Genomic DNA, 55,228 nt, shown 5'->3' with positions numbered 1-55,228 from the left:
GCGGCGTGCCGTCCGGACTCCACGCCGTCCCCGCCGGCCTCGAGGCCGTAGAGCTCCACCGAGGGGTCGTCCAGGAAGCCGTGGAAGATCCCGATCGCGTTGGACCCGCCGCCCACGCAGGCCGCGACGGCGTCCGGGAGGCGCCCGGCCTGGGCCAGGATCTGCTCGCGGGTCTCCTCGCCGATCTGCTCGTGGAAGTAGCGGACCATCGCGGGGAACGGGTACGGCCCCGCCGCGGTGCCCAGCAGGTAGTGGGTGTGCTCGACGGAGGCGACCCAGTCCCGCAGGGCCTCGTTGATCGCGTCCTTGAGCGTGCGGGAGCCGTTGGTCACGGGCACCACGGTGGCGCCCAGCAGCTCCATGCGCGCGACGTTGAGGGCCTGGCGCCGGGTGTCCTCCTCGCCCATGTAGACCACGCACTCCATGCCGAACAGGGCGGCGGCGGTGGCCGAGGCCACGCCGTGCTGGCCGGCGCCGGTCTCGGCGATCAGCCGGGTCTTGCCCATCCGGCGCGCCAGCAGGGCCTGGCCGAGCACGTTGTTGATCTTGTGCGAGCCGGTGTGGTTGAGGTCCTCCCGCTTGAGGAAGATCCGGCACCCGGCCTCGGCGGCGAAGCGCTGGGCCTCGGTGAGCAGGGAGGGCCGGTTCGAGTAGTCGCGGGAGAGCCGCTGGAACTCCGCGATGAACTCCGGGTCGGCCTTCGCCTTCTCGAACACGTCCGTGAGCTCGTCGAGGGCGGCGATGAGGGACTCGGGCATCCACCGGCCCCCGAAGTCCCCGAAGTACGGCCCGGGGGCCTCGCGCAGGGAGGCGGCCTCCGCGGCGACGGCCTCCGCCTCGGCCTCGGGGACGTGCCGCCGGGCGCGCGCGGCGGCACCGGCCGCGCGGAAGGCCGCGATGGTGGACGCGGGCTCGGCGCTGCGCACGAGGGCCTCGCCGACCAGGACGGCCTTGGCACCGTGCGAGGCGTAGAGGGCGATCTGCTCCTCGCCCTCGACACCGGACTCGGCCACGATCACCGCGTCCTGGGGCAGAAGGCCGGCGAGCCGGCCGAAGGTCTCGACGTCGGTGTCGAGGGTCTTGAGGTTGCGGACGTTGACGCCCACGATGCGGGCGCCCACGGCGACCGCCCGCTCGATCTCCTCGGGCGTGTGCGTCTCCACCAGGGCGTGCATGCCCAGCTCGTGGGTCAGCGCGAGGAAGCGGCGCAGCTCGTCGTCGGAGAGGGCGGCGACGATCAGCAGGACGAGGTCGGCCCCGTGGGCGCGCGCCTCCCAGATCTGGTACTCGTCGACCGTGAAGTCCTTGCGCAGCACGGGCACCCCCACGGCCGCGCGCACGGCGTCGAGGTCCGCCAGGGAGCCGTTGAAGCGCCGCTGCTCCGTCAGCACGGAGATCACCGAGGCCCCGCCGTGCTCGTAGGCCGCGGCCAGGCGCGCCGGGTCCTCGATCGGGGCCAGCGCGCCCTTGGAGGGGCTCGAGCGCTTGACCTCGGCGATGACCTGCACGGCGTCCGCGCTGGGTCCCCGGAGCGCCGACTCGGCGTCCAGGGCCGGCGGCCGCTGCGCGGCGGCCCGGCGGAGCTCGTCGAGGCCGACGTGCTCCCGGCGCTCCGCGAGATCCGCCCGGACGCCCTCGATGACGGCGTCCAGGACCGTCCCGGTGCTCTGTTGCGACATGGTTTCCTGTCCTCTCGGCGGCGCTGGCCGCGCTGGTGCGTTCGTGGGCCGCGCCCGGACCGGGCGGGGACGGCGACCGGTCCCTTCCGGGGACCGGTCGGCCCGTGCGCGTGCCGCGCTCCCGGGGCCGGCCCGCGCCGGCCCGGTCTCAGCCCTGGTGCTGGCGCGCCTCGTGCTTGCGCTGCTCGGAGCCGCTGCCGTGGCCCATCCTGCTCAGCACGGCGCCGGCGACGAGCCCGACGACGACCAGCACGATGCCCGCGATCAACAGGGCGGTGCTGCCCACCGTGAAGCCCACCACGCCTACGATGACGCCCACCGACATGATGCCGACGGTCACCCACGCGGCCAGCGTGTTGCCGTGCCCCACGAAGCCGGTGTGGTCGAGGACGATCTCGTTTCCGTTTGCCATGTTGTTGCACTCCCGATTTCCCTGCCGGAGCCGGCCGGCTCCGCGCGCACGGCCCCGGCGGGGCGCGGCGGTTGCTGACAGTCTGTCCCGTCCCATTGTGCCACCCCTCGGGCCGCGCCCGCGCACGCCCCACGGGGCCCCGGGGCACCCGCTCCCCCGCCGCGGCGGGCCCGGAGCCCAGGGGCGGGCAGGGCGCTCAGGCGGTGGGGTCGCGACCCTCGGTGAGGGCGTCCCACGAGTCGATCTCGTCGCCGGAGCGGGCCGTCCCGGCCGGGAGCCCGTCCGCCCCGGAGCGCTCGTAGCGCCGGGCCGCGGTCCAGGTGCGGCCGGCCACGAGGGCCCAGGCGCCGCACAGCGCCACGAGCGCCGAGGCGGCCGCCGCGAGCGGGGGCCAGGCGGTGACGGCGAAGTCGCCGCCGGCGTTGATCATGCCGGTGGCCTCGCCCACGGCGGTCTGCGCGGCCCCGGCCGGATCGGCCAGCACGGCCACGGAAGCCGCCAGGGCGCCGAGGCCGGCGAGCACGACCACCACGGACACCACGGTGCGCAGCACCCGGCCGGAGATCGCCGTGGTGAGGGCACCGGCGGCCGCGACGAGCCCTAGGGCGGTGACGGCCGGCGCAGCGTCGGACCCGGCGACGTCCACGGTCACGGGCTCGAGCGTGGTCTGCACCGTGGCGGAGACCCAGGTGGCGGCCGAGCAGGCGAACACGGACAGGGCGGCGACCAGGGTGGCGAGCACCACCGTGGACCGCCGGGACAGCGCCGCCCGCCGGGAGCCGCGGGCCTCAGGCACGCCCGGCGCCCGTCTCCGGCACGGCCACCCGGTCGAGGTCCAGGGCGTGCAGCCGCTCGGCGAGCAGCACCGCCCGCAGCGGTGCGGTGGCCTTGTTGAGGGACTCGAGGGCCTCGGTCTCGGGGTCGGAGTCCGCGACGATCCCGCCGCCGGCCTGGACGTACGCCTTGCCGTCGACGAGCAGGGCCGTGCGGATGGCGATGGCCATGTCCATGTCCCCCGCGAAGTCGAGGTAGCCGACCACGCCGCCGTAGACGGCGCGGCGCAGGGGCTCGTACTCGTCGAGCAGGCGCAGGGCCCGGGGCTTGGGCGCCCCGGAGAGGGTGCCGGCGGGGAACGTCGCGGCGAGCACGTCGTAGGCGGTGGCGTCCGGGCGCATCCGGCCGACGACGTTGGAGCACAGGTGCATGATGTGGCTGAAGCGCTCCACCTCCATGAACTCCGTGACCTCCACCGAGCCCGGGACGGCGATCTTGGAGATGTCGTTGCGCGCGAGGTCCACGAGCATGAGGTGCTCGGAGCGCTCCTTCTCGTCCTGGAGCAGGTCCCGCTCCAGCGCGAGGTCCTCCTCGACCGTGCGCCCGCGCGGGCGGGACCCGGCGATGGGGTGGGTCACCGCCTGGTCCCCCGTGACGGTCACGAGCGCCTCCGGGGAGGAGCCGACGATCGAGAAGGGACGGCCGCCGGCGTCCTCGAAGCTGTACAGGTACATGTACGGGCTGGGGTTGATGGCGCGCAGCATGCGGTAGACGTCGAGGGAGTCGGCCGTGCACCCGGTCTCGAAGCGCCGGGAGACGACCACCTGGAAGATGTCCCCGTCCACGATGGCCTTCTTGCCCTCCACGATGGAGTTCATGAACAGGGTGCGGTCCCAGCTCTGGTCGACCTTGGACTCCAGGTCCCCCCGGATCTCGTCGCTGCCGGTGAGCGTCGAGGCCGTGCCGTGGCCGAGGGGCCGGGCGAGCCGCTCCAGCATCGCGTGCACCCGGTCCACGGCGTCGGCCCAGGCCTCGTCGACGCGCTCGTCGGTGTCGTCGAAGTTGATCGCGTTGGCCACGAGCATCACGGTGCCGTCCGTGTTGTCGTGGATGGCGATGTCCGAGACCAGGTTCATGGCCAGCTCGGGGATGCGCAGGTCGTCCTCCGGCGGGTGCGGGAGCTTCTCCCAGCGGCGCACGGCCTCCCAGCCGACGAAGCCCACGAGCCCGGAGGTCAGCGGGGGGACGTCCTCGAAGCGCTCCGTGTGCAGCAGCGCCATGGTGTCCCGCAGCGCCTCGACGGGGTTGCCGCCGGTGGGGGCGCCGGCCGGGGCCTGCCCGATCCAGTGCGCCTCGCCGTCCCGGGCGGTGAGCGTGGCCCGCGAGTTGGCGCCGATGAAGGAGTAGCGGGACCAGACGCCGCCCTCGGCGGCGGACTCGAGGAGGAACGTGCCCGCCCGGGCCGCCCCGTCCTCGAGGGCGAGGGCCCGGTAGAGACCGATCGGGGTCATGGCGTCCGCGAGGATCTTGACGCGGACGGGGATGACGCGGCGCTCCGCGGCGAGCGCGCGGAACTCCTCGAGCGTGGGGCTGATGCTGCCCAGGTCCTGCATGGGTGTCGACCTGACTTCCTGGTGGCGGACGGGAGGAATGAGGGTGGCGGGGCTCAGACGGCGGCGACGGCGCCGAGGTCGCGGCCGTCGAAGCAGCTGCGGGTGCCGGTGTGGCAGGCCGCCCCGGTCTGGTCGACCCGGACGAGGAGGGCGTCGCCGTCGCAGTCGAGGCTCACGCTGTGCACGGCCTGGACGTGCCCGGACGTGTCGCCCTTGCGCCAGTACTCCTGGCGGGAGCGGGACCAGAACGTCACGCGGCCCTCCGTGAGGGTGCGGCGCAGGGCCTCGTCGTCCATCCAGCCCAGCATGAGCACCTCGAGGGTGTCGTGCTGCTGCACCACGGCGGCCACGAGGCCCGAGGGGTCGCGCTTGAGCCGCCGGGCCACGGCGGGGTCGAGGACGTCGGTTCCGGTGTCGGGGGTCTGCTCGCTCATCGCCACCCATCCTATCGACCTGTCCGGGCGGCCCGGCCCCCGGCGCCCCCCGGCGTCCGCCGGGGGGCGCCGGAGCCGTCAGGGGGCCTCCGGCCGGGCGCACCACCGGAGCCCGTCCGTGTCCTCGCCCGTGTCCTCGCCCGTGTCCTCGTCCGTGTCCTCGTACTCGTCGGGGGACTCCCCTGTGTCCGCGTGGCCGAGCAGCCGGCGGGTCAGCGCCTCCCGACCGGAGAGGAGCTCGTCGAGGGCGGCGGACAGGTCCGCGTCCGCCGCGTCCTCGCCCCGGACCGCCGCCGCGAGGACGGCCCGGCGGACCAGCTCCTTCGGGAAGGAGCCGGTGGTCCCCTCCGCGCGCGCCGCCGCGGCGTCGAGGGCGGCGGCGGAGAACCGCTGCTCCCCCGCGTACCGCCGGAACAGCCGGGACCGGGCGTCCGCGTCCGGCAGCGGCACCTCGACCGCGAGGTCCACGCGCCCGGGGCGCTCGGCGAGCGCCCGCTCCAGCACGGCCACGCGGTTGGTCGTGAGCACGAACGCGACGTCGGCGTCCCCGTCGAGCCCGTCCAGGGCGTCGAGCACCTCGAAGAGCACCGGCTGGGGCCCGGGCCCGAGGTCCCGGTCCATCGCCACGAGGTCGACGTCCTCGAGCACCACGATCGACGGCTGGAAGGTGCGGGCCACCTCGGCGGCGGCCCCGATGAGGTGCAGGCCCGACCCGGTCAGCAGGATCGCCGTGGTCCCCGGGGTGACGGAGAGCAGGTGCCGGACCGTGAGGGTCTTGCCGGTCCCCGGCGGGCCGTGGAGCAGGATCCCGCGCTTGAGGTGCTGGCCCGCGGCCCGGAGCGCGTCGCGGTGCTCCCCGATGCCCACGACGTGCCCCACCACCTGCTCCAGCAGGCCCGGGGGCAGCACGATCTCGTCGGCGGGCACGTGCGGGCGCGGCAGGAACGTGGCCCCGGCCTCGCTGCCGTACTCGGTGGCGGCGAACGAGAGCACCTGGCCGCGCAGCACGCTGCGCTCGAGCATCAGCGCCCGCAGCCGGGCGAGGAACGTGGCGCAGACGGCGGGGTCCGCGGCGAGCACCTCCAGGACCACCTGCGACCGGCCGTACTCGGGCCGGGGCATGCGCTGGAGCACGGCCACCGGCACCCCGTCCACGGTGAGGCACCGGATGCCGAACGCGACGACCTGCCGCTCGGTGGCCGGGCCCGTGGCCCGGGTCGCGTAGTCGACGGGGCCGATGTCAGCCCCGGAGTACGGGGCCGTGAGCAGCTCGGCGAGGCCGAGGTCGTCGCGGCTCCGGCCGCCGCTGACGCCGAGGAGGGAGCCCGGCCCGTCCCCCGCCAGCTCGGCGAGGGCGATGTCGACGTCCGCCAGGCGGTGCGGGGCGAAGTCCTCCGAGACCACGGGCAGGGTGCGCACGTCCGCGCCGAGCACCGCGGACAGGTGCCGCCCGAGCGGCGTGGGCTCGTCCCCGCGCTCGGGCGGCAGGGCGGCGAGGCGGTCCACCAGGCGCCGGACCGAGCGCAGGAGCTGGGCGTCGTCCGGATCAGGGACCGGGCCGGCGGGAGAGGAGTCGTCCATGGGCCGACCCTACCGGGACGGTGGGCAGACGGGTGGCGGCGACGGTCAGGAAGGACACCGCGAGGATCAGCACGGACAGCCCGAGGGCGTAGGTGCCCACCGCGCGATAGCCGCCCACCAGGGCGGGGTCGAGGAAGAAGTACGGGTACCAGCCCACCAGCTGCCCGCGGACCAGGGTGTACACGGCCCACAGCGCCGGGAACACGGTGGACGCCCAGGTGGCGGCCCAGCGCAGCCGCCGGCGGCCCGGGCACAGCAGGAAGTCGGCCACGGCGTAGACCGGCAGCACGAAGTGCAGCACCTGCGAGGACAGCGGGACGAGGAAGAGGTGGCCGAACAGCTCTGCGTTGGCCAGCAGCACCCCGAACACCGCCCCGGAGACCACGGTGTAGGTGGTGGCCATCGCCCGGAGCCCGGTCAGCCAGCCCGGCTCCTGCGCCCCGGCGGCGGTGTGCAGGAGGGCCAGCAGCACGGCCAGGATCAGCAGCACGGCGCTGTGGACCGTGAAGTAGCTGAACAGGTTCGACCCCAGGCAGGTGCGCGTCACGAAGGCGCAGTCCGCCCGCGAGACCAGGGCCCAGACCGCGACGGCCAGGGCGCAGGCCCGGGCGGCGACGACGACGACTCGCACGTTCGTCCTCCTCCCGGCCCTCCGGGCTCCAGGATAGGAGTTCCGGCACCCCCAGGCCGTGCCCGCCCGCCCGTGGCCCTGCCAGGTCGGGTCGGCGGCGCCTATGGTGGGAGCAGGACCAGAGCGGCGACGGCGGGCGGGACCGAGACGATGCATCCCAGGACGGCGACGGGGCGGCGTGCCGCCCCCGGCACGGCGGTGGCCGCGCTCGTCGTCGCGGTGCTGTGCGGTTGCGGGAGCCCCGGCGCCCCGGGCCCGCCGACCGGCTCCCCCACGGCCGCGGCGCCCCCGGCCTCCCCCGCTGCGTCGACCGCTCCCGCCACGGACGTCACGTGGGGCGCCTATCCGGACCGCCGGGAGGCGTGCGCGGCGGTCGCCGACGACCTCCTGGTGCTCGCGCTGCTGCCGGCCGGCCTCTCGGCGGGCCCGACCGTGGCGGAGGTGCAGGACGTCGAGGACGAGGTCGAGGCCGTGCGCGGGGCCGCTCCTCCGGCGCTGGCCGCCGACTACGCGCGGGTGCAGCTGCTGGTCGACTCCTACGGTGAGGACCTGGCGGAGGATCCCTCGGCGCGGTTCGACGGGCAGGCGCTCGACGAGGCGCTCGTCCCGGTGCGGGACTGGTTGGAGGGGACTTGCCGGGACGGGGACCGAGCCTGAGGTCTCAGCGGTGCAGCGTGGTGCCGGGCGGCTCCCCGAACCGGGCCCGGTAGGCGGTCGCGAAGCGCCCGGGATGGCCGAAGCCCCAGCGGGCGGCGACGGCCGCGACCGTCGCTCCCCCGGCCGGGTCGGCCCGGAGCAGCTCCTGCCGGGCGGCGTCCAGGCGGGCCTCCCGCAGGTAGCCGACGGGGGTGCGGCCGAGCTCCCGGCGGAACGCGGCCTGCAGCCCGCGGGGACTCATCCGTGCCGCCGCGGCGATCTCGGCGAGACCGACGTCCTCGTGCAGGTGCTCGTCGACGAAGGCGACCGCCCGGCGCACCTGCGCCGGCAGCGCCGGTGCGCTCTCCGACGGCGCCGGCTGCGCCAGGAAGGTGTTCGGGAAGCAGTGCAGCAGGGCACCGGCCAGCGACCGGAACGCCTCGGCCCGCACCAGGGGCGTGCGCAGCGCCTCCGCGTTGGGCAGCAGGTCCCGGTGGAAGTGCCGGACCTGGGCCAGCCAGTACCGCGTCATCTGCGCGGACACGGGCGTGCTGCCCGTGAAGCGCAGCGCGAAGTCCGGGGCGCCGAGCAGGTCGCGCGCGATCCCCTCGACCGAGCGGGCGTCCAGGACCACGGTGCTCAGCTCCAGCAGCCCGTCCCACCGGCCGCCGTACGGTCCCTGGGGCAGCAGGAACGGCAGGGTCGTGCCGATGCGCTCCTTCCCGGAGCTGACCGTCAGCCGCCCGGTCAGCACGTGCACGACCGAGTACGTGCCCGAGACGTCGCCCGTGCCGGAGGACTCCGAGGTGGACAGCCGGAACCGGTGCGCCAGGAGCGGGCCCGTCGAGGCCGCCGCCATGCGCGGCTCGAACGAGGCGTCGGTGGGTGGGCGCATGCCGAGACCCGTGTAGAGCTCGGACATGGCGGCGATGCCCCGGTCGGCGTCGTTCGTGGCGAACGACGTCCGGCGGACCGGGTCCGCTGCGGGGCCGGAGTCCTCGCCCGGGGCGGACGGCTCGGTCGTGGTCATGGATGTCCTCGGCACGTGCAGGAGCGGCCCCGTTCCGGGGCCGCTCCTGGTTCGGTGCGCTATCGGCGGTTGAGGAGGCCGCGCAGCATGCCGCCCAGACCGCGGCCGCTCCTGCCCGCGCCCGCCTGGCCGGCGGCGTTCATTCCGCGGGTGCCCCGGCGTCCGCCGGCGGGACGGCCGGCGGTCCCCCCGGCACGTCCGGTGAAGCTCCTGATGATGCTGTTCAGTCCCACGGTGGACTCTCCTTCGGGTCGGCCTGTCGAGCGACTGTCGTCAGCTCACTGTCGACTCTACGCCCGGTGGCCGTCCCGGACCACGGGGCCGTTCAGCGGACCTCGTGGCCGGCCGCGCGCAGCGCGTCCTTGACCTCGGCGATCGCGTGCACGGGACCGAAGTGGAAGATCGAGGCGGCGAGCACGGCGTCCGCGCCCGCGTCCACCGCCGGCGGGAAGTGCTCGGGGGCGCCCGCGCCGCCGGAGGCGATGAGGGGCACGTGCACCCGGGCGCGCACGGCTTGGATCATCTCCAGGTCGAAGCCCGCCTGGGTGCCGTCCGCGTCCATGGAGTTGAGCAGGATCTCCCCCACGCCGCGGTCCTCGGCCTCCTGCGCCCAGTCCAGGGCGTCGAGACCGGTCAGCGTGCGCCCCCCGTGGGTCGTGACCTCGAAGCCGGAGGGCGTGTTGCCGGTGCGGCGGGCGTCGAGGGAGAGGACGAGCACCTGGCTGCCGAAGTGCCCGGTGATCTCGTCGATCACGCCGGGTCGGGCGACCGCGGCGGTGTTGATGGACGCCTTGTCCGCGCCGCAGCGCAGCAGCCGGTCGACGTCGGCGACCGCGCGGACGCCGCCGCCCACCGTGAGCGGGATGAAGACCTGCTCGGCCGTGCGGGAGACCACGTCGAAGGTCGTGGCCCGGGCCGCCGAGGAGGCCGTGACGTCGAGGAACGTCAGCTCGTCCGCACCGGCCTCGTTGTAGCGCTTGGCGAGCTCCACCGGGTCACCGGCGTCGCGCAGGTTCTCGAAGTTCACGCCCTTGACGACTCGACCGGCGTCGACGTCCAGGCAGGGGATGACACGTACGGCAACGCCCACGGGCGGCACCTCCTCGGCTGCGGGGATGGGGCGGGAAGGGGGTCAGATCCGGGCGGCCTGGATCGGGGAGACCAGGATGGCGCGGGCCCCGACGTCGTAGAGGGCGTCCATGACCTTGTTGGTCTCGGACTTGGGGACCATGGCGCGCACGGCCCAGGCGTTGCCGCGGCCGAGCCGGGAGATGGTGGGCCCCTCCATGCCGGGGGTGATCCGGGTGGCGGCCTCGACGTACTCCTCGGCGACGTCGTAGTCCATCAGCACGTACTGCCGGGCCACGAGCACGCCCTGCAGGCGCCGCCGGAGCACGGCCAGGCCCTCGGGCTCCCCGGCCGCGCGGCTGCGGATGAGCAGCGCCTCGGAGGTCATGATGGGGTCGCCGAAGACCTGCAGGCCCGCGGCCCGCAGGGTGTTGCCGGTCTCCACGACGTCGGCGATCGCGTCCGCCACGCCCAGCCGGATGGAGGACTCCACGGCGCCGTCGAGGCGGACCACGGAGGCCTCCACGCCCCGCTCGGCGAGGTAGTCGCGCAGCAGGCCGTCGTAGCTCGTGGCGATCCGCCGGCCCGCCAGCTCGGCGATCGAGGAGAACTCGCCCGCCGGGCCCGCGAACCGGAACGTGGAGCGGGCGAAGTCCAGCCCGAGGTCCTCGTCGGCGTGGGCCCCGGAGTCCAGGAGCAGGTCCCGGCCGGTGATCCCGACGTCGAGGATGCCCCCGCCCACGTACACCGCGATGTCCCGGGGGCGCAGGTAGAAGAACTCGACGTTGTTCTCGGGGTCCACGAGCACCAGCTCGCGGGAGTCCCGCCGCTGCCGGTAGCCGGCCTCCTTGAGCATGGTGACGGAGGACTCGGACAGGGCGCCCTTGTTGGGCACTGCGACACGCAGCATGGGGTTCCTTCTCGGCTCAGGGAGTTCGGTGGGGCGGGGACGGACGGTGCGGCGGGGCGCTCAGAGGTGGCGGTAGACGTCCTCGAGCCGCAGGCCCTTCGCGACCATCATCACCTGCACGTGGTAGAGCAGCTGCGAGATCTCCTCCGCGGCCTGCTCCGAGGTCTCGTACTCGCAGGCCATCCAGACCTCGGCGGCCTCCTCGACGACCTTCTTGCCGATGCCGTGCACGCCGGTGTCGAGCTCCCGGACCGTGCCGGAGCCCTCCGGTCGGGTCACGGCTTTGTCGCTGATCTCGGCGAAGAGGGTCTCGAAGGTTTTCACGACTACCAGGGTAATGGGTCCGCGACGGCCTCCGGACCGGCGCGGGCCCGCACGCCCCGCGGGACGGGGCTCAGACCCCGAGGGAGCGCAGCAGCAGCGCGGTGCGCACCGCGGCGGCCGTGGCCTCGTAGCCCTTGTCCTCCTGGGAGCCCTCGAGCCCGGCGCGGTCCAGGCCCTGCTGCTCGGTGTCGCACGTGAGCACGCCGAAGCCCACGGGCACGCCGGTGCGCACCGACACGTCCGTGAGGCCCTGCGTGGCCGCCGAGCACACGTAGTCGAAGTGCGGGGTGCCGCCGCGCACGACCACGCCGAGGGCCACCACGGCGTCGAGGCCCGGGGCGAGGCGGGCCGCGGCGACGGGCAGCTCGAAGCTGCCGGGCACGCGCACGACCGGCGCGTCCCGCACGCCGGCGTCGGCGAGCGCGCGGCGGGCGCCGTCGACCAGCCCGTCCATGATCTCGGTGTGCCAGCTGGAGGCGACGACGGCGACGCGCAGGCCGCTCGCGTCGTCGGTGCTGAGGTCGATGTCGGGGGCGCCGTGTCCGCTCATGGGGTGTGGTCTCCTGTGCCGTTGGTGGTGCTGTCGGTGGTGCTGTCGTACGTGCGGTCGATCGTGCGATCCGTGGTGCGGTCGGTGGTGCGGTCGGTCCGGTCGGCGGGCTCCGCCGCGGGGCCGCGGTGGGCGGTGGGGTCGTCGACGTGGCGCAGGCGGTGCCGCATGCGGTCCCGCTTGGTCACGAGGTAGTCGTGGTTCTCCGGGCGGGCCGGCACCTCGTTGGGCACCATGGCGACCACCTCGATCCCCAGGTCGGCCAGGCGCTCGGCCTTGGCGGGGTTGTTGCTCAGCAGCCGGATCCGGGTCAGCCCGAGCCGGTGCAGGATGGCCGCCGCGGCGGTGTAGTCCCGGGCGTCGGCGGGCAGGCCGAGCAGCTCGTTCGCCTCGACCGTGTCCGCCCCGCCGTCCTGGAGCTTGTAGGCGCGCAGCTTGTTCACCAGCCCGATCCCCCGGCCCTCGTGGTTGCGCAGGTAGATGAGGGTGCCGCCGTCGTCGGAGATCCGGCGCAGCGCCAGGTGCAGCTGGGGCCCGCAGTCGCACCGGTAGGAGCCGAAGACGTCCCCCGTGAGGCACTCGGAGTGCAGCCGCACGAGCGGGGGCCGGCCCACGGGCACGCGGTCCGAGGAGGGCGCGGTGAGGCTGAGGTGCTCGGCGACCGCGTCCCCGGGCCCGCCCGGCAGCTGCCAGCCGATGACCTCGAACCGGCCCTCGGGCGTGGGCACCACCACGGGCTCGGAGCTGACCAGGGGGGCGTCCGGCCTCATCGGCGGTCCTCCTGCAGCTGCGCCGCCAGGTCCTCGATGCTCACGAGCGGGATGCCGTGCCGGTCGGCGAAGGCGCGCAGGGCGGGCAGCCGCATCATCTCGCCCTCGTCGTGGACGAGCTCGGCGATCACGCCGACCGGCTCGAGCCCGGCGAGGGAGCACAGCTCGACGGCGGCCTCGGTGTGCCCGCGGCGCACGGCGACCCCGCCCTCGGCGGCCCGGAGGGGCAGCACGTGCCCGGGCCGGGTGATGTCCCCGGGCCCGGCCGCGGGGTCGGCCAGCACCCGGGCGGTGAGCGCGCGGTCGGCGGCGCTGATGCCAGTGCTCACCCCGAGGCGGGCGTCGCACGTGACGGTGTAGGCGGTGCCCTTCGAGTCCTCGTTGACGTCGACCATCGGGGGCAGCCGCATCGCGTCGGCCCGCGCCCCGGTCATGGGCACGCAGACGACCCCGGAGCTGTGCCGGATGGTGAAGCCCATCAGCGCGGGCGTGGCGTGCTCGGCCGCGAAGACGATGTCGCCCTCGTTCTCCCGGTCGGCGTCGTCCACGACGACGACGGGCCGTCCCTGGGCCATGGCCTCGACGGCCGCCCCCACGGGGTCGAGCCGGATCTCCCCGGTCGCCCCGTCGCCCCCGCGGCCGGTCCCCTCGTGGGTGCTGCTGGTCCGCATCATGCTCCTTCTCCTGCCGTGGTCCGGGCCGTCTCCGGCGCCGGGGTGCTGTCGGTCCGGGCGAAGGCCAGCAGGCGCTGGGCGTACTTCGCGAGGACGTCGACCTCGAGGTTGACGGACGCGCCGACGGGGCGGCGTCCGAGGGTGGTCTCGGCGAGGGTGGCCGGGATGAGCCCGACCTCGAACCAGTGCTCCCCGGCACCGGGGGCGCTGACCGCCGTCACGGTGAGGGACACGCCGTCCACGGCGACCGACCCCTTCTCGGCGAGGAACGGGGCGAGCTCGGCGGGCACGGCGACCCGGACCCGCTCCCACTCCCCCAGGTCCTCGCGGACCGTGACGGTGCCCGTGCCGTCGACGTGGCCCTGGACCACGTGCCCGTCCAGCCGCCCGCCGGCGGGCACGCAGCGCTCCAGGTTCACGGTGTCCCCGGCGGCCAGCGCCCCGAGGTTGGTGCGCACGAGCGTCTCGCCGATGACGTCGGCCAGGAACTGCCCGGGGCCGATCTCCTCGGTGCGCGTGGCCGTGAGACAGACCCCGTTGACGGCGAGGGAGCCGCCGTGCGGCAGGTCGGCCACGAGCGGGCCGGCGTCCACGAGGAGGCGGGCGCTCGTGCCGTCGGGGCGGGGGTCGACCGAGCGCACGGTGCCCTGGCCGGCGACGATTCCTGTGAACATGCGGTGCTACCTCTGTCTCTGTCCTGGTCTCTGACTCTGTCTGTCTGTCTGTCGGTCGGTCTTCGGGGCCGGCGGTCCGCTCAGTCCGGCGGGACGGGCCGCAGGTGGATCCACAGGTCGGGGCCGAGCTGCTGCACGGGCCCGCCGCCGGCGGGGTCGAGCCGCCACCGGGAGGCGTCCGCGAGGGTGCCGATGCCCAGCTCCTCGAAGGCGGGCCGTCCCGCCCCGAGCACGAGGGGCGCCTGGTAGAGGCTGAGCTCGTCGACGAGCCCCGCGCGCAGGAAGCCGGCGGCGACGGTGGCCCCGCCCTCGATCAGCACGTGGCGCACGCCGGCGTCGTAGAGCTCGGCCAGGGCGGAGTGGGGGTCGTGGGTGGCGACGTGCCGGAACCGCCCGTCGGTCCCGCGGATCGCGGCGTCCCGGGGCACGGGGCGCAGGCCCATGGCCACGCGCAGGGGCTGCCGCGGGACCACGCCGCCGTCGCCGGTGCGGGCGGTGAGCCGGGGGTCGTCGGCCAGGACCGTGCCGCTGCCCACGAGGACCGCGTCGGCGCGGGCGCGCAGGTCGTGCCCGTGCTCGCGGGCCGACGACGACGTGATCCACCGGCTGGTCCCGTCCGCGGCGGCGATCCGGGCGTCTAGGCTCTGGGCGACCTTCAGGGTCACGAACGGGCGCTGGGCGCGCACGGTCTCGCCCCAGCGGTCGTTGAGCCGCTCGGCGTCCTCGGCCAGCAGCCCCGAGCGGACCTCGAGGCCCGCGGCGCGCAGGGTGGCGGCTCCGCCGGCGGCGGCGGCGGTGCGGTCGGGGGCGCCGTAGACCACGCGGGGCACACCGGCCTCCACGATCGCCTCGGCGCACGGGCCGGTGCGGCCCCAGTGGTTGCACGGCTCGAGGGTGACGTACATGGTGGTGCCCCGGAGGTCGGTGCCGGCGGACCCGGCGCGCTCCAGGACGTCGACCTCGGCGTGGACGGTGCCCGCCCCGCGGTGGTGGCCGACGTGCAGGATCCGCCCCTCGGCGTCGACGAGGACGGCTCCGACGAGGGGGTTGGCCCCGCGCGGGCCGCGCGCCGCCGCGTGCAGGGCGGTCCGCATGACCGAGCGCTCGGCGTCGTCGCCGGTCCGGTGCTGCGGGTCCATCACGTCGTCCTTTCCCGGGGCGGAACCGGGGCGCAGGACAACGGTGCCGCCGTCGGGACCCACGGGTCCGGACGGCGCCGTGGCGGGTGCCGTCGACGGCACGCCACGAGGGCCGTTGAACGTGTTGCCTTCCATCCAGACTGTGACTGTCGGTACCGGAGTTCCACCGGTTCGGCCGGGCGACCCGTCGGTGCGGGCGCTGGGCGCCCGCAGGGACGTGGTCGTCCGGTTCGCGGACTGTGACCGCCGGTTCGGACTTCCACCGACCCCGGAACACGTTGTTCGTGCCCCGATTATGTCACAGGGCGTGCCCGCGGCGGCCCGCGGCCGGCCGGCTCAGGACTGCGCGGAGCGGGCCGCCCCGCGCAGGGCCGTGATCGCGGCCCCGGGGTCCTCCGCGCCGTAGACGGCGGAGCCCGCCACGAACGTGTCGGCCCCGGCCTCCGCGGCCCGCACGATGGTCTCCTCGGTGATCCCGCCGTCCACCTGCAGCGCCACCCGTCCCCCGCCGGCCCGGATCGCCTCGGCGGCCCGGCGGATCTTCGGCAGCGTGACGTCGAGGAAGGCCTGGCCGCCGAAGCCGGGCTCCACCGTCATGACCAGGAGCATGTCCAGCTCGGGCAGCAGGTCGAGGTACGGCTCCACGGGGGTCGCGGGGCGCAGGGCCATCCCGGCGCGGGCGCCGTGGGCGCGCAGCTCGCGGGCCAGCTTCAGCGGGGCGCGCGCGGCCTCGGCGTGGAAGGTGACCGACTCGCAGCCGAGCTCGGCGTAGCCCGCGGCCCAGCGGTCCGCGTCCTCGATCATCAGGTGCACGTCCAGCGGGAGGGGGCTGACGGCGAGGATCCGTTCCACGAGGGGCATGCCCAGCGTCAGGTTCGGGACGAAGTGGTTGTCCATGACGTCCACGTGCACGGCGTCGGCGGCGGCGATCCGGCCCAGCTCGGTCTCGAGGTTGACGAAGTCGGCGGAGAGGATCGAGGGGTGGATGCAGGTGCGGGGCACGGGGACTCCTGGTGGTCGGGCGGTCGGGGGCTCAGCGCTTGCGCAGCAGGGCCAGGAACATGGCGTCCGTGCCGTGGACGTGCGGCCACAGCTGGACGGTCGCGGGGCCGGCGTCCCCCGCCCACGGGCGGGACGGGTCGCGGTCCCCGTCGAGGCTGCCGGGCAGGGCCGCGGCCCGGACCGGCGCCAGGGCGTCGACCAGCTCGGCGTCCTCGCGGCGGGCCAGCACGTCCTGGACCACGGCGAGGGTCTCGGCCGCGTGCGGGGAGCAGGTCGCGTAGGCGACCAGGCCGCCGGGGCGGGCGACGTCCAGGGCGGCGTGCAGCAGCTCCCGCTGCAGCGGCCCGAGCTCCGCCAGGTCGCGGGGGGTGCGCCGCCAGCGGGACTCCGGGCGGCGGCGCAGCGCCCCGAGGCCGGTGCACGGGGCGTCGACGAGGACCCGGTCGAAGCCGGCCTCCTCGACGGGGCGGCCGCCGAGCAGCTCGTCGGCGGCGCGCCCGTCCCCCGTGTGCACCGTCCAGGCGCGCTCCGGGACCGGCCGCAGGGCCCGGCGCACGAGCTCGGCCCGGTGCGAGGCCACCTCGTTGGCCGTCAGGTGCGCCCCCTGCCGGTCGGCGAGCGCCGCCAGCAGGGCCGCCTTCCCGCCCGGGCCGGCGCACATGTCCAGCCAGCGCCCGCCCCCGGCGCCGCCGTCGGCGTCCTGGCCGGCGGCGAGCAGGGCGCGGGCGACGAGCTGGGACCCGGCGTCCTGGACGCGGACCCCGCCCTCCCGGACGGAGGCGAGCCGGTGCAGGTCGCCGCCGCTGCTCAGCGCCGAGCCCGGGACGAGCGTCCCCTGCTCCGCGCCGGCGGCGAGGGCCTCGTCGAGGTCGCCGAGACCGGGCAGGGCCACGAGGTTGACCACGGGGGCGGCGTTGTCCGCCTCGAGCAGCGCCTCGAGCTCGGCGGCGTCCCGCCCGTGGGCGGTGAGCGCCTGGCGCAGGACCCGGACCACCCACGCCGGGTGGGCGTGGGCCAGGCCCAGGCGGGCGGTCTCGTCGACGGCCTCGGCGGTCAGCTCCGCGATCCACGCGGGCAGGTCCCGGGCCGCGACCTTGCGCAGCACCGCGTTGACGAGCCCGCCGGGGCCCGCGCCGATGACGGCCCGGACGAGGCCCACCGTCTGGTCGAGGGCCGCGTGGTCGGGCACCCGCATCGCGAGCAGCTGGTGGGTGCCCAGGCGCAGGGCGTCCAGCACCGCGCCGTCGAGCTCGCCCAGGGGCCGGTCGACGCACCGGGCCAGCACGGCGTCCCAGGTGCCCTGCCAGCGCAGCGCCCCGTAGGCCAGCTCCGTGGCGAAGCCCGCGTCCCGCCGGTCCAGGTGGTGGGCCCGGACCAGCTTGGGGAGCACGAGGTTGCCGTAGGCGCCCTCCTCGGACACCGCGCGCAGGGTCTCGAACGCCGCCAGCCGGGCCGGATCGGCCCGCCGCGTGCGCCCCGCGGGCGCCGACGAGGAGAAGGAGCGGTCGGACTGCGCCCGCCGGTTGCGCTCGTGGCCCCTCGCGCTGCGCCGCGGGCCTCCCGGTCGCCGGTCGCGGTCGCCCCGCCGGTCTCCGCCCTGCCTGTCCTCGTGCCCGCTCACTGGAACACCACTTCCTCTTCCGTGCTGCGGCCCCGCGCCCAGGCGGTGGCCTCCATGGTCTTCTTCCCCGCCGGCTGCACCCGGGTGAGCTGGACGGCGTACGAGCCCGTGCCCACGAGCACGGCGTCCCCGCGCAGGACGCACCGGCCCGGGGCGAGGTCCCGGACGTCGGGGCGGGGCAGCACGAGGTCGAGCTTGAGCCGGCGCTCGTCGAGCCGGGTCCACGCCCCGGGCTCGGGGGTCGCCCCGCGCACCCGGTGGGCCACGGCCACGGCGGGGTCCGACCAGCGGACCCGCCCGTCCTCGGCGGTGAGCTTCGGGGCGTGGGTCACGTCGCCCTGCTGCGGGGCCGGGCGCGCGGAGCCGTCGACCACGGCGCGCAGGGAGTCCGCCAGTAGCGGCGCCGCGGTGCGGGACAGGCGCTCCAGGACCGTCCCGGCCGTGTCGTCGGGACGGACCTCGTCGGTCATCGTGCCGAGGACGGGCCCGGTGTCCAGGCCGGCCTCCAGCAGGAAGGTGCTGGCCCCGACCACCGTGTCCCCGGCCATCAGGGCCCGCTGGACGGGGGCGGCGCCGCGCCACTGCGGCAGCAGGGAGAAGTGCAGGTTGATCCAGCCGTGCGGCACGGCGTCCAGGGCCGCCTGCGGGACCAGGGCCCCGTAGGCGACGACGGCGGCGACGTCCGCGCCCAGCCCCCGGATCCGCTCGGTCAGCTCGGCGTCCACCCGGTTGGCCTTGAGCACGGGCAGGCCCCGCCGCCCGGCCTCCTCGGCCACGGGTGAGGGGGTGAGCACCTTCTTGCGCCCCACGGGGGCGTCGGTGCGGGTGAGGACGGCCACGATCTCGACGTCGGGCCGCTCGGCCAGGTGGACCAGGGGCGGCACGGCGACGGACGGCGTGCCGGCGTAGAGGATCTTCACGGCTCTCCTGACGGGTGGGGACGGGGGCGGGATTCAGGCCGGGCCGGCGCCGAAGGAGCCGGCCCCGAAGGAGGTTCCGACGTGCGCGGCGCGCTGCCCGGCCACGCCGCGCACCACGCCGTCGTAGCCGGCGGCGCGGATGGCCCGCATCGCGTCCCGCTTCTCGGCGCCGGTCAGCCGGTCGACGTAGAGCCGCCCGTCCAGGTGGTCGGTCTCGTGCTGCAGGCAGCGCGCCAGCAGGCCGGTGCCCTCGACGGTCACGGGGGCGCCGTGCTGGTCGAGGCCGGTGACCCGGGCCCAGTTCCGGCGCGGGGTGTCGTAGGCCAGGCCCGGGACGGAGAGACAGCCCTCGCCGCCCTCCTGGGGCTCCTCGCCCACCTCCAGGACCGGGTTGACCACGTGTCCCGCGCCGCCCTCGACCGCCCAGGTGAACAGCCGCACGCTGACGCCCACCTGGGGCGCGGCGAGGCCGACGCCGCCGACGTCCAGCATCGTCTCGTGCATGTCGGCGACGAGCCGGCGCAGGGCGTCGTCGAAGGCCGTGACCTCCTCCGCGCGGGTGCGCAGGACGGGATCACCGATGGTGCGGATGGGCAGGACGGACATGGCGGGACCTCGCTCTCGACCCGGCAAGTCTACGGGCCGCCCATCCCCCCGCGGGCACGCGGGGCGCTCCCGGCCTACGCCTGCTCGCGCAGCGGCGGGGGCGGCACGGGGCGCAGGGCGGGGCCGGCCGCGGCGAGGGCCGTCTCCTGGGTCCACAGCCGGTGCAGGGCGCAGAACTTGTACCAGTGCTGCTCGAGCACCGCCGGGACGGCCTGCACGGGCACGACCTCCGTCTCGCCGACCGCCACGCCCAGCAGCAGGTCCGCGCCGCCGTACGCCCACGGCTCCCAGGTGCCGGCGTCCGCGTCCACGAGGGACTCCTCCGCCTTGAGCCCGGCCACGAGCTGGGTCACGACCTTGGGGTCCAGGGACTTCACGCGCCCGTCCCGGTCCGTGCCCTTCGTCTTGTAGTCGATCAGGCACACCTTGCCCGCGATCCGGGCCACGAGGTCGAGGGTCCCCGCGTAGCCCACGGTGGAGTTCCACACCGTGACCTCCACCGCCAGCGGCTCCGGGGCGTAGAGGTCCCACCACTCGTCGAAGCGCGAGGCGAAGCGCTCCTCGCCGTGCTCGGCCAGCGCGGCCCGCGCCTCCGCGGCCCGGTGGGGCCGGCCGAGGGCCCGCAGGGCGATCTGCTCGGCGTAGGTGTGCACGCGGTCCCCGCGCGCCGCGGCCTCGTCGCGGTGCCGCTCGGCGGCCTTGGCCGCGTCCCGCACCACGGCGCGCAGCTGGGCCGGCGAGCCCAGGGCCGCGCGCAGCCGGTCGTCCCGCACGGCGGCCTGCGCGGCGGAGTAGCCGTACCACCCGTCCAGGTCCGTGGCGGCCCGGGAGAGGACCGTGGTGATGGAGGGGACGGTCGCCTGGTCCGCCACGGACCTCGCGTACATCCGCCCGTACTCGGTCTGTTCCGCCAGCCTGGGCTGTGTCACGCTGCTCGTCGCCTCTCCCTCGCCTCGCCCCGGGGGCCCGGGGCGGTCCCGGTGCTCCGGGTCCTGCCCCGCAGGGTACCGACCGCCTCGGACACGGCGCCCGCCGAGCGGTGCCGTGTCCGGGCACGACGAAGGCCCCGGCTCGTGGAGCCGGGGCCTTCCAGGTGGTGCGCGATACTGGGATCGAACCAGTGACCTCTTCCGTGTCAGGGAAGCGCGCTACCGCTGCGCCAATCGCGCTCGACCGGCGGTTCCCGAGGGATACCGTCAAGCGTGGTGGGTGTGCACCGAGGTGGAGACGGGATTCGAACCCGCGTAGACGGCTTTGCAGGCCGCTGCCTAACCACTCGGCCACCCCACCGGGACCTGGTCCTTGCGGACAGGGCCGTCGGTCACGACATCGTTCATGCCGATCACTGCGAGCGGACGACGGGAGTCGAACCCGCGACATCCACCATGGCAAGGTGGTGCTCTACCAGCTGAGCTACGTCCGCATGTCTTGCTTCGGTCGATCTCTCGATCTTCCGATCAGGAACTCTAGCACAACCGTTCCGGCGGTGTTCGCGCCGGTCCGGGGCGTGCAGGGGTCGACGGGATCGGTGTCCGGGGCGGCCTTGCAGCCGCTCCGCTCGCCGGAACCCGTCGGTGTTCCTGACAGGTGGAGACTTTACGGGACCCTTTTCCGAAACGCCAAATCCCCCGGGGAGCCGCGGCGCGGTGGGTGCCGGCGGACCGTGCCCGCCCCCGAATTGGCCCGCGGCCGGGATGTGGGTTATGGTTTTCGAGCAGTGAGCGCGATTGGCGCAGTGGTAGCGCGCTTCGTTCACACCGAAGAGGTCACTGGTTCGAACCCAGTATCGCGCACGAGCAGTGCACAGAGGGCCCCGGCTGGAATTCCAGCCGGGGCCCTCTGTCGTCGTCGGCGCGTCCTGACGACGCGCGGGCCCGTCCCTCCGGGCGCCGCGGCGCCCGGAGGGGGTGCGGGCGCTCAGACCGCGGAGACGTCCCCGAGAATGCCCTCGCGGGCCAGCGCCGTGAGGCGGGAGACGGCGCGGAAGTACTTCTTCTGGTAGCCGCCGGCCATCATCTCGGCCGTGAAGACCTCGTCGAAGGGCCGGCCGGAGGCGATGATCGGCAGGTTCTTGTCGTAGAGCCGGTCCGCCAGCACCACGAAGCGCAGGGCGACGGCCTGCTGCTCGATGGTGTGCACGTCGCGCCAGACCACGGCGTCGATCCCCTCGAGGAGCTTGCGGTACCGGGAGGGGTGCACGCTCGCGAGGTGCTCCACGAGGTCGGCGAACCGGTCGGCGGCCACGACCCGGCCCGGGAAGTGCTCCTCCACGGCCCGGTCGAGCTCGCCGTCGGACAGCGGCGCCGGGGCCTGCGGCAGGCCCCGGTGGCGGAAGTCCTCGCCGTCGATGCGCAGCACCTCGAACTGGTCGGCCAGCACCTGGATCTCCCGCTGGAAGTCCTGCGCGGCGAAGCGGCCCTCGCCGAGCGATCCGGGCAGGGTGTTGGACGTCGCCGCGATCCGCACGCCGGAGTCGGCGAGCTCGCGCATCAGCCGGGACATGAGGACCGTGTCCCCGGGGTCGTCGAGCTCGAACTCGTCGATGCACACGAGGCTGTAGGCGCTCAGGGCGTCGACGGCCTTGCGGAAGGTCAGGGCCCCCACGAGGTTGGTGTACTCCACGAAGGTGCCGAACGCCTTGGGACCGGGGACCGCGTGCCACAGGGACGCGAGCAGGTGGGTCTTGCCCACCCCGAAGCCGCCGTCGAGGTAGATCCCCGTCCGGACCTCGTCCTTGCGGGGGCCTCCGCCGAAGAGCCTCGTGAAGAACCCGCCGCCGGAGCCGGTCGAGCGGTTGACGGACTCCGCGAACTTCCGCAGCTCCCGCACCGCCTCCGCCTGGGACGGCTGCTGCGGGTCGGGGCGGTAGGTGTCGAACGAGACCTCCCCGAAGCGCTCCGAGGGCCGGAACGCCGACAGCAGTTCGTCGGCCGACACCTGGGGGCGCCGCTCGGTGAGGTGTTCGATCTGGATGCTCACTTGGGAGACCTCTCTGTCCGCCGCGCCCGGCGGTTCGCTGGTTCGGCGCGCCGAGCGGCGCACGCGCGTGCTCCGGCGATTTTACCGGCTCCCCGTCGCCCGGGACGCGCCCGCCGCGTCATCAGGGCGGCGGCACCGCCGCGACGGGGTCGCGGCAGGACCGGGCCGGGGCCCCGGCGGCTCCCCGGCGGGGGCGGTCCGCCGCCGGGACCACTACCCTGGAGGGGAAGCCGGTCCGCGAGGACCCGTTCCCCTGATCCCCACCCCGGAAGGAGTCCCCATGGGCGTTGCCGTGGAGAACAACGAAGAATTCGCGCAGTACGCGCACCCCGAACGACTCGTGTCCACCCAGTGGGTCGCCGAGCACCGGGACGACCCCGGGGTCGTCGTGGTCGAGTCGGACGAGGACGTCCTGCTCTACGAGACCGGCCACGTGCCCGGCGCCGTGAAGATCGACTGGCACACCGACCTGAACCGTCCCGACACCCGGGACTACGTCGACGCCGCGGAGTTCGCCGAGCTCATGGCGCGCAAGGGCATCTCCCGCGACACCACGATCGTGGTCTACGGGGACAAGTCCAACTGGTGGGCCGCCTACGCGCTGTGGGTGTTCGAGCTGTTCGGCCACCCGGACGTGCGGCTCATGAACGGCGGGCGGGACAAGTGGGTCGCCGAGGGCCGTGAGCTGTCCACGGAGAAGGTCGTGCCCGAGCGCGCCGACTACCCCGTGGTCGAGCGCGACGACGCCCCGATCCGCGCCTTCCAGGAGGACGTGCTGGCCCACCTGGGCGAGCAGCCGCTGATCGACGTCCGGTCCCTGCCGGAGTACACGGGCGAGCGCACGCACATGCCCGAGTACCCCCAGGAGGGCACGCTGCGCGGCGGGCACATCCCGACCGCGGCGTCCGTGCCGTGGGCGCGGGCCGCCGCCGAGGACGCCACGTTCCGCTCGCGCGAGGAGCTCGAGGCGATCTACCGCGACGAGGTCGGGCTCTCCCCCGACGACGACATCATCGCGTACTGCCGCATCGGCGAGCGCTCCAGCCACACGTGGTTCGTGCTCAAGCACCTGCTGGGCTACGACAGGGTCCGCAACTACGACGGCTCCTGGACCGAGTGGGGCAACTCCGTGCGCGTGCCGATCGTCCGCGGCGAGGAGCCCGGCGAGGTCCCGGGGGCGGCCCGATGAGCGGGGCCCTGCCCGCCCAGCTCGAGGAGCTCGTCGCGGACTTCACGGCCGTGCCGCAGGAGGACAAGCTCGAGCTGCTGCTCGACTTCTCCCGCTCCCTGCCGGCGCTGCCGGACCGCCTGGGCGAGCACCCGGAGGAGCTCGAGCAGGTGGTCGAGTGCCAGTCGCCGCTGTTCCTGACCGTCGAGTGGGAGGAGGGCGCCGTCCCCGGCCCCGGCGCCCCGGTGCGGCTGTTCTTCTCCGCCCCGGCGGAGGCCCCGACCACCCGCGGCTTCGCCTCGATCCTGCACGAGGGCCTCGACGGGCTCCCGGCCCAGCAGGTCCTGGACGTCCCCGACGACCTGCCGGAGCGCTTCGGGCTCACCCAGCTGGTCTCGCCCCTGCGGATGCGCGGGATGTCCGCGATGCTGGCCCGGATCAAGCGGCGCGTCCGCGAGCTCCAGGACGCCTGAGGCCCCGGGCCCCGGCATGGCGAAGGCGTCCCGCGGTGCGGGCCCCACCGCAGCCGTCGCGCTCCTGGCGCGGGAGCGCGTGGCCTTCACCGTGCACGAGTACGCCCACGACCCTGCGGCCGCGTCCTACGGGCTGGAGGCCGCCGCCGCGCTGGGGCGCGACCCGGACCAGGTGTTCAAGACGCTGCTGGTCGTGCACGAGCGGGACTGGGCGGTCGCGGTGCTGCCCGTCTCCGCGCGGCTGTCCCTGCGCGCGGCCGCGGCCGCCCTGGGCTGGAAGCGGGCCGCCCTGGCCGAGCCCCGGCTCGCGGAGCGGCGCACCGGCTACGTGGTGGGCGGGATCTCGCCCCTCGGGCAGAAGACACCCTCCCCCACCCTGCTCGACGACTCCGCGGAGACATGGCCCACGGTCCTCGTCTCCGGCGGGCGGCGCGGGCTCGACGTCGAGCTGCCCCCGGCCGAGCTGCTGCGGCTCACGGGCGGGCGCACCGCCGCGCTGCGCTCCTGACCCGCGCCGCGGTCCGGACCGGACCTCAGCTCCGCTGCGCGCGCACGGGCCCGAGGGTCCTGGCGTCCTGGGCCAGCCGGGCGGGCAGCCAGCGCCGCACGGCGTCCTCCCAGCGCTGCGGGTCCACGTTCCACTCCTTGGTGTGCCGGGCGCGGGCGAAGGGCACGAACTCCACGAGCCGGTTGAGCTCCGCGAGCCGGCGGGAGCTGGCGGCCGGGACGAACTCGTCGTCCACGGAGTGCAGCACCAGGGTGGGCGTGCGCAGGTGCTCGGACCGGGAGAGCCAGTCGAGGGCCTGGAGGTCCACCGGAGCGGCGAGACCGGTCAGCATCCGCCCCGCCGGGTGGGAGATCAGGTTCGTGGCCAGCCGGCCGATCCCCGAGGGGATCCGGCGGGAGCGGGAGTGGTGGGCGATCAGCTCGAACCAGTCGACCACCGGGCCGGTGAGCACGAGGGCCGCGATGTCGTCCCGGTAGAAGGACAGGTCAGCCGTCTGCAGCGAGATCGCCCCGCCCATGGACCAGCCGAAGAGCACGATCTGGGTGGCGCCGCGGGATTTCGCGTAGCTGATCGCCGTCTGCACGTCCTTCCACTCCGTGAAGCCCAGCCCGTACCGGAAGTCGTGCGTGGGCGGCGCCTCCCGGTCGTTGCGGTAGGAGATCAGCAGGGAGGTCAGCCCGAGCTCCCGCGCCACCGGCACGGCACGGACCGTCTCCATCCGGTTGGCGCCGCGCCCGTGCACCATGATCGCCCACGGACCCGGGAGCACCCGGGGCCGCTCACCCTCCGGGGTCGGCCCGCCCTCCGCGGGGACCACCCAGCAGGGCGCCGGCCCGACCTCGATCGGAATCTCCACCTCCTCGAACGGCAGGCCCGCCGCCCCGGGGTCCGGGTAGACCGTCCCGGACCAGAAGCCGCGGGTCGCCCGGGAGAGGTCCCCCGAGTAGACCTCCTCGACCACCCGGGTCACGGTGCCCTCCCGGGGGGAGTAGGAGCGGATGGCGCCGATCCGGGCGTGACCGCGGCCCGCGTCGAAGCGCAGGCTGTAGGTCCCCGCCACGGTGGTGTCCACCGTGGCGGGGAGCCGCACGAGAGTCGTCGCGGACGGGTCGCCGTCCTCGCCGGTACGGGTGACGCCGAGGATCTGCAGGTCCTCGGAGCGGTACTTCGGCGGGACCACCACCTGCCGCGCGAAGTAGGCGGCCGCCGCGCTCGAGAGCCCGAAGGACAGGGACGCCGCCCCCACCGTGACGGCCGCGCCCACCACGGCGCCGCGCGCCCACTGCGTCGCGGACTGGGGCTCGGGGGCGGCGGGGACCGGCAGGGGGCGACGGGGCATGCCCCCCAGTCTTCCACGCAGCCCGGGCATAACCGGGAGGGACGCGTCGTTGTGCTGGCCGGGCGGTCCGCGCCCCGCAGGCCCCGCGCCGCCCCGTGCGGACCGCCGGGCGGGCCCCGTGCGGGGACCGCCGCCCGGAGCACCGACCACATCCCGGAGGATCACACCATGAGCGAGACCACCAGGCACGGCGACCGCCCCGACGCCACCGGACGGACCGAGGAGGACTGGCGCTCCATCCTGTCCCCGGAGGAGTACCACGTGCTGCGCGAGGCGGGCACGGAGCGGCCCTTCACCGGCGAGTACTGGGAGACGAAGGCCGAGGGCGTCTACGAGTGCCGCGCGTGCGGGGCGGAGCTCTTCCGCTCCGACACCAAGTTCGACGCGCACTGCGGCTGGCCCTCCTTCTACGCGCCGCTGGCCGAGGACCGGGTCCGCTACATCAAGGACACCGCCCTGGGCATGGAGCGGGTGGAGGTCCGGTGCGCCGCCTGCGACTCGCACATGGGCCACGTCTTCGGCGGCGAGGGCTTCCCGACCCCCACGGATCTCCGGTACTGCATCAACTCCGTCTCCGTCCGCCTCGTGCCCGCCGGCTCCTGAGCGGTCCCGCCCGGACGGGACCGGGGTGACCGGGACCACGCCGATCGCGCGCTCGCGGCGTGGCACGACGGGCCGGGACGCCCCGACGGCCTACCCTTCCAGTGTGAGCGCGGTGAACGGCCTGACCGAGGTGTACCAGGACTTCCAGGACGCCCTCGAGCAGCTGCGCCGCACCGGCCACCGGGAGGGCGTCGAGCTCACGGCGATCCCGGCCCCGACGCACCTCGCGCCGTTCGCGGCCGCGGTGCGCGCCGAGGTGCGGCGACCGCCCGCACCGTCCCGCGCCCCGGCCCTCACGGCCGGTCCGGCAGCGGCGCAGGACGCCGGCGCGGCCGCCGTCCCGGACCGGGCGCCCGGCGCCCCGGAGGACGAGCTCGCCACGGGACGCTTCGTGCTCCTGCACGACCCGTCCGAGCCGACGGCGTGGGGCGGACCGTTCCGAATCGTCACCTGGGCCCGCGCGGCCGCGAGCCGCGAGATCGGCTGCGACGACACGGCGGGCGCGAACGCGTGGACCTGGCTCCTCGAGGCCCTGGAACGCCACCGGGCCGGATATTCTCGGGAGGGCGGCACCGCGTCCCGGGTCCTCGCCGAGGGCTTCGGTCTGCTCGGCGACCAGGAGGAGGGGGCCGACGTCGAGCTGCGGGCCTCCTGGACCCCCGACGGCTCCGACGTGGCACCGCACCTGGCGGCCTGGGCGGACACGGTCTGCACCTTCGCGGGCCTGCCGCCGTACCCCCGGGGCGTGACCGTGCTGCACCCGCGCCGCTGACCACCGAACCGACCGCGCCCCGCCGGGGCCGACACAGAATCGAAGACGCTCCTTGACCAGCCCAGCCGACCGCCGATCCGCGCCCGACGAGCCCTCGACCCCCGTGGTCGCCGGCTTCGAGGACTTCGAGATCCCCGACAGCGTCCACCTCGCGGCGCCGTTCGACGGGATCCCTCCCGTCATCGACACCGTGGCAGGACTGGAGCGGGCCGCCGCCGCCGTCGCCGCGGGCTCCGGCCCGGCGGCGATCGACACCGAGCGGGCGTCGGGCTTCCGCTACGGGCAGCGCGCCTTCCTCGTGCAGCTGCGGCGCGAGGGCGTGGGCACCGTGCTGATCGACCCGGAGGCCACCGGTTCGCTGGCCGTGCTGGGCGAGGCGCTCTCCGGCGTCGAGTGGGTGCTGCACGCCGCCACCCAGGACCTGCCCTCCCTGCGCGCCCTCGGCATGGAGCCGGACCGGCTCTTCGACACCGAGCTGGGCGGGCGCATCGCCGGGCTCCGGCGCGTGGGCCTGGCCGCGGAGACGGAGGAGCTGCTGGGCTACACGCTGGCCAAGGAGCACTCCGCGGTGGACTGGTCGAAGCGGCCCCTGCCGAGGGACTGGCTGAACTACGCCGCGCTCGACGTGGAGATGCTCATCCAGCTGCGCTGGGCCATGGAGGAGCTGCTGCGGGAGAAGGGCAAGCTGGACTGGGCGCTCCAGGAGTTCGAGGCCGTGCGCACCGCCGAGCCCGCTCCCCCGCGCCAGGACCCGTGGCGCCGGACGTCGGGGATCAACAAGGTGAAGGGCCGGCGCCAGCTCACCGCGCTGCGCGGGCTGTGGGAGGAGCGGGAGCGGCTCGCCCAGCACAAGGACGTCGCCCCTGGCCGGCTGCTGCCCGACGCCGCCCTGGTCGCCGCCGCGGCCGCCATGCCGCGCACCGTGCCGCAGCTCCTCGACACCCCCGGCTTCCACGGCCGGCTCGCGGCGCGGGAGGCGCCCCGGTGGCTGCGGGCGATCGCCGAGGCCCGCACGGCCACGGAGCTCGTCCCCTTCACCGTGAAGTCCGACGCCCTGCCGCCCGTGAAGGCGTGGGAGGTCAAGCGCCCCGAGGCCGCAGCACGGCTGCGGGTCCTGAAGCCGCTCGTCGCCGAGCTCGCCGAGGCGCACGAGCTGCCCACCGAGAACCTGCTCACCCCCGAGCACCTGCGGCGCTTCTGCTGGCAGCCGCCGAAGAGCACCACCGACCAGGCGGTGGCGGACCGCCTGCGGGACCTCGGGGCGCGCCGGTGGCAGGTCGAGCTGACGGCCCCGGTCCTCGGCCCGGCCTGGCGGGAGCTGCGGGCCCGCAAGCGCGCGGCGCGCCTGGTGGAGCGCGACCAGCCGCCCGTCGGGGACGAGGACGAGCCCGCAGCGTGAGCCGCTCCCCCTGGGGACGGAGGAAGGGCCCCGGCCGACGGCCGGGGCCCTTCCTCCTGTGCGGGCCGGGCTCCGCTCGCCCCGCGGCCCGCGCCCTGCGGCAGCGGTGCTGCGGGCGGGCGCCGGCGGGTCAGTGCTGCGTGTCGCCGGGGGCCGGGTGCGGCTCGGCCGGGTCCAGGGGGCTCTCCGGGGTCACCGGCTTCGCGTCCTGCAGGTCGGCGTAGCCGGTGGTCGAGGTCCCGGCGGTCGAAGCCCCCGTGGCGGCGGCACCGCTGGAGGATTCCGTGCCGGCCGAGGACCCGGAGACCTTCTCCTTGACGGACGAGGAGGCGTCGGCGGCCTTGGTGCCCACCGTGTCGGCGGCCTTCTTGGCGCTGTCGGCCAGCTTCCCGCCGACCACGGGCACCTCGGACTTCACCCAGTCGGTGCCCTCGGAGACCTTCTCCTGGACCTTGGGGTCGTGCCACGTCTTCACGGCGTTCTGCTTGAGGGCCTCGTAGCTCTTGCGGCCCGAGGCCGAGCCGACCACGAAGCCGACCCCGAATCCGGTGACGAAGATGAGTCGCTTGATCATGGTGCTGTCCTTCCGTCCGTCCCGGCGCGGCGGCCGGGCCCGAGGACGAGCCGGTCGTGCACGGCCCGTCCCGCTGACTGATGTCTTCATCATCCTACTGATGAACCGGCGCGGCGGACACCGGCCCCGTGCGGCTCCGCTCACAGCGATCACCGCACGGGGCGCCCTCGGGCAGGCAGCACCCGGGGGTGGGGCCCGGCGCCTAGACTGACGGCGGACCCGCACCCCGCCGTCGAGAGGACCCCGATGCCCGAGCGCCCGACCACCCCGTCCGCCCCGTCCCGGCGCACGGTCCTCGGCCTGGCCGGGGCCGGCTCGACCGCGGCGCTCACCGCGTGCGCCGCCGACGCCCCGCCGTCGACGGGCGGCGGCCCCGCCCCCGCAGCGTCCGGCCCCGTGGACGCGGGCGCCCTCGAGGACCTGCCGGTGGGCTCAGCGGTGAAGTTCGACCGGGACGGCGTACAGGCCGTCGTGAGCCGCCCGGACCCGGACACGGTCGTCGCGTTCTCCCCCGTGTGCCCGCACCAGGGGTGCATGGTGGCCCCGCAGGAGGAGCTCTACGTCTGCCCGTGCCACTCCTCGCAGTTCGACCTGACGACCGGCGAGGTCCTGGCCGGACCCGCCGAGTCCGGGCTGGAGCCGTACCCCGCGAGCGTGGCGGACGGGCGGATCCTGCTCGGCTGAGCGGGGCTCAGCCCCGGTGCGACCGCGGCAGCGACGCCCCGCGGGCGTCCTCGGCCGTGTCGGGCACGGCACCCTGGCCGGCGGCCGCGCCCTGCACCGGGCGCGCGTAGGGCACCCGGGTGCCGAGCACGGAGGCCAGCGTGTCCTGGGCGACGCGCTGGGCGGTCAGGCCGACCCGCGCGAGGACCTGGGAGCGGGAGCCGTGCAGGAGGAACTCCGTGGGCAGCCCCACCTCGTTGAGGGCGGTGTCGACGCCCGCCGCCCGCATCTCCTGGCGGATCCGGGAGCCGATCCCGCCGGCGCGCACGCCGTCCTCGACGACCACCACGATCCGGTGCTGGGCGGCGAGCTCGATGACCGAGGCCGGCACGGGCAGCACCCAGCGGGGGTCGACCACGGTGGAGGTGACGCCGTGGGCCTCGAGCCGGTCGGCCACGTCCAGCGCCAGAGCGCTCATGGCGCCGACGGACACGAGCAGGACGTCCCGGCGGGCGCCCTCGGTCCCGCTCTCGCCGCCGCGGCGCGCGAGCACGTCCACCCCGTCCGCCAGCCGCTCGACGGCCGGGACGGGGGCGCCCACGGCGCCCTTGGGGTACCGGATGACGGTGGGGGCGTCGTCGACGGCCACCGCCTCGCGCAGCTCCTCGGTCAGGGTGGGCTCGTCGCGCGGTGCGGCCAGGTGGAGCCCGGGCACGATCTGGAGCAGCGCGAGGTCCCACATGCCGTGGTGGCTGGGGCCGTCCGGGCCGGTGACCCCGGCCCGGTCGAGGACGACCGTGACGCCGGCCCGGTGCAGCGCCACGTCCATGAGGAGCTGGTCGAAGCCGCGGTTGAGGAACGTCGCGTAGAGGGCCACCACGGGGTGGAGGCCGCCGTAGGCCATGCCGGCGGCCATGGCGATGGCGTGCTGCTCGGCGATGCCCACGTCCACGACCCGGTCGGGGTGGGCGGCCTGCATCTTCTGCAGCCCCACGGGGATGAGCATGGCGCCGGTGATGCCGACGACGTCCTCGCGCTCGTCGGCGATCCGGGCGATCTCGTCGCGGAACACGGCCGTCCAGCTGCGCTCGGAGCTCGTGGCCGTGGAGCGGCCGGTGACGGGGTCGATGACGCCCACGGCGTGGAACTGGTCGTCCACGTTCGCGGTGGCGGGCCCGTAGCCGTGGCCCTTCTCGGTGATCGCGTGCACGATGACCGGCCCGCCGTAGTTCTTGGCGTTGCCCAGGGCCTGCTCGACGGCCTCGAGGTCGTGCCCGTCGACGGGGCCGACGTACTTCATGCCGAGGTCCTCGAAGATGCCCTGGGGCACCACGACGTCCTTGATGCCCTGCTTCATCCCGTGCAGACCGCGGTAGAACATCTCCCCGACGGGGCCGGAGTGCTTCAGCAGGTCCTTCACGGTCTCGAGGGTCTGCTCGTAGCGGCGGTCGGTGCGCACGGCGTCCACGCCCTGCTGCACGCTGGCCTGGAGCTCCGCGAGGTGGTTGGCGAAGCCGCCGACGGTCGGGGCGTAGGAGCGGCCGTTGTCGTTGACCACGATGACGACCTTGCGGTCGCGGTCGGAGGCGATGTTGTTGACGGCCTCCCAGGCCATCCCGCCGGTGAGCGCCCCGTCCCCCACCAGCACCACCGTGTGCCGGTCGTGCTGACCGGTCATCGCGTAGCCGCGCGAGATGCCGTCGGCCCAGGACAGGGAGGAGGACGCGTGGGAGGACTCGACGATGTCGTGCTCCGACTCGCGCCGGTCCGGGTAGCCGGCGAGACCGCCCTCCTGGCGCAGGGTCTCGAAGTTCTTGCGGCCGGTGAGCAGCTTGTGCACGTAGGACTGGTGCCCGGTGTCGAAGACGACGGAGTCCTTGGGCGAGTCGAAGACCCGGTGCACCGCGAGGGTCAGCTCGACGACGCCCAGGTTGGGTCCCAGGTGGCCGCCCGTCGCGGAGACGTGGGTGACGAGGAACTCGCGGATCTCCTCGGCCAGCCGGCCCAGCTCCGCGCGGCTCAGTCCCGCGAGGTCCTCGGGCCCGGACACCCGCTCCAGCACGCTCATGGTTTCTCCCGCAGTCCTCGGCGTCGTGGTCGCTCGCGCCGTCGGTCCCGGGGGGCCGGGGCGGCGCGCTCCCCCGATCCTACTCGTTCGCCCCGACAGGGCCGACGACGCGCAGGGGCCCGGTCCGTTCCCGGACCGGGCCCCTGCGTGCTGCGAACGCCCTGGGATCAGGACTTCGCGATGTTCCTGAGCACGTACTGCAGGATGCCGCCGTTGCGGTAGTAGTCCGCCTCGCCCGGCGTGTCGATGCGCAGGACCGCGTCGAACTCGACGGTGGAGCCGTCCTCCTTCGTGGCGGTGACCTTGAGCGTCTTCGGGGTGGTGCCCTCGTTGAGCCCGGTCACGCCCTGGATGTCGAAGGTCTCAGTGCCCTCCAGGCCGAGGGAGTCCGCGGACTCCCCGGCCGGGTACTGCAGCGGGAGCACGCCCATGCCGATGAGGTTCGAGCGGTGGATGCGCTCGTAGCTCTCGGCGATGACGGCCTTGACGCCCAGCAGGGAGGTGCCCTTCGCGGCCCAGTCGCGGGAGGACCCGGAGCCGTACTCCTTGCCGCCCAGCACGACCAGCGGGACGCCGGCCTCCTGGTAGTTGATCGAGGCGTCGTAGACGGCGGCCTGCGGGCCGCCCTCCTGCGTGAAGTCCCGGGTGAAGCCGCCCTCCACGCCGTCCAGGAGCTGGTTCTTGATCCGGATGTTGGCGAAGGTGCCGCGGATCATGACCTCGTGGTTGCCGCGGCGGGAGCCGTACGAGTTGAAGTCCTTGCGCTGGACCCCGTTCTCGATGAGGTACTTGCCGGCCGGGGTGTCGGACTTGAACGAGCCCGCCGGGGAGATGTGGTCGGTCGTGACCGAGTCGCCCAGCTTCAGCAGCACGCGGGCGCCCGTGATGTCCTCGACCGGGGTCGTCTCCATCGTCATGCCCTCGAAGTACGGGGGCTTGCGGACGTAGGTGGACTCGGGGTTCCACTCGAACGTCTTTCCGGTGGGGGTGTCCAGGTTCTGCCAGCGCTCGTCGCCGTCGAAGATGGTGCCGTACTCGCGGGTGAACATCTCCGTGTCGATGGACGCGTCGATGATCTTCTGCACCTCGGCCGGGTCCGGCCAGATGTCCTTGAGGTACACCTCGTTGCCGTCGGCGTCCTGGCCCAGGGACTCGCTCTCGAAGTCGAAGTCCATGTTGCCGGCCAGGGCGTAGGCGATGACCAGCGGCGGGGACGCCAGGTAGTTCATCTTCACGTCCGGGTTGATGCGGCCCTCGAAGTTGCGGTTGCCGGAGAGCACCGAGGTCACGGCCAGGTCGTTGTCCTGAATGGCCTGGGAGATCTCGTCCTCGAGGGGACCGGAGTTGCCGATGCAGGTGGTGCAGCCGTAGCCCACGATGAAGAAGCCGAGCTCCTCGAGCGCCGGCACCAGACCGGACTTCTCGTAGTAGTCGGTGACGACCTTCGAGCCCGGGGCGATCGAGGTCTTGACCCAGGGCTTGGCCTTGAGCCCCTTCTCGACGGCGTTGCGCGCCAGCACCGCGGCGGCCATCATGACCGACGGGTTCGAGGTGTTGGTGCACGAGGTGATCGACGCGATCGAGACCGCGCCGTGGTCGAGCTCGAACTCGCGGCCGTCGGGCATGGTCACGGGGACCTGCTTGCTCGGGCGGCCGTCCTCGGCGAAGGCGTGGTGCTCGCGCGGGCGGTCCGCCTCCGACTGGTGGTCGTCCGCGGTGTAGCCGGGGGCGTCCGAGGCCGGGAAGGACTGCGCCGCGACGTCGTCCACGGTGTCGCCGGAGGCGTTGTCGTCGACGTGCGTGGCGTAGTTCTTGATGTCCTCGTGGAACTGCGCCTTCGCGTCGGTGAGCGAGATGCGGTCCTGCGGCCGCTTCGGCCCGGAGATCGAGGGGACCACGGTGGAGAGGTCCAGCTCGAGGTACTCCGAGAAGGTGATCTCCTCGGACGGGTCGTGCCACATGCCCTGTTCCTTGACGTACGCCTCGACGAGGTCGATCTGCTCGTCGGAACGGCCGGTCAGGCGCAGGTACTCGAGGGTGACGTCGTCGATCGGGAAGATCGCGGCGGTGGAGCCGAACTCGGGGCTCATGTTGCCGATGGTGGCGCGGTTGGCCAGGGGCACGGCGCCGACGCCCTCGCCGTAGAACTCGACGAACTTGCCGACCACGCCGTGCTCGCGGAGCATCTCGGTGATGGTCAGCACCACGTCGGTGGCGGTGGCCCCGGACGGGATCTGGCCGGTCAGCTTGAAGCCGACCACGCGCGGGATGAGCATGGAGATGGGCTGGCCGAGCATCGCGGCCTCGGCCTCGATGCCGCCCACGCCCCAGCCGAGCACGCCCAGGCCGTTCTCCATGGTGGTGTGCGAGTCGGTGCCCACGCAGGTGTCCGGGTAGGCGCGCAGCACGCCGTCGACCTCGCGGGTCATCACGACGCGCGCCAGGTTCTCGATATTGACCTGGTGGACGATGCCCATGCCCGGGGGGACGACCTTGAAGTCGTCGAACGCCGTCTGGCCCCAGCGCAGGAACTGGTAGCGCTCCCCGTTGCGCTGGTACTCGATGTCCATGTTGATCCCGATCGAGTCCGAGGTCCCGAAGGAGTCGATCTGCACGGAGTGGTCGATCACGAGCTCGGCCGGGGCGAGCGGGTTCACGCGGGCGGGGTCGCCGCCGAGGTCCGCGATGGCCTCGCGCATCGTCGCGAGGTCCACGATGCAGGGCACGCCCGTGAAGTCCTGCATGATCACGCGACCCGGGGTGAACTGGATCTCGATGCTGGGCTCGGCCGTGGGGTCCCAGTTGGCCAGGGCCTCGATGTGCTCGGAGGTGATGTTGGCGCCGTCCTCGGTGCGCAACAGGTTCTCGAGCAGAACCTTCAGGCTGTACGGGAGCTTCTGCGCACCCTCCAGCGTGTTCAGTCGGAAAATCTCGTATTCGGTGCCTTTGACGTCGAGTACGCCCTTGGCCCCGAAGCTGTCCACTGTGCTCATATGCGTGGAACTCCTCTCGCCACCGTCTTGGAAACGCCCGCGGGAGGACACCGGCGAAGGGCCGGAGGTTCTCCCGTGAACAGTCATCCGCCAGTGTAGCCCGTGTGAGCCCGGTGACTCCGAACGACTCCCGGCGGTCGCCGTCACGCAGCGGGCGGCGGCGTCCGTCAGGGCTCCAGGACCGCCAGCGTCTCGACGTGGTGGGTGTTCGGGTACATGTCGAAGGCGCGCACCGACCGCACGTGCCACCCGGCGCGGCGGAACCGGCCCAGGTCCCGCGCCAGCGTGGCTGGGTCGCACGCGAGGTAGACGATCCGGCGCGGGGCCAGCGCCACGAGCTGGTCCACGACGGTCCGTCCGGCGCCCGCCCGGGGCGGGTCCAGGACCACGACGTCGGGGCGGGCCGCGCCGCTCCGGGCCGGGCGGCCGCCCCGCGCCGGCGGGCGGCCACGGACCGGTGCCGCCTGCGGCCAGGTCCGGGCCAGCACCTTGTCGACGCTCCCGCGCTCGACGCGGACCCCCGGCCGGGCGGCGAAGGCGCGGCGGGCGTCGGCGCTGGTGACCGGCGAGCCCTCGACGGCCAGGACCGTGCCCGTCTCCCCCACGGCGTCCGCGAGCGCGGCCGTGAACAGTCCGGCGCCGGCGTAGAGGTCGAGGGCGTGCTCCCCGGGGCGCGCCGCGGCGGCCGCGGGCACCTCCCGGTGCAGCAGGGCGGGGGCCGCGCGGTGGATCTGCCAGAACCCCTCGGCGGAGACCTCCCACCGGTGCGGGCCCACGTGCTCGGCGACCGACGGCCGGCCCGCCCACGTCTCGGGCTCGCGCTGCCCCTCGGCGCGGGCGGTGACGGAGACGTCCCGGTCCGCGGTGAGCCGTGCCAGCTCGCGGCGCAGCCGGTGCGGGTCGGCCCCGGCGGCCAGGCTCAGGTGCACCAGCGGCGTCCCGCCGTCGGCGGGGGCCGCGACGTCGACCCGTTCCGCCCCGCGCAGGTCGAGCCGCCCGAGCCGCAGGGCGTCGATGGCGGGGACCACGAGCGGGAAGCCGTCCACCGGGACGACGGCCGCGCTGCGGTGGGGGTGCATCCCGATCCGCCCCGCGGGATCGACCGCGAAGTGCGCCCGGGTGCGCCAGCCGCGGCCCTGCGGGTCCTCCCCCGGCACGGCCTCGACGACGAGCTCGGTCTCGAGCCCGGCCAGTCGGGTGAGCTGCTCGGTCACCACCGCGGCCTTGAGGGCGCGCTGGGCCTCCAGCTCGGCGTGGCCGAACTCCGCGCCGCCGACGGGCGGCTCGCCGCGCCGCCAGGTCAGCAGGGGGTCGGCCGGGGCCCACACGTGCTCGGTCCGCCGGTGGGGGTCCGCCTCGAGGACGGCCACGACGTCGCCGCGCCAGAACCGGGCCTCGGGGCCGCTGTCGGTGAGGCGGACGCGGACGAGCTCGCCGGGCAGGCCGTGGCGGACGAACACCACGCGCCCCTCGCCGGTGCGGGCCACGGTGTGGCCGCCGTGGGCGACGGGGCCCAGGCGCAGCTCGAGCTCGACGGGGACGGCGGGCACGGCGGGCTCGGCGGGGGCCGGGGGGTGGGACGGGGTCACGGGCGGGACGCTCTCTGCTCGGGGGCGGACTCGGGGCCCGTGTCCTGGCCGGAGGCGGAGGACAGGTGCCAGGGCACGGAGGCCGTCATGACCCCGCGCTCCTGGTGCAGGCGGGCCCGCAGCGGCCGGATGGCCTGGTTGTGCAGCAGCCGCTCCCACCGGTGCCGCACGACGTACTCGGGCAGGTACACCACGACCAGGTCCCGGGGCGACTTGCGGCGCACCCCGCGCACGTGGTCGAGGACCGGGCCGATGGTGTCCCGGTAGGGCGCGTGGAGCACGGTGACGGGCACCGGGATCTCGAGGCGGCGCCACTCGTCGAGGATCCGGCGGGTGGCGGCGGCGTTCGTGTCCACGACGACGGCCTCGAGGGTCGAGGGCCGGGACGCCCGGGCGTAGGCCAGGGCGCGCATGAGGGGCTTGCGGACGGAGGAGACGTAGATGATGGCGTGCACCCGCGAGGGCAGGGCCCGGACCGGGGAGTCGGGCTGCAGCGCGAGCTCGGCGTCCACGGCGTCGTAGTGCCGCCGGACCCCCGCCATGACCGCGCTGAGGACCACGATGGCCACGATGGTGATCCACGCGCCCTGGGTGAGCTTGGTGACGAGGACGACGACGAGCACCGCCGCGCACAGCACGAAGGCGACCAGGGCCACGGCCCGGCGCACGAACAGCTCGCGGCGGACCCCGGGGTGCGGGCGCATCCGCCGGACGCGCGCCCAGTGCCGGACCATGCCGGCCTGCGTGAGCGTGAAGGAGACGAACACGCCCACGATGTAGAGCTGGATGAGGCTGTTGACGTTGGCCCCGAATGCCACGGTGAGCACCACGGCGACGAGCAGCAGCAGCAGGATGCCGTTGGTGAACGCGAAGCGGTCCCCGCGCGCCTGCAGCTGCCGGGGCAGGAAGGCGTCCCGCGCCAGCCGGGACGCCAGCGTGGGGAAGCCGGAGAAGGCGGTGTTCGCGGCGAGGATCAGCACGCCCACCGTCGCGGCGACGAGCACGAAGAACCACAGGGAGTCGGTGCCGAAGACGGTCTTCGCGAGCTGGCCCAGCACGGGGTCCTGGAAGAAGTCGGGGCCGGGGAGCCGGCCGTCGACGAGCAGCTGCTCCTCCGGGTCGCCGACGACCACGACGTCCGTGCGGTCCGCGAGGTACAGCACCCCGGCCAGCAGGGCCGCCGAGATCGCCCCGAGCACGCCCAGGGTGGCCGCGGCGTTGGCGGCGCGGGGCTTGCGGAAGTAGGGCACCGAGTTGGTGATGGTCTCCACGCCGGTCAGCGCCACGGCCCCGGAGGAGAAGGCCCGCAGCACCAGCAGGGCCCCCGCGAGACCGGCCAGCCCCGCGTCGAAGCCGGCGGCGGGCAGGACCTCCCGGCCGGCGCTGGGGGCGTCCCCCAGGGAGCCGGTGAGGTCCTGGCCCAGGCCCACGAGCAGCAGCGCGGTCAGGACCGCGAGGAAGAAGTAGGTGGGCACGGCCGCGGCCCGGCCCATGAACTTCAGCCCGCGCAGGTTGAGCAGCCCCACGAAGAGGATCCCGGCCACGGCCAGCTCCACCCGCCGCCCGGCGAGCGCGGGCAGCGCCGCGGTGACGTACTGGGCGGCGGTGGCCATGGACACCGCCACGACGAGGGCGTAGTCGGCCATCAGGGCCGCGCCCACGCCCACCCCCGCGGTGCGGCCGAGGTTCTTGGAGACGATCTCGTAGTCGCCGCCGCCGGAGGGGTAGGCGCGCACGTTCTGCCGGTAGGCGGTGATCACCACGGTGAGCACCACGAGCACGGCCAGGCCCACCCACTGGGAGACCGCCACGGCCGTGGTCCCCGCGAGCGCGAGGGTGAGGATGATCTCGTCGGGGGCGTAGGCCACCGAGGAGAGGGCGTCCGCCGAGAACACCGGCAGCGCCGTGCGCTTGGGCAGCACGGCGTCGCTGAACCGCTCGTTGTGGATGGGCTTGCCGACGAGGGCTCGCCTCAGCGCCCGGGGAATGCTCTGCACGGCTCCCCACGGTAGTCCGTCCCGCACCGATTGTCCGCCGCACCCCGTGCGGGCCGCGCCCTCCGGGGTGACCTAGGCTGAGAGGCATGGCGCATTTCGTGATCATGGGAGTGGGGCGCGTCGGCGTGATGGTCGCCCACACCCTCGAGGACTCCGGGCACACCGTGGCGGTGATCGACCAGGACGACCGCGCCTTCCGGCGGCTGCGCAAGTCCTTCGAGGGCAAGAAGGTCACCGGCCTCGGCTTCGACCAGGAGGTGCTGCGCCGGGCCGGGATCGAGGAGGCCTACGCCTTCGCGGCCGTCTCGAGCGGGGACAACTCCAACATCATCGCGGCGCGCGTGGCGCGCGAGACGTTCAAGGTCCGCCACGTGGTGGCCCGCATCTACGACCCCTCCCGGGCGGAGTTCTACCAGCGGCTGGGGATCCCCACCGTCGCCGCCGTGCGCTGGAGCGCCGACCAGGCGCTGCGCCGGATCCTGCCCGAGCAGACGATCACGGCCGACTTCCGCGAGGCCTCGGGACGGCTGCAGCTGGGCGAGCTGTCCCTGGACGACTCGTGGTCCGGGCTGCACCTGGACGCGATCCAGGAGGCCACGGGGGTGCGGATCGCGTTCGTGACGCGCTTCGGGGAGGGCGTGCTGCCGGGTCCCGACATGAGCTACCAGCAGGGGGACGTGGTGCACGCCATGATGCGCACCGACGACGTCGAGGCCGTGTCCCGCGTCCTGTCCCGCCCGCCCGGCCCGGACGTGCTCGACTTCGCCAACTCCCTGCGCCGGGAGTCCGACGACGCGCCCGGCTCCGACGACACCTCCCGGGGAGGATCCTGATGCGCGTGGTCATCGTGGGCGCGGGCGCCGTGGGCGCCTCGATCGCCCGGGAGCTGCTGTCCCACCAGCACGAGGTGGTGATCTTCGACGAGAAGCCCGAGGTCATCGGCCGCTCGGACCTGCGCGGGGCCCAGTGGATCATCGGCGACGCCTGCGAGCTCTCCACGCTGCGGGAGGGCGGGCTGGAGGAGACCGACGTCGTCGTCGCCGCCACGGGCGACGACAAGGCGAACCTGGTGGTCTCCCTCCTGGCCCGCAGCGAGTTCGGCGTGCCCCGCACGGTGGGCCGGGTCAACAACCCCAAGAACGAGTGGCTCTTCGACGACGCGTGGGGGGTGGACGTGGCCGTGTCCACGCCGCGACTGATGACCGCGCTCGTGGAGGAGGCGGTCGAGGTCGGCGACGTGGTGCGCCTGCTGACCCTGCAGACGGGCGGGGCGACCCTCTCCGCCTACACGGTGCCGCACGAGCACCCCATCATCGCCACGATGGTCTCCCAGGTGCCGTGGCCGCCGGACGTGACCCTCGTGGCCATCCTGCGCGACGGGGTGCCCATCACCCCCTCGGGGGACGACGTGGTGGAGGGCGCCGACCAGCTGTTCTTCGTCTCCACCACGGAGGGCGAGGCGCAGCTGCGCGCGATGTTCACGACGGCCGGCCGGCACGAGCCGCACCAGAGCTGAGCGCGGCCCGGGGCCTCAGGGGGTGTCCTGCTCCTGGGCGGCGATCTGCTCCGGGGGCCGGGAGACGAGCCAGGCGAGCCACAGGGTCAGCGCGTACAGCGGCACGCCCATGACCAGCCGCGCCACGCCCAGGCCGGTGAGGTTCTCCGCGAAGTACAGGGGCACCTGCACGAGCAGGCGGGCCGCGAACATCGCCATGAGCATGACCGTGGCCACCTGGTAGGCGCGGCGGCGCACCGGGACGTCGCGCCACTGCGCGCCCTCCCCGCGGATGTAGCCGTAGAAGACGCCGAGCAGCGGCCAGCGCAGGAGCAGGGACGCGCCCAGGCCCGCGAACCAGGCCGCGTTGATCCAGAAGCCGGGGACGTAGTAGTCCAGCGCCTCGCCGGTGGCCCGCGCGAACAGCGCGCAGACGCCCACGCCCACGAACCCGGACACGGCCTGGACCAGGCTCTGGCGCTGGACCAGGCGCAGCACGGTGAACAGGGCGGCCGTGCCCAGGGACGCGGCGAGCGCGACCCCGAGGGTGTTGCCGACGAGCAGCACGGCGAGGAACACGAAGCCCGGCAGGATCGTCTCGGCCAGACCGCGCCAGCCGCCGACGGCGTGCAGCACGTCGAGCTGCCCGTTGTCCTTGCGGCGCATGCCCGAGCGCGCGGCGTAGGCGGCCATCGAGCGCTCCACGTCGTGGCCGCGCCCCGGCCCGTCCGCGGCGCTCCCGGGCTCCTGGGGATCCGTCATCTGCTGACCTGCTTCGCGATGATCTCGTAGCGCGGGTTGAACATCGAGGGGCGCCCGTCCCGGAAGCTCACCACGCCCACGCAGCGCAGCCGCGTCCCCGCGGTGACGCCCGGCACGGTGCGCTGGCCGTGCCACACGAGGCGCAGCGGCCGGGGGGCGGTCACGCCCTCGTCCCCCGGCGCCTGCGGGCAGTCCGGGGCGAGCAGGGCGGTGTAGTTCTGCGCGCCGGTCACCGGGGGCACGGTCACCTCCACCACGAGGCCGGTCGCCATCACCCGGCGCCGGCTCCCGGCGGCGGTCGAGGGGTCGAGGTCGCCCGCGCACACGGGCGCCTCGGCGACCACGTCGATGGACCCCGTTCCCGGTGTCGGCCGGAACTCGCCGGTGCCTGTTCGCGTCACGGCTCAGCCGATCTCGGTGATCTCGGGTCCGCGCCGCGGCGGCCGCAAGGGCTCCGGCGCCGGCTCCGGCTCAGGCTCCGTGTCCGGGGCGGGGGAACGGACCGCGTCCTCGGGCACGACCAGCGTCAGCAGCTCCCGGGGGGGCATGGGCCGGTCGCCGCGCACCACCACGAGCTCGCGCACGACCTCGTCGAGGGCCGCGGCCGACTCCGCGGTCACCGCGGCGGTGCCCGTGAACACGGCCCGCACGAACCAGCGCGGCCCGTCGACGCCCACGAAGCGGGCGAGGCGGAAGCCGCGGGTCCCGTCGGAGGCGGTGGCGGGGAAGCGGGTGACGACCTGGAGCCCGAACGGGCCCTCCTCGACCGTCGGCTCGCCGTTGCTCGAGCGCAGCGACTGCACCAGCTCGCGGCGGACCTCGTCCCACAGCCCCTCGGAGCGGGGCGCGGCGAACGCCTGGACCTGGACCGAGCCGCCGTCGAGGTCGAGGGCGACGGCACGGGGGCGCTGCGTGCGCTCGTCCACCTCGAGCCGCACCCCCAGCCCCGCGCGGGGACGCACGAGCACGGCGCCGAGATCGAGGTAGCCGTCCCGGTCCTCCACCTGGGAGACGTCGAGCGGACCCTGCGGCTCGCGCCGCCGCGCCGCCGCGGCGTCCTCCGCGCTCGGCGCGGCCTCCGGCTGCTGCGGGGCGGCGTCCTGCGCCGCGGCCTTCTTCTTCTTGCGACCGAACATGGTGTCGTTCTCCTCCGCCGGCACGCGGTGCCGGCTCGTGGCGTGAGCTCGTGGGGGGTCTGCTCGTGGATTCAGGCGGTGCCGCTGGAGCCGAACCCCGTCCCGCCGCGCGCCGAGCCGGGCAGCACGTCGACGAGCTCGAAGACGGCCTGCTCGACGCGCTGGACGACGAGCTGGGCGATGCGGTCGCCGCGGCGGACGGTGAAGGGCTCGGCGCCGTCCGTGTTGAGCAGGGTGACCATGATCTCGCCCCGGTAGCCGGAGTCCACCGTGCCCGGGGCGTTGACCACCGTGATCCCGTGCCGGGCCGCCAGCCCCGAGCGGGGGTGCACGAACCCGGCGTACCCCTCGGGCAGCGCGATCGCCACCCCCGTGGGCACCAGGGCCCGCTGACCGGGGCCGAGGACCACGTCCTCGCGCGAGCGCAGGTCGGCGCCCGCGTCTCCGGGCTTCGCGTACACGGGCAGGGGAAGGTCCGGGTCGAGGGCCTGCAGCGCGATGCTGAGCGGGCGCCCGTTGCCCGACGGCGGCCGGTGGCCTGTCGACTGGTCGTTCACAGTGCCCCACTCTAACGCGCCGGACCCCGGGCGCAGTCGTGAGACGCTAGAGGCATGTCCCGTCCTGCGTCCTCCAGTGCGTCCCCGGCCGACGGCCCCCGCGAACCCCGCCGGTCCTCCTCCGAGCGGCCCGGCGCCGAGATCCTCTACCAGGAGAAGCTCACCCCCGCGTGGTGGATGTGGCTGCTCGTGCTCTTCGCCGGCGTCGTCGCCCTCGTCGCGCTCGCCCCCATCGACCCGTGGGTGGCCGGAGCGGCGGCCGTCGTGGTCGGCGGCGGCACGGCCGTGGCCCTCGTCGCCTCCAGCACCACCATCGTCGTCACCGACGAGTCCCTGCAGGTCGGCCGGGCCCGCATCGAGCGACGGTTCGTGGGCGAGGCCGAGGCCTTCCGCGGCGACGACGTCCGCCGGGTCCGCGGCCCCGAGCTGGACGGGCGGGCCTTCATGAACTTCCGGGCGTCCGTGGGCCCGGTGGTGCGGATCCGGATCACCGACCCCGTGGACCCCACGCCGTACTGGCTCACCTCCACCCGGCACCCGGAGCGGATCGTCGAGGTGCTGTCCGCGCGTCCGTGAGCGCGCCCGCCGCCACCGCACGGAAGAACCCCGCCGCGACGACCGTCGCGACGGGGTTCTTCCGGTCCTCCGGACGAGCTCGGCCCTGCGGGGCTCAGCCCACGCACTCGACGCAGTACTTGACCCCGCCCCGCTCCTCGGCGATCTGGGAGCGGTGGCGCACCAGGAAGCACGAGCCGCAGGTGAACTCGTCCTCCTGGGCCGGCAGCACGACGACGGACAGCTCCTCATTGGAGAGATCCGCACCCGGCAGCTCGAAGCTCTCGGCCGCGGCCGCCTCGTCCTCGTCGACGGTGCCGGACTGCGCATCGGTGCGGCGCGTCTGCAGCTCCTCGATCGAGTCCTCCTTGAGCTCGTCCTCCTGCTTGCGCGGCGCGTCGTAATCAGTGGCCATGTCCGGTCTTCGCTCCAATGCGGGGTCCGTGGGCGGGCTCCGGCACGGCTGTGCGCCGCCCTCCGGGCTCTGTGTCGCGTAGATTGTTCACCATCCGTGGGCAAAAATCCAACCCCGTCCCGGGCCCGCGAACACGCGGCCGGGCCCGTCCGCGGGCGGCCTCCGGCCGGGGCGCGCGACGGCCAGTAGGATTGGGGGCGGGTCCGGGCCGGCACGTCGGCCGCGACCGACGGACCCGCCCCGCAGCGCCCGCTCGACGACCCCGAGCGCACCCGAGAACCACCCGGAGGAATGACAGCATGGAGCAGTTGCGCCTGGCAGGTGTGCACGACGACGGTGAGCACCTGGTCGTCGAGGACGAGGCAGGCACCCGCCACCTGTTGCGGATCGACCAGGAGCTGCGCCTGGCCGTCCAGCGCGCCCGGCGGCTGCCGGGCGCCCGCCAGCGGGGAACGGGCCAGTTCGGGCCGCGTGAGATCCAGGCCCGGTTCCGCTCCGGGGCCACGGTCGAGGAGATCGTGGCCGAGAGCGGGTGGGAGGCCTCCCGGGTCCGCCGCTACGAGTGGCCGATCCTCGCCGAGCGGGCCCACATCGCCACCGAGGCCCAGAAGGTCGAGATCGAGGACCGCTCCGCGCACCGCGGCTACCACTCCGTCTTCGAGGGCGAACCCCTCACCCTGGGCCGCGCCGTCGCCCACCGGGCCGCCGACCTCGGGGTGGACCCCTCCTCCCTGGAGTGGGACTCCTGGCAGCGGGAGGACCACCTGTGGGCGGTGGTCGCCCGGTTCTCCGTGGTCGACCGCGCCGCCGCGCCCGCCCACGACGAGCCGCTGGCCGAGTGGCTCTACAACCCCGCGAACCAGAGCGTCCGTCCCACGAACGCGTGGGCGGAGGCCCTCACGGAGGCCGGCACCCCGGACACGCCGCTCAGCACGGGCCTCGGCGTCCTGGACGGGGGCCTCGACCCCGAGCTCACGCAGCTGCGCCGGTCCGCCGTGGAGGCCGACGACCTGCTCGACGTCCTGCAGGCCCGCCGCGGGCAGCGCATCGGGGAGGACGCCGAGGGGGACGACGCCCTCGCCGAGATCCTGGGCCGCGGCATGGGGCACGTCGAGCGGCGGCCCCGCCCTCTGGCCGCACCCGAGGACAGCTCCGTCTTCGACCGCCCCTTCCAGCCGGCCACCCGGTTCCCCGAGCCGGGTCCCGCGCCGGAGCCGGCACCGGCCGGTGAGCCCGCGCCCCGGACGGACGGGCCCGCCACCGTGCAGCCCGCCGACGATCCCGTCGTCGAGCCCACCGCGCCCGCTGCGCCCGCCGCTCGCGCCGGCGCCCGGGACACCGTTCAGGAGAGGGCTTCGGAGGCCGGACGGGAGCGGGGCGTCGACGACGGCACCGAGCGGTCCGCGGCGCGACCGGACACCGCCGCCTCCCGGGACGAGGCGCCCGCGGCCGGGGACCCCGCCGCCCAGGACTCCGCGCCCCAGGGCTCCGCGACCCAGGACTCCGCGACCGGGAGCTCCCGGGACGACGACGTCCGGGGCGACCGCTCCGCCGGCCCGGCCCCCGCGGTCCCCGGCGAGGAGCCCGAGGACTCCGGCCCCGCCGAGGAGACCGCGCCCGAACGGCCCCGCCCGCGCAACAAGACCGCCAAGGCACGGCGCCCCGCGCGGTCCTCGGTGCCCAGCTGGGACGAGATCGTCTTCGGCAGCTCGTCCGACTGAGCCCCCGGCGCCGGTGCGCGCCGTCCGGCGCCGCCGGCCCGGCACGCGCTAGAGTGCACGCAGCAGGGGACGGCTCCGCGCCGTCCCTCCGGGCTCGTGCGCTCCCCCATCCCGCGCGCGGCCCGGACGGACGACACCACGTCAGGGGCAGCACGACATGGGCAATTCCATCCAGGACGACCTCTTCGGGGACGACGAGCGCGACGCCGCCGCCGCGGACCCCGGCGACCCCGGTGTCCGCGGCGCCTCCGCCGCTCCGGAGGCGCCGGCCGAGCTGGTCCGCGGCTCCGGGCCGGGACGGTTCGTCGCCGGGCTGGTCCTCGGCGCGGTCGTGCTCGTGGTCCTGGTCGGCGCGGGTGCGCTCTACCTGGGCGGCGTCGGTCGCGACCTCTTCGGCGCCGGCCGGGAGGCCGAGTTCACCCCGGCCCCTGCGGTGACCAGCTCGCCGTCCGCCACGCCCACCGCGTCGCCCACGCCGTCGCGCTCGCGCACGTCCTCCCCCACGCCGAGCCCCTCGGCGGAGGAGCCGGCACCGCCGCCCCCGGCCCCGGAGCCCGTGGCGCCCCCGGCGCCGTACGTCCCCCCGGCACCCGTGGTCCCCGAGCCCGTCGTGCCCGAACCCGTCGTGCCCGCCCCGGTCCCGCCGCAGCCCGTGATCCCCGCGCCCTCGCCGCCGGCGCCGGCCCCGTCCGCACCGGCCCCGGCGGATCCCGGCCCCTCCACCCCCGGGAGCGCCCGCGGAGGATGACGAGGCCGGCACGGAGGACGTCGGCACGGACGAGGAGGACGCGGCCGAGGAGGACGCCGGCCCGGCCGCCGCGGAGGCGGGGACCGAGGAGGCGGGGGCTGAGGGGGCCACCACGGAGGACACGGCCGAGGACGCCTCGCCGGCACCCTGAGCGCAGGCCCCCGGCCGCGGCCCACCCGGCGCGGCAGCCGGATCGCCGCGCTGCGCGGCGGCCCCGTGGCGGCTCACCCGGCGCGGCAACCCGGGGCGGCCCCGGCGCGGCAACCCGGTCGCGGCGTCCCTGGGCCGGCTCCCGGTGCGCGGGCGCTCAGGCCAGGCGCAGGAGCGGGACCTCCCGCTCGGCGCGCGTCAGCGAGCCGTGCTGGCCGACCATGGACAGGACGCTCGGGCGGACCCGGCCGAGGTCGAACAGTGCCAGGGGCTCCCGCCCCAGCACGAGGAGGTCGCCGATGCGCCCGCGCACCGCGTCGCGCACGAGCGCCGGCGGGCCGAAGTAGCCGGCGTCGAGGGCGGCCTCCCGGGAGAGGATCCACACGCGGGACCCGAAATGCTCCCGCCAGGTGGCCACGAGCGCCCGGACGTCCTGCGCCGTCGCGTCCGGCTCCAGGTGCAGCTGCACCGTGCGTGGCTCGCCGGCCGTGTGCCGGACACCGTCCAGCAGCCCTGGGAGCTCGGAGAAGTCGACACGCGCGTCCCGCGGGACGTCCACCATGCCGTGGTCACCGGTCACCAGCACCGTGGTGCCGGCCGGCACGCGCGCGACCAGCCGTCGCAGCGACGCGTCGAGCTCCTCGAGCTGGGCCGTCCACTCCCAGGACTCCCAGCCCCGGGCGTGGCCGGTGCGGTCGAGCTCGTCCCAGTAGAAGTACATGAGGGCGTCGCGTCCCGCGGCGAGCTGGTCGAGCGCGGTGCTGACCCGCGCGGCCGGCCCCTCCGCGGCCACGAACCGGCCCCCGCGCAGGGCCGCGTCGGTGAGCCCGGAGCCGGCGAAGCGCTGCCGGCTGACCGTGACCACGTCCACGTGCTCGGCGGCGCGCTCGAGCACCGTGGGCAGCGGCTGCCACGCCCGGGGGTCCACGGCGGCGTCCCAGCCGCCGAGCTGGTTCACGACCCGGTCCCGGTCGGGGTCCAGCACGTCGTAGCCCACGAGTCCGTGCGCCCCGGGGGCCGCGCCCGTGCCGAGGGACGCCAGCGAGGCCGCCGTGGTCGTGGGGAACGCCGCGTCCAGGGTGGCCAGGCCCTGCGCGCCGGCCAGGCCCGGGGCGTGCCCGGCGCGGGCCCGCAGCTGGGCCCGTCCCAGGCCGTCCACCATGACGACGACGACCCTCCGGGCAGCGGGCAGCCCCAGCGCGTCCCGGAAGCCGGGCACGCCCAGGGACGCCGCGGCCGAGGACATGACCTCCGCGACCGAGCGGCTGCCGTAGCGCGGCGGCCCCGGCAGGTCGGCGGGCAGCGCGGGCAGGACCTCCTGCACCGCCCTCACCGGGCGGCGCCGCTGTCCCGGCCGGTGAACCGGTCGGTGAACCGGGTGCGCGGTGTGGCGGCGGCCGCCCGCCGCGGAGCCGGCGTGCGCCCGTGGGCCGGCTGGGCGATCTGCGCGCCGTCGGTCAGCGGGGAGAGGTTGGCCCGGCGCAGTGTGCGCGCGAACTCCCGCGCGCCCTCCACGGCGGTCGGGCCGTCGGCCTCCGCGCTGATCCGCAGCACGATGTCCTCCCGGGCGGCCGTGCCGGTGTAGCCGTGGTCGGCCTGGCACTGGGGGTCCTCGCACAGTGCGGGCGCCAGGTCCACGTGCAGGGTGCCCGTCCACGCGATGGCGAGCGTCACCTCGGAGATCGGGCTGTCCGGCCGGTAGTTGGCCGGCTGGTAGTACGAGTAGCTCAGCGTGACCGAGCGGATCTGCGAGATGCCGACCGTCTCCGTGGAGACCCGTGCCACCACGTCCCGGCCGCCCTCGTCGAACTCCTCGTCGTCCACGTGCGTCACGTGCAGCACGTCCTCGGCGAGCACCAGCACGGTGGTGTGGCGGTGCACCTCCGTCCGGTCGATGTGGGTCTCCAGCTGCACGAGGTGGGAGACCGGGGACCGGCCGTCCAGGGAGTCCTGGACCACGTCGATCACCAGCTGCGGGTAGAAGCCGGCCTTGTTGATGTCCTCGACCAGCCGCTGGCCGCGCTCACCTGAATACGTCATGGGGGCCATTTTCCCCCACGGCCGCGCCAGTGCCCAACACGGGCCCTCAGGGCACCCGGAAGTAGCACCGCTCCTCCCCGCCGCCCACGTCCTCGCAGACCCGTTCCAGCACCACGGGGCTCTCCTCCGGCGCCGGGCTCGGGGTCGTGTCGGCGCTGCGCGTGACCGTGGGCGAGCTCCCGGGATCGGGCACCCGCTCCGCGGAGCCCAGGGGATCGAGCAGCAGATATCCGCTCAGCAGCGCAGTCATCCCCACGAGGACCACGAACACGCCGGTCACGGCTCGGCCGCCGCGGCGCCGCCCGGTCCGCGCCGGCCGCGGGAGCGCCTCCGTGGCCCTCCCCCCGGCGGGCCGGCGGCCCGCCCGGTCCCGGCCGGGGTCGTTCCCGGTGCCCCCGCCGTCGCCGTCGCCGGACCCGCCGTGCCCGGAGCCGTCGCGCCCGGACCCGGCAGGGTGCGGCACCTCGTCGTCGCCCGACCCGGTGTGGACTCCCCCGGCACCGGTTCTCCCGCTGCCGGTCGTCCCGCTGCCGGCGCCGCCGGCGTCGGCCAGCCCGCCGCCGCCCACCGTGGTCCCGGCCGTCCGCTGCCCGGTGCTGCCGGGAGCGGTGCCGGCGGAGTCGGTGCTCCCGGAGCCGGCGTCCAGGGTGTCGGGGCCGTCCGGGAACCGGCCGCCGGCCTCCGCGCCCGCGGCGGCTCCGCCGCCGAGCCCGGCGCCGGTCGTCCCGTCCGTCCCCTCCGTGCCGTCCCACCCGGTCAGCACCCGGCTCGCCCACGGCTCCGGCAGCGGCTCGAGGACGTCGAAGACCTCGAACGGCTCGCCGTCCCGGGTGCGGGCAGGGTCGAAGCGCCGTCTCGCCGCTCCCGCGGTGAGCTCGTGGAGCACGGTGACGGCCGCGTCGCGGCGCTGGGCGGGGTCCGGGGTGAGGAGGGCGGCGAGGTGCTCCGCGAGGTCGCCCTGCTCCCCCACCACGGCGCGCGCATCGTTGGGCCCCAGGCTCTCCTGCGGCTCCAGCGAGGGGTCGAGCATCCGCAGCGCGGTGATGCCCGCCGCGTAGAGGTCCTGCGCGGGGTTCGGGTCGGTGAGCTCGTAGGCCTCCGGGGGCAGGTAGCCGGGCGTGCCCACCACGGTGCCCGTCCGGGTCAGCCGGGCGTCCTGGACGCGCACGGCGATGCCGAAGTCGGAGAGGAGGACGTGGGGGCGGCCCGTCCCGGTGCTGTCCAGCATGAGGTTGCCCGGCTTCACGTCCCGGTGCACCCAGCCCTGGGCGTGCACGAACTGCAGGGCCTGGAGCAGCTGGGCGAGAACCTCCTCGGTCAGCTCCACCGAGGCGGCCCCGTTGTCGAGCAGCGCGGACTCCAGGGTGCCGCCGTGCACGAGGGGCATCGCGATGACCACGTGCGCGTCCTCCGCGGCCCACCCGTAGGGGGCGAGCACGTGCGGGTGGTCCAGCTTCACCGACTGCTCCCGCGCGAAGCGCAGCAGGTCCGCGGAGTCGCGCTGGCGCAGCACCTTGGCCGCGCACAGCTGCTGGAGCCGGCCGTCCCAGGCCCGCCACACGGAGCCGCTGCCGCCGCGCGCGATGGGGTCGATGAGGGTGTACCGACCGGCTATGGTGTCCGCCACGAAGTCCGGGCCCGCCTAGCTGCGCATGGCCCGGCGCGCGCTGTCCGTCCGCTGCCGGGCGTTGCCGATGCCGACCGAGGCCCCCAGCACGGTCACGGAGCCGCTGGAGACGAGCACGGGGTTCAGCTCCACGCGGGCGATCTCGGGGTGCCGGTCCTTGAGCAGCGCCACCCGGGCGACGAGGTCCTCGAGCCGGTCGACGTCCGCGGCCGGGACCCCCTGGTGGCCGAAGAGCTTGCGCGAGGCCTTGGGCTCGCGGACCATCCGCCGCACGTCCTGGTCGGTGAGCGGCGGGACCCGGTGGGCCCAGTCCTCGAGGAGGTTCACCGCGTCCCCCGCCATCCCGAACGAGACCACGGGGCCGATCAGGGGGTCCTCGATGGCCCGGAGCACCACCGACTGGCCGGTGGGGGCCATGGCCTGCACCTCGAGGTCGAAGGTGCCGAAGGGGGCGAGCGCCCGGTGCATGGTCTCGATGGCTGCCCGCAGCTGCGCGTCGTCCTGGATGTTGAGCTGCACGCCGCCCAGGTCCAGGCGGTGCCGGAGGTTGGGGTCGGTGGTCTTGAGGGCCACGGGGTAGCCGAGCCGGTCGGCGGCGGCCAGGGCGTCCTCGGGATCGGTGAACCGCTCGCTGGGCAGCAGGCCCACCCCGTAGGTCTCCAGCAGCTCCCGCGCCTGGTCCCCGTCCAGCTCGAGCAGCTCGTCGCCGGTGACGCTGGGCAGGATCTTCTCCACGAAGGTCTCCGCCGCCTCCGCGTCGATGCCCTTCGGCTCGGCGAGGCTGCCCTGGTCCTGGGCGCGCCACCGGGTGTAGTCCACGACCTTGGCGAGCGCGCGCAGGGCCGCCCCCGGGGAGTCGAAGCAGGGCACGTCCAGTCCGTCCTCGGCGTGGTGCAGGGCGGAGACCGCTCCGGGCTCGGTGCTGCCCGTGAAGACGACCACCACGGTCTTGCCGTGCTCCCGCCCCACCCGGCCCACGAGCTCGGCCACGCGCTCCGGCGTGGCGCCCGGGATCGGCATCAGCGTGACCACGGCGGAGTCGACGGCCTCGGCGCCGAGGCAGCTGTCGACGGCCGCCCGCAGCGCCTCGAGGGCGTCCTCCCCGCCGTCCGCGGTCCGGACCCCCGCCTGGGTCACCGCGACGTCCAGCCCCAGCTGCATGCACCGGTCCTCCATGAGCTGGCCCAGGGCCAGCGCGTTGGAGACGAGGGCCGTGCGGGCGCCCGCGGGCAGGGGCTGGCCGGCGAGGATCCCGGCCACGTCCATGAGGTGCTCGCTCGTGTCCGCGCGGATCACGCCGGCCTGCCGGAACATCGCGTCCAGGGCCCCCGGCGGGGCCTGGGTGGTGCGCCCGGTGTGGCCGGGCGGCAGCCGGAGACCGGTGACCTCGCTCTTGGCCACGATCACGGGCTTGGTCAGGGACAGCCGGCGGGCGATCCGGGAGAACTTGCGCGGGTTGCCCACGGACTGCAGGTAGAGCCCGCACGCGCGGGTCGCGGCGTCGTCCTCCCAGTACTGCATCATGTCGTTGCCGGAGACGTCGGCCCGGTTGCCGGCGGAGAGGTACGTGGACACGCCCACGTCGTGGCGCAGCGCGGCCGCGTTGAGCATCATGCCGATGGCCCCGGACTGGCTGAACAGCCCCAGCGGGCCCTCCCGCGGCACGGTGGGCAGGATGGAGGCGTTGAAGCGGGACTCCGGGGCCGTGCTGTAGAGGCCCAGGCTCGCCGGGCCGACCACGCGCATCCCGTAGGAGCGAGCGCGGCGCACCAGCTCGGTCTGCCGGGCCCGGCCCGCCGCGCCGGCCTCGGCGTACCCGCCCGTGACCACCACGACGGCGCGCACGCCCGCCGCGCCGCACTGGTCCACGACGTCGGCCACCTGGTCGACGGGCACGGCGACCACGGCGAGGTCCACGGGCTCGGGGACATCCCCGATCGAGGTGGCGTGGGTCATGCCCTCCCGCTCGAAGGGCGTGGGGCTCACCCCGCTGAGCCGGCCGGCGAACCCGGAGGCGACGAGGTGCTCGACCAGCGCGTGCCCGGCGTGGCCGGGGTCCCGCGACGCCCCGATCACGGCGATCGAGGACGGGGAGAGGAGGTCGGCCATGGAGAGGGCCTCGGCGCGGTGCTCCCGCGCGGCCATCACGGCCAGCGACTTCTCGGTCGGGTCGATGTCGAAGCCGACCACCACCACGCCGTCGTCGAACTTGCGGGTGAGCTCGTAGCCCGCCTCCGCGAACACGCGGAGCATCTTGCGGTTCTCGGGCAGGACCTCCGCGGAGAAGTGGTCGATCCCGTTCTCGCGCGCGGCCGCGGCGAGGTGCTCCAGCAGGATCGAGCCGATGCCCCGCCCCTGGTGGGCGTCCGAGATCATGAACGCGACCTCGGCGTCGTCGTGCCGGTCCGTGCGGTCGTAGCGGCCCACGCCGATGATCCGGTCCGCCAGCACCAGCACGAAGCAGACGCGGTCCCGGTGGTCCACGCGGGTGAACCGCTCCAGCTCCCGGGCGGAGAGGGTGGGCTTGTAGGAGAAGAAGCGCAGGTAGATGGAGTTCTCGGACTGCGACTGGTGGAAGGCCAGGAGCGCGTCCTTGTCCTCCGGGGAGATCGGGCGCAGCTGCGCCGTCGCGCCGTCGCGGAGGATGACGTCGGCCTCCCAGTACTCGGGGTACTGCCCGGCGTCGTCCGTGTCCGCGGTCTCTGGAACCATAGACTTCAGGCTAGTAGACAAACCTGCACCGTCAACGGTGCGTCCCGGTGCGTCCCCGCACGATCTCGAACGCCGAGCCGCCGGGCCCGCCCCGGACCGACCCACGACCGAAGGACCCCCCGCTGTGATGGCACGCCGCCGTGCGCCCTCCCGCCCGTCCGCCGAGGACGAGCTGCCCCCCGACTTCCGGGAGAACATCGTCGACATCGACGTGACCTCCGAGATGGAGACGAGCTTCCTCGAGTACTCGTACTCCGTCATCTACTCCCGCGCCCTGCCCGACGCCCGGGACGGGCTCAAGCCCGTGCAGCGGCGCATCCTGTTCATGATGAACCAGATGGGGCTGCGCCCGGACCGCGGCCACGTCAAGAGCGCCCGCGTCGTGGGCGAGGTGATGGGCAAGTTGCACCCGCACGGCGACTCCGCCATCTACGACGCGATGGTCCGGCTCGCCCAGTCCTTCGCGATGCGCCTGCCGCTCGTGGACGGGCACGGCAACTTCGGCTCCCTCGACGACGGCCCCGCCGCCTCCCGCTACACCGAGGCCCGGATGGCCCCGGCCGCCCTGGCGCTGACGGCCGACCTCGACGAGGACGTCGTCGACTTCGTGCCCAACTACGACAACCAGTTCACCCAGCCGGGCGTGCTGCCCGCGGCGTTCCCCAACCTGCTGGTCAACGGCTCCTCCGGCATCGCGGTGGGCATGGCCACGAACATGGCCCCGCACAACCTGCGCGAGGTCGTCGCGGGTGCCCGGCACCTCGTGGAGCACCCCGAGGCGACGCTCGAGGAGCTCATGCGCTTCGTGCCGGGCCCGGACCTGCCCTCGGGCGGGCGGATCGTGGGCCTCGACGGGATCCGGGACGCCTACCGGACCGGGCGCGGCTCCTTCAAGACCCGCGCGAAGGTCTCGATCGAGCAGATCTCCCCCCGCAAGCAGGGCATCGTCGTCACCCAGCTGCCCTACATGGTGGGGCCCGAGAAGGTCACCGAGAAGATCAAGGAGGCGGCGCAGGCCAAGAAGCTCCAGGGCGTCTCCGACGTCGTGGACCTGACCGACCGCAAGAACGGCCTGCGGCTGGTCATCGAGGTCAAGAACGGCTTCAACCCGCAGGCGGTCCTCCAGCAGCTCTACAAGTACACGCCCATGGAGGACTCCTTCGGGATCAACAACGTTGCCCTCGTGGACGGACGGCCCCGCACCATGGGCCTCCTCGAGCTGCTGCGGGTCTACGTGGAGCACCGGCTGTCGGTGGTCCGGCGGCGCACCGGCTTCCGGCTGGCCAAGCGGCGCGACCGCCTGCACCTGGTCGAGGGCCTGCTCGTGGCGATCGTCGACATCGACGAGGTCATCCAGATCATCCGCTCCTCCGACGAGACCGCCGTGGCCCGGGAACGGCTCATGGCCGTGTACGACCTCAGCCGCGTGCAGGCCGACCACATCCTCGAGCTGCGGCTGCGGCAGCTGACCAAGTACTCGCGGATCGAGCTCGAGAAGGAGCAGGAGGAGCTGCGCCGGGAGATCGCCGAGCTCGAGGAGACCCTCGCCTCGGACTCGCGGCTGCGGGCCCTGGTCTCCGCGGAGCTCGCGGAGGTCGCGGAGGTCCACGGCGACGACCGGCGCACCGAGCTGCTCGAGTCGGAGGCCCTGCCGGCGCCCGTCGCCGCGGCGGCGGCCCCCGCACCGGGGCGGACGGCGGCGGGCGGGCTCGCGCTCGAGATCGCCGACGACCCCTGCTGGGTCTTCCTGTCCACCTCGGGCCAGCTCGCCCGCACGCCCTCCCAGGTCCCGCTGGTGGACCCGCCCCGGCGGATCAAGCACGACGCCCTGGTCTCCGCGGTGCGCGCCACCGCCCGCGGGGAGATCGGGGCGGTCACGTCCACCGGGCGCATGCTGCGCGTCCAGGTGATGGACGTGCCCGTGCTGACCGCCTTCGAGGGCACCCCGAAGCTGGGCGACGGCGTCCCGGTCAAGGACTTCCTCACCCTCGGCCGCGGGGAGCGGCTCGTGGGGCTCGCGCCGCTCAACGCGGTGCTGGCCCTGGGCACCCGCAACGGCGTGGTCAAGCGGGTCAGCCCCGAGTATCCGCTCAACCGCGAGGACTGGGAGGTCATCACGCTCAAGGACGACGACGAGGTGGTCGGCCTCGCCGAGTCCGCCGCCGCGGAGGACGAGCTGGTGTTCGTGACCCGGGACGGCAAGCTGCTGCACTTCGAGGCCGGTGCGGTGCGCCCCCAGGGCCGGACCGCGGGCGGCGTCGCCGGGGTCAAGCTGGTCGCGGGGGACGCCGTGGTCTTCTTCGGGGCGGTCCGCGCCGCGGACGAGACGCCCGTGGTCGTGACCCTCGCCCGCGCCGACGAGGTGCTGCCCGGCATGTCGCAGTACTCGGTGAAGGTCACCCCGTTCTCGGAGTACCCGCCCAAGGGCCGGGCCACCGGAGGGGTGCGCGCGCACCGGTTCCTCAAGGGCGAGACGGGACTGGCCCTGGCCTGGGTGGGGCACGGACCGGCCAAGGCGGTCGCGGCCTCGGGCGTGGCCCGGGCCCTGCCCACCGAGCACGGCCGCCGGGACGGCTCGGGCGTGCCCACCGACCAGGTGATCGACGCGGTGGGCCCGGCCTACGGCTGAGGCTCAGCGGCGGGGCCCGAGCAGCCCCATCTGCTCCACCGCCGCCCGCTCCTCCTCGAGCTCCCGGACGGAGCGGTCGATGCGGGCGCGGGAGAACTCGTCCAGCTCGAGGTCCGGCACGATCGCTGCCCGGCCGTCCCGGCAGACCACCGGGAACGAGCTGACGAGTCCCTCCGGCACGCCGTAGGAGCCGTCGGACGCGACCGCCATGGACGTCCACGTGCCCTCGGGGGTGCCCAGGACCCAGTCGCGGACGTGGCACAGGGCCGCGTGGGCCGCCGAGGCCACCGAGGAGCCGCCGCGCACGTCGATGATCTCCGCGCCGCGGCGCGCCACCCGGGGGATGAAGGTGTCGTCCACCCAGGCGAGGTCGTGGCCTTCCCCGGCCAGCACCTCGAGCGCCGGCCGGCCCCCGACCGTGGCGTGGGTCAGGTCGGGGTACTGGCTCGCCGAGTGGTTGCCCCACACGGCCACGCCGTCGATCTCGTCGACGCGGGCCCCGGTGGTC

52 protein-coding genes, 4 tRNA genes and 1 riboswitch (2 of these 57 only partly in view) are annotated in these 55,228 nt (G+C 74.9%); of the genes, 15 read left to right on the top strand and 41 right to left on the bottom strand.

Going from position 1 to position 55,228, the window contains the following annotated elements; translation table 11 throughout:
- The 7 genes from trpB to E7Z53_RS09895 all read right to left on the bottom strand — a co-directional run.
- Window positions 1-1,679: the 5' portion of a tryptophan synthase subunit beta gene (gene trpB / locus E7Z53_RS09925; RefSeq protein WP_176337685.1), read on the bottom strand. It extends 448 nt beyond the left edge of the window; the window shows 1,679 of its 2,127 coding nt (coding positions 1-1,679); its start codon is at window positions 1,677-1,679; its stop codon lies beyond the left edge, outside the window.
- A gap of 148 nt (window positions 1,680-1,827) precedes the next feature.
- A complete protein-coding gene (locus tag E7Z53_RS09920) occupies window positions 1,828-2,091 on the bottom strand; it encodes an HGxxPAAW family protein (protein ID WP_017833959.1) in 264 nt (87 codons plus the stop codon).
- A gap of 196 nt (window positions 2,092-2,287) precedes the next feature.
- Entirely contained in the window at window positions 2,288-2,887 is a 600-nt protein-coding gene (locus tag E7Z53_RS09915) for a Trp biosynthesis-associated membrane protein (RefSeq protein ID WP_176337684.1), read from the bottom strand.
- Entirely contained in the window at window positions 2,880-4,478 is a 1,599-nt protein-coding gene (locus tag E7Z53_RS09910) for an anthranilate synthase component I (protein WP_176337683.1), read from the bottom strand. Before E7Z53_RS09910 ends, E7Z53_RS09915 begins: the two co-directional genes overlap by 8 nt.
- Before the next feature lie 53 nt (window positions 4,479-4,531).
- Window positions 4,532-4,912, bottom strand: a complete 381-nt coding sequence (gene hisI, locus E7Z53_RS09905; protein WP_017833956.1) for a phosphoribosyl-AMP cyclohydrolase — start codon at window positions 4,910-4,912, stop codon at window positions 4,532-4,534.
- 78 nt (window positions 4,913-4,990) lie between these two features.
- On the bottom strand, window positions 4,991-6,493 hold the full coding sequence (locus E7Z53_RS09900) for an AAA family ATPase (protein WP_176337682.1): 1,503 nt from the start codon (window positions 6,491-6,493) through the stop codon (window positions 4,991-4,993).
- Entirely contained in the window at window positions 6,459-7,124 is a 666-nt protein-coding gene (locus tag E7Z53_RS09895; protein WP_017833954.1) for a Pr6Pr family membrane protein, read from the bottom strand. Before E7Z53_RS09895 ends, E7Z53_RS09900 begins: the two co-directional genes overlap by 35 nt.
- 150 nt (window positions 7,125-7,274) lie before the next feature.
- Here E7Z53_RS09895 and E7Z53_RS09890 point away from each other — a divergent pair, with 150 nt between their 5' ends.
- The gene (locus tag E7Z53_RS09890) at window positions 7,275-7,781 is read left to right on the top strand and encodes a hypothetical protein (RefSeq protein ID WP_126350090.1); all 507 of its coding nucleotides are present in this window, start codon (window positions 7,275-7,277) and stop codon (window positions 7,779-7,781) included.
- A gap of 4 nt (window positions 7,782-7,785) precedes the next feature.
- Here E7Z53_RS09890 and E7Z53_RS09885 read toward each other — a convergent pair whose 3' ends face one another.
- The 17 genes from E7Z53_RS09885 to E7Z53_RS09805 form a co-directional block, all read right to left on the bottom strand.
- A complete protein-coding gene (locus tag E7Z53_RS09885) occupies window positions 7,786-8,790 on the bottom strand; it encodes an AraC family transcriptional regulator (RefSeq protein WP_217905638.1) in 1,005 nt (334 codons plus the stop codon).
- Window positions 8,791-9,115: 325 nt separating this feature from the next.
- A complete protein-coding gene (hisF, locus tag E7Z53_RS09880; protein WP_017833950.1) occupies window positions 9,116-9,880 on the bottom strand; it encodes an imidazole glycerol phosphate synthase subunit HisF in 765 nt (254 codons plus the stop codon).
- A 42-nt stretch (window positions 9,881-9,922) separates the two neighbouring features.
- The gene (gene hisG, locus E7Z53_RS09875) at window positions 9,923-10,768 is read right to left on the bottom strand and encodes an ATP phosphoribosyltransferase (protein ID WP_017833949.1); all 846 of its coding nucleotides are present in this window, start codon (window positions 10,766-10,768) and stop codon (window positions 9,923-9,925) included.
- 60 nt (window positions 10,769-10,828) lie between these two features.
- Complete coding sequence (locus tag E7Z53_RS09870) at window positions 10,829-11,092, bottom strand: phosphoribosyl-ATP diphosphatase (RefSeq protein ID WP_017833948.1); 264 nt, start codon at window positions 11,090-11,092, stop codon at window positions 10,829-10,831.
- Between the two features lie 70 nt (window positions 11,093-11,162).
- The gene (ribH, locus tag E7Z53_RS09865; RefSeq protein WP_017833947.1) at window positions 11,163-11,642 is read right to left on the bottom strand and encodes a 6,7-dimethyl-8-ribityllumazine synthase; all 480 of its coding nucleotides are present in this window, start codon (window positions 11,640-11,642) and stop codon (window positions 11,163-11,165) included.
- Window positions 11,639-12,412 (bottom strand): GTP cyclohydrolase II, encoded by a 774-nt coding sequence (locus tag E7Z53_RS09860; protein WP_176337681.1) that lies wholly within the window; start codon window positions 12,410-12,412, stop codon window positions 11,639-11,641. The genes ribH and E7Z53_RS09860 overlap by 4 nt, the downstream gene beginning before the upstream one ends.
- Complete coding sequence (gene ribB, locus E7Z53_RS09855) at window positions 12,409-13,083, bottom strand: 3,4-dihydroxy-2-butanone-4-phosphate synthase (RefSeq protein WP_126347014.1); 675 nt, start codon at window positions 13,081-13,083, stop codon at window positions 12,409-12,411. The genes E7Z53_RS09860 and ribB overlap by 4 nt, the downstream gene beginning before the upstream one ends.
- The gene (locus E7Z53_RS09850; protein WP_095651012.1) at window positions 13,083-13,760 is read right to left on the bottom strand and encodes a riboflavin synthase; all 678 of its coding nucleotides are present in this window, start codon (window positions 13,758-13,760) and stop codon (window positions 13,083-13,085) included. The genes ribB and E7Z53_RS09850 overlap by 1 nt, the downstream gene beginning before the upstream one ends.
- An 80-nt stretch (window positions 13,761-13,840) precedes the next feature.
- Entirely contained in the window at window positions 13,841-14,899 is a 1,059-nt protein-coding gene (gene ribD, locus E7Z53_RS09845; protein ID WP_035924014.1) for a bifunctional diaminohydroxyphosphoribosylaminopyrimidine deaminase/5-amino-6-(5-phosphoribosylamino)uracil reductase RibD, read from the bottom strand.
- A 117-nt stretch (window positions 14,900-15,016) separates the two neighbouring features.
- A riboswitch (FMN riboswitch) is annotated at window positions 15,017-15,180 on the bottom strand.
- A 55-nt stretch (window positions 15,181-15,235) separates the two neighbouring features.
- Complete coding sequence (gene rpe / locus E7Z53_RS09840) at window positions 15,236-15,901, bottom strand: ribulose-phosphate 3-epimerase (protein WP_017833942.1); 666 nt, start codon at window positions 15,899-15,901, stop codon at window positions 15,236-15,238.
- A 31-nt stretch (window positions 15,902-15,932) separates the two neighbouring features.
- The gene (locus E7Z53_RS09835) at window positions 15,933-17,522 is read right to left on the bottom strand and encodes an RsmB/NOP family class I SAM-dependent RNA methyltransferase (RefSeq protein WP_176337680.1); all 1,590 of its coding nucleotides are present in this window, start codon (window positions 17,520-17,522) and stop codon (window positions 15,933-15,935) included.
- Complete coding sequence (gene fmt, locus E7Z53_RS09830; protein ID WP_017833940.1) at window positions 17,519-18,442, bottom strand: methionyl-tRNA formyltransferase; 924 nt, start codon at window positions 18,440-18,442, stop codon at window positions 17,519-17,521. Before fmt ends, E7Z53_RS09835 begins: the two co-directional genes overlap by 4 nt.
- 33 nt (window positions 18,443-18,475) lie before the next feature.
- A complete protein-coding gene (def, locus tag E7Z53_RS09825) occupies window positions 18,476-19,048 on the bottom strand; it encodes a peptide deformylase (RefSeq protein WP_035924017.1) in 573 nt (190 codons plus the stop codon).
- Between the two features lie 74 nt (window positions 19,049-19,122).
- Complete coding sequence (locus tag E7Z53_RS09820; RefSeq protein ID WP_035924018.1) at window positions 19,123-19,977, bottom strand: hypothetical protein; 855 nt, start codon at window positions 19,975-19,977, stop codon at window positions 19,123-19,125.
- A 165-nt stretch (window positions 19,978-20,142) separates the two neighbouring features.
- Window positions 20,143-20,217, bottom strand: a tRNA-Val gene (locus E7Z53_RS09815).
- 50 nt (window positions 20,218-20,267) lie between these two features.
- A tRNA-Cys gene (locus tag E7Z53_RS09810) sits at window positions 20,268-20,338 on the bottom strand.
- Window positions 20,339-20,398: 60 nt separating this feature from the next.
- Window positions 20,399-20,471: transfer RNA gene (locus tag E7Z53_RS09805), tRNA-Gly, on the bottom strand.
- A gap of 298 nt (window positions 20,472-20,769) precedes the next feature.
- Between E7Z53_RS09805 and E7Z53_RS09800 the strand changes: the two genes are divergently transcribed.
- Window positions 20,770-20,841, top strand: a tRNA-Val gene (locus tag E7Z53_RS09800).
- Window positions 20,842-20,965: 124 nt separating this feature from the next.
- On the opposite strand, the gene zapE is transcribed toward E7Z53_RS09800, so the two are convergent.
- Window positions 20,966-22,027 (bottom strand): cell division protein ZapE, encoded by a 1,062-nt coding sequence (zapE, locus tag E7Z53_RS09795; protein ID WP_115162584.1) that lies wholly within the window; start codon window positions 22,025-22,027, stop codon window positions 20,966-20,968.
- A gap of 280 nt (window positions 22,028-22,307) precedes the next feature.
- Here zapE and E7Z53_RS09790 point away from each other — a divergent pair, with 280 nt between their 5' ends.
- Genes E7Z53_RS09790 through ybaK form a run of 3 tightly spaced genes read left to right on the top strand, consistent with a single transcriptional unit; the run spans window position 22,308 to window position 24,176 of the window.
- Window positions 22,308-23,216, top strand: a complete 909-nt coding sequence (locus E7Z53_RS09790) for a sulfurtransferase (protein ID WP_115162583.1) — start codon at window positions 22,308-22,310, stop codon at window positions 23,214-23,216.
- Window positions 23,213-23,668 carry a SufE family protein gene (locus E7Z53_RS09785; RefSeq protein WP_035924019.1) on the top strand — a complete coding sequence of 152 codons (456 nt, stop codon included), beginning with the start codon at window positions 23,213-23,215 and terminating at the stop codon, window positions 23,666-23,668. The genes E7Z53_RS09790 and E7Z53_RS09785 overlap by 4 nt, the downstream gene beginning before the upstream one ends.
- 16 nt (window positions 23,669-23,684) lie before the next feature.
- Complete coding sequence (gene ybaK, locus E7Z53_RS09780) at window positions 23,685-24,176, top strand: Cys-tRNA(Pro) deacylase (RefSeq protein WP_115162582.1); 492 nt, start codon at window positions 23,685-23,687, stop codon at window positions 24,174-24,176.
- A 25-nt stretch (window positions 24,177-24,201) separates the two neighbouring features.
- Here ybaK and E7Z53_RS09775 read toward each other — a convergent pair whose 3' ends face one another.
- Window positions 24,202-25,515 carry an alpha/beta hydrolase family protein gene (locus E7Z53_RS09775; RefSeq protein WP_035924021.1) on the bottom strand — a complete coding sequence of 438 codons (1,314 nt, stop codon included), beginning with the start codon at window positions 25,513-25,515 and terminating at the stop codon, window positions 24,202-24,204.
- Between the two features lie 168 nt (window positions 25,516-25,683).
- Between E7Z53_RS09775 and msrB the strand changes: the two genes are divergently transcribed.
- The 3 genes from msrB (at window position 25,684) to E7Z53_RS09760 (ending at window position 28,289) form a co-directional block, all read left to right on the top strand.
- Window positions 25,684-26,118: a peptide-methionine (R)-S-oxide reductase MsrB gene (gene msrB, locus E7Z53_RS09770; protein ID WP_017834188.1), complete on the top strand. Its 435-nt coding sequence runs from the start codon at window positions 25,684-25,686 to the stop codon at window positions 26,116-26,118.
- A 103-nt stretch (window positions 26,119-26,221) separates the two neighbouring features.
- The gene (locus E7Z53_RS09765) at window positions 26,222-26,890 is read left to right on the top strand and encodes a DUF3000 family protein (protein ID WP_017834187.1); all 669 of its coding nucleotides are present in this window, start codon (window positions 26,222-26,224) and stop codon (window positions 26,888-26,890) included.
- A 52-nt stretch (window positions 26,891-26,942) separates the two neighbouring features.
- Window positions 26,943-28,289, top strand: coding sequence for an HRDC domain-containing protein (locus E7Z53_RS09760; RefSeq protein ID WP_217905637.1), 1,347 nt, complete (start codon window positions 26,943-26,945; stop codon window positions 28,287-28,289).
- Window positions 28,290-28,419: 130 nt separating this feature from the next.
- On the opposite strand, the gene E7Z53_RS09755 is transcribed toward E7Z53_RS09760, so the two are convergent.
- Complete coding sequence (locus E7Z53_RS09755; RefSeq protein ID WP_109222595.1) at window positions 28,420-28,863, bottom strand: hypothetical protein; 444 nt, start codon at window positions 28,861-28,863, stop codon at window positions 28,420-28,422.
- A 246-nt stretch (window positions 28,864-29,109) separates the two neighbouring features.
- Here E7Z53_RS09755 and E7Z53_RS09750 point away from each other — a divergent pair, with 246 nt between their 5' ends.
- Window positions 29,110-29,547: a Rieske (2Fe-2S) protein gene (locus tag E7Z53_RS09750; RefSeq protein WP_095651020.1), complete on the top strand. Its 438-nt coding sequence runs from the start codon at window positions 29,110-29,112 to the stop codon at window positions 29,545-29,547.
- Window positions 29,548-29,554: 7 nt separating this feature from the next.
- Here the strand turns inward: E7Z53_RS09750 and dxs are convergent, their stop codons facing one another.
- The 4 genes from dxs to E7Z53_RS09730 all read right to left on the bottom strand — a co-directional run bounded on the left by dxs (window position 29,555) and on the right by E7Z53_RS09730 (window position 38,173).
- On the bottom strand, window positions 29,555-31,594 hold the full coding sequence (dxs, locus tag E7Z53_RS09745) for a 1-deoxy-D-xylulose-5-phosphate synthase (protein ID WP_017834183.1): 2,040 nt from the start codon (window positions 31,592-31,594) through the stop codon (window positions 29,555-29,557).
- A gap of 167 nt (window positions 31,595-31,761) precedes the next feature.
- Window positions 31,762-34,587 carry an aconitate hydratase gene (locus tag E7Z53_RS09740; protein WP_095651021.1) on the bottom strand — a complete coding sequence of 942 codons (2,826 nt, stop codon included), beginning with the start codon at window positions 34,585-34,587 and terminating at the stop codon, window positions 31,762-31,764.
- Window positions 34,588-34,754: 167 nt separating this feature from the next.
- Window positions 34,755-36,176 carry a class I SAM-dependent RNA methyltransferase gene (locus E7Z53_RS09735; protein ID WP_176337679.1) on the bottom strand — a complete coding sequence of 474 codons (1,422 nt, stop codon included), beginning with the start codon at window positions 36,174-36,176 and terminating at the stop codon, window positions 34,755-34,757.
- Entirely contained in the window at window positions 36,173-38,173 is a 2,001-nt protein-coding gene (locus E7Z53_RS09730; protein WP_176337678.1) for an APC family permease, read from the bottom strand. Before E7Z53_RS09730 ends, E7Z53_RS09735 begins: the two co-directional genes overlap by 4 nt.
- A gap of 86 nt (window positions 38,174-38,259) precedes the next feature.
- Between E7Z53_RS09730 and E7Z53_RS09725 the strand changes: the two genes are divergently transcribed.
- Window positions 38,260-39,006, top strand: coding sequence for a potassium channel family protein (locus tag E7Z53_RS09725; RefSeq protein ID WP_017834179.1), 747 nt, complete (start codon window positions 38,260-38,262; stop codon window positions 39,004-39,006).
- Window positions 39,006-39,689 carry a potassium channel family protein gene (locus E7Z53_RS09720; RefSeq protein WP_126350082.1) on the top strand — a complete coding sequence of 228 codons (684 nt, stop codon included), beginning with the start codon at window positions 39,006-39,008 and terminating at the stop codon, window positions 39,687-39,689. The genes E7Z53_RS09725 and E7Z53_RS09720 overlap by 1 nt, the downstream gene beginning before the upstream one ends.
- 15 nt (window positions 39,690-39,704) lie before the next feature.
- On the opposite strand, the gene E7Z53_RS09715 is transcribed toward E7Z53_RS09720, so the two are convergent.
- The 4 genes from E7Z53_RS09715 to dut form a co-directional block, all read right to left on the bottom strand.
- Window positions 39,705-40,430 carry a DUF3159 domain-containing protein gene (locus tag E7Z53_RS09715; protein ID WP_017834177.1) on the bottom strand — a complete coding sequence of 242 codons (726 nt, stop codon included), beginning with the start codon at window positions 40,428-40,430 and terminating at the stop codon, window positions 39,705-39,707.
- Window positions 40,427-40,831: a hypothetical protein gene (locus tag E7Z53_RS09710; RefSeq protein ID WP_232035311.1), complete on the bottom strand. Its 405-nt coding sequence runs from the start codon at window positions 40,829-40,831 to the stop codon at window positions 40,427-40,429. The genes E7Z53_RS09715 and E7Z53_RS09710 overlap by 4 nt, the downstream gene beginning before the upstream one ends.
- Before the next feature lie 3 nt (window positions 40,832-40,834).
- The gene (locus E7Z53_RS09705; protein ID WP_176337677.1) at window positions 40,835-41,566 is read right to left on the bottom strand and encodes a DUF3710 domain-containing protein; all 732 of its coding nucleotides are present in this window, start codon (window positions 41,564-41,566) and stop codon (window positions 40,835-40,837) included.
- Window positions 41,567-41,637: 71 nt separating this feature from the next.
- The gene (dut, locus tag E7Z53_RS09700; protein ID WP_031283352.1) at window positions 41,638-42,066 is read right to left on the bottom strand and encodes a dUTP diphosphatase; all 429 of its coding nucleotides are present in this window, start codon (window positions 42,064-42,066) and stop codon (window positions 41,638-41,640) included.
- A gap of 111 nt (window positions 42,067-42,177) precedes the next feature.
- Here dut and E7Z53_RS09695 point away from each other — a divergent pair, with 111 nt between their 5' ends.
- On the top strand, window positions 42,178-42,699 hold the full coding sequence (locus E7Z53_RS09695; protein WP_017834173.1) for a DUF3093 domain-containing protein: 522 nt from the start codon (window positions 42,178-42,180) through the stop codon (window positions 42,697-42,699).
- 94 nt (window positions 42,700-42,793) lie between these two features.
- On the opposite strand, the gene E7Z53_RS09690 is transcribed toward E7Z53_RS09695, so the two are convergent.
- Complete coding sequence (locus E7Z53_RS09690) at window positions 42,794-43,093, bottom strand: DUF4193 domain-containing protein (protein WP_017834172.1); 300 nt, start codon at window positions 43,091-43,093, stop codon at window positions 42,794-42,796.
- Between the two features lie 299 nt (window positions 43,094-43,392).
- Between E7Z53_RS09690 and sepH the strand changes: the two genes are divergently transcribed.
- Both sepH and E7Z53_RS09680 read left to right on the top strand, forming a co-directional pair.
- The gene (gene sepH, locus E7Z53_RS09685) at window positions 43,393-44,814 is read left to right on the top strand and encodes a septation protein SepH (protein WP_176337676.1); all 1,422 of its coding nucleotides are present in this window, start codon (window positions 43,393-43,395) and stop codon (window positions 44,812-44,814) included.
- 157 nt (window positions 44,815-44,971) lie between these two features.
- A complete protein-coding gene (locus E7Z53_RS09680) occupies window positions 44,972-45,562 on the top strand; it encodes a hypothetical protein (protein ID WP_176337675.1) in 591 nt (196 codons plus the stop codon).
- A gap of 307 nt (window positions 45,563-45,869) precedes the next feature.
- Here the strand turns inward: E7Z53_RS09680 and E7Z53_RS09675 are convergent, their stop codons facing one another.
- Genes E7Z53_RS09675 through E7Z53_RS09660 form a run of 4 tightly spaced genes read right to left on the bottom strand, consistent with a single transcriptional unit; the run spans window position 45,870 to window position 52,091 of the window.
- Window positions 45,870-47,036: an alkaline phosphatase family protein gene (locus tag E7Z53_RS09675; RefSeq protein WP_176337746.1), complete on the bottom strand. Its 1,167-nt coding sequence runs from the start codon at window positions 47,034-47,036 to the stop codon at window positions 45,870-45,872.
- A gap of 5 nt (window positions 47,037-47,041) precedes the next feature.
- Entirely contained in the window at window positions 47,042-47,752 is a 711-nt protein-coding gene (locus tag E7Z53_RS09670) for a DUF5998 family protein (RefSeq protein ID WP_035924032.1), read from the bottom strand.
- Window positions 47,753-47,798: 46 nt separating this feature from the next.
- Window positions 47,799-49,379, bottom strand: a complete 1,581-nt coding sequence (locus tag E7Z53_RS09665; RefSeq protein WP_176337674.1) for a serine/threonine-protein kinase — start codon at window positions 49,377-49,379, stop codon at window positions 47,799-47,801.
- Window positions 49,380-49,394: 15 nt separating this feature from the next.
- Window positions 49,395-52,091 (bottom strand): bifunctional acetate--CoA ligase family protein/GNAT family N-acetyltransferase, encoded by a 2,697-nt coding sequence (locus E7Z53_RS09660; protein ID WP_035924033.1) that lies wholly within the window; start codon window positions 52,089-52,091, stop codon window positions 49,395-49,397.
- A gap of 127 nt (window positions 52,092-52,218) precedes the next feature.
- Here E7Z53_RS09660 and E7Z53_RS09655 point away from each other — a divergent pair, with 127 nt between their 5' ends.
- Window positions 52,219-54,720: a DNA gyrase/topoisomerase IV subunit A gene (locus E7Z53_RS09655; RefSeq protein WP_035924034.1), complete on the top strand. Its 2,502-nt coding sequence runs from the start codon at window positions 52,219-52,221 to the stop codon at window positions 54,718-54,720.
- 3 nt (window positions 54,721-54,723) lie between these two features.
- Here E7Z53_RS09655 and E7Z53_RS09650 read toward each other — a convergent pair whose 3' ends face one another.
- A protein-coding gene (locus E7Z53_RS09650) for a malate dehydrogenase (protein WP_115162576.1) crosses the window boundary here: on the bottom strand, window positions 54,724-55,228 show its end. Its footprint extends 548 nt past the window's final position; only the last 505 of its 1,053 coding nucleotides appear in the window; its start codon lies beyond the right edge, outside the window; its stop codon occupies window positions 54,724-54,726.

It is taken from the genome of Kocuria salina, assembly GCF_013368965.1.
Classification (GTDB): domain Bacteria; phylum Actinomycetota; class Actinomycetes; order Actinomycetales; family Micrococcaceae; genus Kocuria; species Kocuria rosea.
The sequence above is the reverse complement of the archived record's forward strand: the minus strand, read 5'-3'. Positions and strand labels throughout refer to the sequence as shown.

Excerpts from the sequence above, each read along its gene's own strand:
- E7Z53_RS09890 (WP_126350090.1), top strand. The coding sequence starts at position 7,275 with ATGCATCCCAGGACGGCGACGGGGCGGCGTGCCGCCCCCGGCACGGCG.
- E7Z53_RS09850 (WP_095651012.1), bottom strand. The coding sequence starts at position 13,760 with ATGTTCACAGGAATCGTCGCCGGCCAGGGCACCGTGCGCTCGGTCGAC.
- E7Z53_RS09910 (WP_176337683.1), bottom strand. The coding sequence starts at position 4,478 with ATGCAGGACCTGGGCAGCATCAGCCCCACGCTCGAGGAGTTCCGCGCG.
- msrB (WP_017834188.1), top strand. The coding sequence starts at position 25,684 with ATGAGCGAGACCACCAGGCACGGCGACCGCCCCGACGCCACCGGACGG.
- E7Z53_RS09920 (WP_017833959.1), bottom strand. The coding sequence starts at position 2,091 with ATGGCAAACGGAAACGAGATCGTCCTCGACCACACCGGCTTCGTGGGG.
- E7Z53_RS09740 (WP_095651021.1), bottom strand. The coding sequence starts at position 34,587 with ATGAGCACAGTGGACAGCTTCGGGGCCAAGGGCGTACTCGACGTCAAA.
- E7Z53_RS09885 (WP_217905638.1), bottom strand. The coding sequence starts at position 8,790 with ATGACCACGACCGAGCCGTCCGCCCCGGGCGAGGACTCCGGCCCCGCA.
- hisG (WP_017833949.1), bottom strand. The coding sequence starts at position 10,768 with ATGCTGCGTGTCGCAGTGCCCAACAAGGGCGCCCTGTCCGAGTCCTCC.
- E7Z53_RS09660 (WP_035924033.1), bottom strand. The coding sequence starts at position 52,091 with ATGGTTCCAGAGACCGCGGACACGGACGACGCCGGGCAGTACCCCGAG.
- E7Z53_RS09715 (WP_017834177.1), bottom strand. The coding sequence starts at position 40,430 with ATGACGGATCCCCAGGAGCCCGGGAGCGCCGCGGACGGGCCGGGGCGC.
- ribB (WP_126347014.1), bottom strand. The coding sequence starts at position 13,083 with ATGCGGACCAGCAGCACCCACGAGGGGACCGGCCGCGGGGGCGACGGG.
- hisI (WP_017833956.1), bottom strand. The coding sequence starts at position 4,912 with ATGAGCGAGCAGACCCCCGACACCGGAACCGACGTCCTCGACCCCGCC.
- dxs (WP_017834183.1), bottom strand. The coding sequence starts at position 31,594 with ATGAGCGTGCTGGAGCGGGTGTCCGGGCCCGAGGACCTCGCGGGACTG.
- ribD (WP_035924014.1), bottom strand. The coding sequence starts at position 14,899 with ATGGACCCGCAGCACCGGACCGGCGACGACGCCGAGCGCTCGGTCATG.
- sepH (WP_176337676.1), top strand. The coding sequence starts at position 43,393 with ATGGAGCAGTTGCGCCTGGCAGGTGTGCACGACGACGGTGAGCACCTG.
- E7Z53_RS09750 (WP_095651020.1), top strand. The coding sequence starts at position 29,110 with ATGCCCGAGCGCCCGACCACCCCGTCCGCCCCGTCCCGGCGCACGGTC.
- E7Z53_RS09860 (WP_176337681.1), bottom strand. The coding sequence starts at position 12,412 with ATGAGGCCGGACGCCCCCCTGGTCAGCTCCGAGCCCGTGGTGGTGCCC.
- ybaK (WP_115162582.1), top strand. The coding sequence starts at position 23,685 with ATGGCGAAGGCGTCCCGCGGTGCGGGCCCCACCGCAGCCGTCGCGCTC.
- E7Z53_RS09680 (WP_176337675.1), top strand. The coding sequence starts at position 44,972 with ATGGGCAATTCCATCCAGGACGACCTCTTCGGGGACGACGAGCGCGAC.
- E7Z53_RS09695 (WP_017834173.1), top strand. The coding sequence starts at position 42,178 with ATGTCCCGTCCTGCGTCCTCCAGTGCGTCCCCGGCCGACGGCCCCCGC.
- ribH (WP_017833947.1), bottom strand. The coding sequence starts at position 11,642 with ATGAGCGGACACGGCGCCCCCGACATCGACCTCAGCACCGACGACGCG.
- E7Z53_RS09670 (WP_035924032.1), bottom strand. The coding sequence starts at position 47,752 with ATGACGTATTCAGGTGAGCGCGGCCAGCGGCTGGTCGAGGACATCAAC.
- def (WP_035924017.1), bottom strand. The coding sequence starts at position 19,048 with ATGTCCGTCCTGCCCATCCGCACCATCGGTGATCCCGTCCTGCGCACC.
- E7Z53_RS09900 (WP_176337682.1), bottom strand. The coding sequence starts at position 6,493 with ATGGACGACTCCTCTCCCGCCGGCCCGGTCCCTGATCCGGACGACGCC.
- E7Z53_RS09720 (WP_126350082.1), top strand. The coding sequence starts at position 39,006 with ATGCGCGTGGTCATCGTGGGCGCGGGCGCCGTGGGCGCCTCGATCGCC.
- E7Z53_RS09725 (WP_017834179.1), top strand. The coding sequence starts at position 38,260 with ATGGCGCATTTCGTGATCATGGGAGTGGGGCGCGTCGGCGTGATGGTC.
- E7Z53_RS09775 (WP_035924021.1), bottom strand. The coding sequence starts at position 25,515 with ATGCCCCGTCGCCCCCTGCCGGTCCCCGCCGCCCCCGAGCCCCAGTCC.
- E7Z53_RS09655 (WP_035924034.1), top strand. The coding sequence starts at position 52,219 with ATGGCACGCCGCCGTGCGCCCTCCCGCCCGTCCGCCGAGGACGAGCTG.
- E7Z53_RS09690 (WP_017834172.1), bottom strand. The coding sequence starts at position 43,093 with ATGGCCACTGATTACGACGCGCCGCGCAAGCAGGAGGACGAGCTCAAG.
- E7Z53_RS09755 (WP_109222595.1), bottom strand. The coding sequence starts at position 28,863 with ATGATCAAGCGACTCATCTTCGTCACCGGATTCGGGGTCGGCTTCGTG.
- E7Z53_RS09785 (WP_035924019.1), top strand. The coding sequence starts at position 23,213 with ATGAGCGGGGCCCTGCCCGCCCAGCTCGAGGAGCTCGTCGCGGACTTC.
- E7Z53_RS09705 (WP_176337677.1), bottom strand. The coding sequence starts at position 41,566 with ATGTTCGGTCGCAAGAAGAAGAAGGCCGCGGCGCAGGACGCCGCCCCG.
- E7Z53_RS09790 (WP_115162583.1), top strand. The coding sequence starts at position 22,308 with ATGGGCGTTGCCGTGGAGAACAACGAAGAATTCGCGCAGTACGCGCAC.